Origin of the sequence: Gilvibacter sp. (assembly GCF_965601605.1) — a bacterium.
GTDB lineage: Bacteria > Bacteroidota > Bacteroidia > Flavobacteriales > Flavobacteriaceae > Gilvibacter.
In genome coordinates, this window is sequence record NZ_CBFCWJ010000039.1 from 1 (window position 1) to 54,845 (window position 54,845).

Here is a 54,845-nt window from a genome sequence, read left to right on the forward strand (position 1 = left end):
TCCACCGCGAATTCCAGCTTCATAAGCTGGGCCTCCCTCTATAGGATTAATGATGGCGATGGTATCGTTATAGACGTAAAAGTTCACCCCAATACCTACAAAATTCCCGCGCATATCATTGGCGGCATCTTCATAGGCATCCACAGGAATGTAAACAGAATGCGGATCCAGGTTTTCCAAAATTCCGTTTACCGTTACATCAACAATACTGTCTGTATTGACTTGATCAACGTATTCGTAGTCTATATAATCTATAAGTCTATTGAGCTTGTCTTTTTTGGAATTCTTGGCAAAGATCTGTTCGCCTCCATCCTGAAAATTCAGTTTGGCGCCAATAAAGGTCCCCACAGCCAAACAGCTGCCGACAATAAGCGGTATATAGACTTTAAATTTGTTCATTGAATTAATCCAAATCGGCTAAATGTACAACTTGAACTCCAGCGCGTTCCATGAATTCCAAACCGCTGACATCCTTGTATTGAATATTGTAAACTACTCGGGTAATTCCTGCCTGGTGAATTAATTTACTACACTCACGACAAGGCGAAAGTGTGACGTAAAGCGTAGCGCCTCTGCAACTTTGATTACTTCCGGCCACTTTCAAAATGGCGTTGGCCTCGGCATGAAGCACATACCATTTGGTATAGCCTTCTTCATCTTCGCAAAAATTTTCAAAACCTGTTGGGGTTCCGTTATAACCGTCTGAGATGATCATCTTGTCTTTAACGATCAAGGCTCCAACCTGCTTGCGCTTACAGTACGAGAGTTTAGCCCACTCCAATGCCATGCGCATATAAGCAACATCGTATTTGTGTTGTTTTACTGAAGTATTCATAGTCGAGGCAAGATAGCCAATTCCAAACGAAGATAATTGAACTCCGCTCCTCTATTAAACTGTAGCTTGTTAATCTTATTACAAAGTTTGTCAAAAAAGTGCCAAATCAGCCTTAGAACGGCCAAGTATCTGCAAGCATTGGCAAGAGCAACCCAATGGCGATACAACAAAGCGCTATGGTCCAGTCTCTGGCACTCGCTTTGAGTATATTCTTAGCGACAAAACCAACAACCAATGCGATCAGCACAATGACCAGCTGGGCCAATTCAATTCCCAAGGCGAACTCAAAGAGCGGCAAAGCCGCGCTTTCATCTAAACTCCTAAAGAAGTTGGCAAAACCAAGTCCGTGTATCAATCCGAAGAAAAGCGTCATGACATACGTCCCATAAACGGACAACTCTTTAGCACCCTTACGCGTATTTAAAAGGTGATAAATGGCAGTGGCTAAAATGGTCACTGGGATCAAAAACTCCACAGCAGTAGCAGATACCGTGACCCAACCAAAGGTCGCGGCAACTAGAGAAATCATATGCCCAAGTGTGAAGGTGGTTACCAAGCCCACTACCTTTTTCCAATCGGAAAATTCATAGACAGAAACCAAAACCACTAAAAATAAAAGATGGTCTGGACCTCCCCAATCCAACACATGATTGAAACCCAGATTCAGATATAGCCAAAAATCAGACATGGATGACGTTTTGTGTAAAGTTACCACAAATGAAGCAAGTTGCCCTGTACATTATACCTTCTTTAAGACAAAGACAAAACTAAAATAAAACTGGGAGAACAGCTGCAGCAACAAAGTTTATTCAAAAAAAACATAAGTGATTAATTTTTAGTAACTTAAAGTCAAAAGCAACTATGAAACAATTTTCACTCCTTATCCTTGGCCTACTGCTATGTAGCCAAAGTTTCGCTCAAGACCCCGACCCCGGAGATTTTGTCTTTGAACGCGATTGGTTTTCGTGGCATGTTATTCTTGACGGCGACTATTTTCAACGCCCCTCTCCCAATGATGAACAAGAGTATATTACGATGGACATTGCCTTTGGCGATCCGGCCGTTTTTACTAGCCAAGCCTGTGGAAGCGTCAGCTTGAATATGGAATTTGTTGAATACAGTTTTGAATTTGGAACTGCGCTTATCACTGATGTAGTGATTGAGCCAGATCCCTGCGATCTGGATGTTAACAATACTTACACGGCTGCGTACTTTGAATTTTTGGCAGGATTAGAAGGGCAAATTGTAGAATGGATGATAACAATATCAACCCCAAGTGGCGCGGCATTAGGACCCTTAGGTTTTCAAATAGAAGATAATGATGGAAATTATGCCTTTTGGGCAGACATACCCCTGAGTGTTTCCGATTTCCAATTTGAAGACACCAAACTTTACCCCAACCCTGCACTTGATATTTTACAATGGAGTCAAAAAGACACTCAAACCGTTAATGCGCGCGTATACACTGTGGACGGGAGACTGCTTCTCTCAGAAACTGTTTCTAGCCAACAAATAGATGTATCCGACTTAAGCGCTGGCATCTACCTTTTAGAACTGAGTAGCAGCGACGGCAAGACGGTAAAACGCTTTATTAAGCAATAATTAGAAGTACTGCTGCAACTCCTTTTTAAAGTAAGCGGCACTGGCGGCTGCACTGGCTGTTGAATTCTCGGTGAAGTTTCCGCCTTGTTCTATATAGAAATACTCCAAGCCAGAAGCCACAGGATCAGGGAGAATGTCATGATAGTTGATAGAACCATTGCCCAGTTCTGTATAATCTCTACTGACTTTATGCATGTCTTTAAGATGCCACATCACATAGCGGCCAGGATATTTTGCGACCAATTCTTTAGGCGTGGTCTTGCCTTGATGCATTACCCAATACATGTCCATTTGGAACTTTACTTGCTCTGGATCGGTTCTGTCGGCAATGATATCGTAGCCCGTTTCTCCGTTGCCAAGATCTGCGAATTCATAACCGTGATTGTGAAAGGCAAACCCCAGAGGCGTTTCACTGATCTGTTGCCCAATTATCTTGAGCTTTTGGGCCAGTAAACTGTAGCCGTCTCGGTTGCGATAAGGCTCCTCAATAAAGGGCCAAGTGATGTATTTATTATCCATTACAGATGCAGCGCTGATGCAAGCATCTACGTAATGGCGCAGCTCGTCATCAGAAGCTTCCATAAAGGCAGAAAGCCCGTAATGACCGCTACTTACAGTGAGATCCAGATCATTGAGAATCGCTTTAAAATCCTGAGGAGAATAGCCGTATATCTTATTGGTATCTGCATCAAAACCGTAGGTCTCAAAGTCTTCATAGCCCATAGCTTTGAGCGCTTTAAGCGTTTCAATGGGTTTGTCTACCATTTGATCTCGAATGGAATACACCTGGTATCCGAGTTTGTATTTGCGCTGGTCACCAAAACCTGCACAACTCCATGGGAGCATAGCAGCAGCACTTGCTGTGGCACTGAGTTTTATAAAATCTTTGCGATTCATGACTTAAAGTTAGTTGAATTTGAACAATTAAAGCAGCGCCATATTGACCGCAGCTTGAGCATGCAAATAGGTCGTGTCAAAGGTAGGGATGGAAACATCCTCGGGTGCAATCAGCATCGGAATTTCAGTACAACCCAAAACAGCCCCTTCTGCTCCCTCCCCCGCAGCCTTTTCAATAATGCGCTGATAGGTTGCTTTGGACGATTCAAGCACAATCCCTTGAACCAGTTCCTCAAAAATGATACGATCCACTTCTTGGGCATCTGCAGGATCGGGTATGATCACATCAATACCATGATCGTTTAATAATTTGAGTTTGTAAAAATCTCGAGACATGGTAAAGCGGGTTCCAAGTAGCAATACCTTCTGCAACTGCTGCTGCTTGATCGCTACAGCGGTAGCATCGGCAATATGAATGAATGGAATTACAATATTGGTAGTTATAGCGTCAGTACAAAGATGCATGGAGTTCGTGCATAAGACAATCATATCAGCACCGCCAGCCTCAAGATTTTGAGCGGCTGAGATCATTTGCTTTTCTAAAGCAGGCCAATCGTCTTTTTGCATGAGGCCTTCAATAACTGAAAAGTCAACAGACTCTAAAAGAATTCGGGCCGAATGAAATCCACCCAAACGCTCCTTGATCATTTCATTGATCAGTTTGTAATAGACGTGAGATGATTCCCAACTCATCCCACCAATAAGTCCAATTTTCTTCATCTCATTAGTTCATACTCGGACAAATCGCCTCGGTCCAAATGGCGTAACCTTTTGGATTCATATGCAGACTATCACCAATAAAGATGTGTGGTTTGGGTCTGCCTGCTTCGTTCAACATCGGATTCCATACATCGATATAACTAACCTGCTCTTGCTGCTTTGCATAATTAGAAAGCAGCATATTTACCGCCAAATACCCTTTTTCAAATTGCCAACGCGCAGGACTTGGTTTGGTGCCAATGATATAGATCTCCGTTTCTGGCAAGCTGCTTCGGATCTTCCCCACGATCTCACTCATGGTTTTTAAGACAGCCTCCGGAGTCTTACCAGAATTGATGTCGTTATCGCCTTCATAGATAAAAACCTTAACAGGCTTGAATCGCAGAACGGCCGCATCTAAGTGATAAAGCAAATCACTGGCTTCAGAGCCACCAAAGCCCGTATTGATGATCTTTTCATCTGCACAATCCTCTTGCACTGTGCCCCAAAAACGCACGCTGGAACTTCCGGTAATGACAATCAGATCTCCATCTGGGATCTCCATTTTGCTAAAGCCGTTGATCACATATTGAAAACGGTTTGGATCTTGAGCGCTAAGCTCAAATATCGCACTAAATAAAAGCAACGAACTAAGTAGCCATTTAAAGTATTTCATAAGATTAGTCTTGTTTTACAAATACGACATTTTTCACTCGTCCAGATTCTAAATTGAAGGCAGAAATATTTGGCGAACCTTTAAAGACCATAGTTGCTCCTGCTCCACTGAAGGTATCTGTATCGATTTGATTCACGGTGATTGGATCATTATCCCCAATACTCACTTGCAAGGCATCATCCAGAGCAGTTACCGCGTATCGAACATCCAATTCTTGACTGTAGTAGCTGCCCTTGTAGGCGCTAAGATCTACTCCGGAAAAGTCCTTAACCACTTTGCGTTTGGTAACAGTCAACTCTCCTGGTTGTTGTACCTCTAGCGTATTGGTCTTGCCATCTATCAAGTCTTTAAAGGTGAACTTGAAGTTCTCGTTGCCTGGAATGCCATAGGTATTACCACTGGTCTTGGCAATATTGTATGAGGCGCCGTTCCACTTTTGGGTGAGGTTTAAGGAGTCGTTCTTAATAGCGATCTCTAATTCTACTCCAGTCTCGATCTCATAAGTACCCACCATTTGATCCATTTCAAAGATCACGGCTGGGATCGCCGTTTCTACCTCTGCAACAGCATCAGGCTCGGGTTCCTTCAAAACATCTTTCAAGAGGATATCCGCAACAGCATCGGCCATATCCCAAGGACTGGCATCGGCTCGGTTTGCAAATACGGCAATGGACAAATTGTGCTCAGGGAACCGAACCAATTCGGCTCTAAAACCTACAAAAGCTCCACCGTGACGAATCGCTTTAACTCCTTTGTAATCTTCAATAAAAACACCAAGAGCATAATCAATAGTCTCTCCATTGTTCAGCATTCCCTGGGTGGTCATCTTTTCCCAAAAGTCCGCAGGCAAAACCTCAGAATTGTAAAAGGCATCGTCCCATTTTTTAATGTCATTGATGGAGGTGAAAATTCCACCATCTCCTATCATGTCTAATGTGGTCATGCTGATCATAAATGCTCCGCTGGAATGCGGCGCATAACCAGAAGCCCTATTTTTCACGATCCGATTGTGATAATTGTGAAAGTGGGTATCGCGCATTTCCAAAGGCCTAAAAATGTTGTTTCTGGCGTAATCTGCCATATTACTGCCCGAGGCTTTCTCTACAATTTGTCCCAGCAACCAATAGCCAGAATTACTGTATAAATACTCCTCTCCCGGCTCAAAATTAAGGCTGGTTTGCCTTACGAGCCAGTTCATGATGTCAGCGTCTTTATAGTGCGTGTCATCATTGTAGCCTTTTAAGTAGGCCAACTGTAAATAATCTCTAATTCCGCTGGTGTGATTGAGCAGATGACGTACCGTTATCTTTTTGGCATAATCTGGGAATTCCGGATAGAACTTAGAAAGTGGGTCGTCAAAGCTGAGTTTGCCTTCATTTTCTAAAAGCACAATACAGGCTGCCGTAAATTGTTTGGATGTGGATCCGATGCGAAATACAGAATTGGCGTCGTTGGGAATGTTGTATTCCAAATTGGCCATTCCGTAACCTTTACTGTAAAGGATCTCTCCGTCTTTGAATATTCCTAAAGAGGCTCCGGGAACTTCTCTATTCCCCCAGGCTTTGAATACGGCATCGATTTGATCGGCTTCCGGAATTTGGGCAAAAGCTATACTTGTCATTATAAAAGACAAGGCAAAACATAATTTCTTCATGGTAGTTCTTAAAATTAGCTACAAATGCTAAAGTGTCTTTAAAGGTAATTGAGTTCTGCCAATTGTCCTAGCAAAGCGGATTATTGATGTTGCCTGTAATGACAAAATCTATGTTAATGTTTTTACAAAATCAATTATTTTGTTTAATGTTTACTTATTTTCGTTAAACGATTAAGTACCAGCTTTAACCAATAAAACCATGAAGACACTAAAATTTGCTGTAGTTACGCTTGTTTTTGCAGTGCTTGTATCCTTTAAACCTGCCACAGATGATTTCCAAGGACAGGCTTTCTATTTCTCAAAATCCACAATGGAATTAGGAAACTGGGGAGCTCGCTTGAGTGAAGCCGAGAAAAAACAGGTTTACGCACGCCTAAAGAATCGTTTAGAAAAAACTTATATCCTCGATTTCAACAAAGAGGAATCCATATTCAACGAAGAAGATCAAATTGACGCCATGTCTGGAGCCACAGACACTTGGGGAAGCAACTTTGCTCGCGGAGAGCAATACAAGAATGTTAAACAAAACATGCTCATCCAAGCTCAAGAATTCTACGGAAAGAAGTTTTTGGTAAAGGATAAGCTAGCAGACATTGAGTGGAATATGGCTGGAGATTCTAAGATGATCGGTCAATATATGTGCTTCAAAGCTACTGCAACTGTTCCTACCAAAGAACTCACTTGGTATAACTTTGAGTGGAGTGATCTACGCGCAGAGCAAGAAAAAGACGCCGACGGCAACCCAATTGTGCCAACTACTGATATTGAAGCTTGGTATACCTTGCAAATTCCTGTAAGCCATGGACCGGCAGAATATTGGGGACTTCCAGGGCTTATTCTAGAGGTGAGCGCAGGAAATACCACCATGCTTTGTTCTAAAGTAGTATTGAATCCTGACGAGACTGTTGCCATTAAAGCTCCAGACAAGGGAAAAGAGATCAACAAAGCCGATTACGCCATGACCATCCGTAAGAAGATGATGGAAATGCGCGATAACCGAGGCAGAAGAAGAAACTAAATCTCAAGCCTGCTTTTAAGGTCCGCATTACGATGAAAAAATTACTCCTTTTTGCCCTGCTGCTAGCCAGCATAGGCAGAACACATGCCCAAATTCAAATGCAGGGTGTGGTCAAAGACAGCCTTGACATTCCTTTAGAATTGGCCAATGTTGTCGCTATTAATGACTCCACCAACGCTTTGGAATCTTACGGCATTACCAATGAAGCTGGTAAATACAAACTCCAACTGGAAGCCAATACCAGTTATAAACTCCAAGTGAGCTACATTGGGTTTAAAACCTATGAAGAGCAACTCCAAACGGGTGAGGCTGATCTAAACAGAGACTTTAAACTAGCCCCAGACAACGCATTGGATGCGGTTGAATTGGTCTATGAAATGCCCGTAACGGTTAAGGGAGATACGCTGGTCTACAATGCAGACTCCTTTAATACTGGAACCGAACGAAAATTAGGCGATGTATTGGAAAACCTTCCAGGCGTGGAGATCAATGAAGATGGGCAGATCGAAGTGGAAGGAAAAGTGGTCAACAAACTCATGGTTAATGGGAAGGACTTCTTTGACGGAGACACCAAGCTGGCCACCGAAAACATTCCGTCTAATGCTGTTTCAAAGGTGCAGGTACTAAGAAATTACGCAGAAGTTGGGCAATTGAGCGGAGTGAGAAACAACCAGGACAATGTGGCCATCAACATCAAACTTAAAGAAGGGAAAGAGAACTTCTGGTTTGGAAGTGTGACCGCTGGTGGAGGGTCCTCACCAGAGGATGAACTGTATTTGTTGCAACCAAAACTCTTCTACTACAGTCCAAAATACAGCTTGAACTTTATTGGTGACCTTAACAACACTGGAGAAGTCGCTTTGACACGTAGAGATATCCGCGGTTTTGGCGGAGGTTTTCAGGCGCCGAGTCGCAGTAGCGGTACCGACATTAATTTAGGAGACAACAGTTTGAATTTCTTGACCAGTCAAGGAAACGCTCTTGAGATTGAGAGTCAGTTAGGCTCCATGAACTTTAGCTATTCCCCTAAAACCACCCTGGATTTTAGTGGTTTTGCCATTTTTAATTCGAGTAGAATTCTTTCGAGAGAATCGAGTTTTGTGCAGTATACAGATCCTGAATTAGGTATTCCGGATGAAGCCACAGAGCAACGCAGCCGCGAACGCTCTGATCAAGGTTTGATCAAACTCAGCGTGAAATACCAACCCAACTTGAACAACCAGATGGATTATGATGTGCTCGGGAGAATTTCACGAGACACTCAAGATCAAAATCAATTCTCCTCCGTGATTGGAAACACCGATCAGTTTGACGAGGTAACTCCGTATAGCATCAATCAGAATCTAAACTACTACTATACCCTAAACGAGCGCAATATCTTTGCCTTTGAGGCTACCCACCTCTTGCGCAATGAAGATCCGTTCTACAACGCTGTCTTAGTAAACGATCCTGACGGTCCTGACGCTTTTGACAATACCGCTGAGGCCCTTGGCCTGAATACCAGTTTAGATTTTTACAATATTGGGCAAGATCGCAGAATCAAGTCCAATCAATTAGACGCCAAGTTGGATCACTATTTTGTGATCAATCAGCGCAGTAATTTGAACTTTACCTTGGGAACCATTCTGAGCAATCAGCAGTTCAACTCCAACATTTTTCAATTTTTAGAAGATGGAAGCCGATTTGACCCAACTCCAATTATCAATGACGGTTTGGATTCTAATGACACGGAATACAATTTTAGCGATATCTATCTAGGTGTTCACTATCGCGCTAAATGGGGGAAGTTCACAGTTACTCCTGGATTCTCGCTGCACGCTTATGGGAACCGCAACATTCAATCCGGAGAAGAGTTTAAAGACAACTTCTTTAGACTACTGCCTGACTTTGAGACGCGCATTCAATTCAAGAAAAGTGAGCAGTTGACCTTCCGCTATGAAATGCGCAACCAGTTTACAGATGTGACGCGTTTGGCGCAAGGCTTGGTGTTCAACAGCATCAACAACATTTCATTTGGTGAGCCAGAATTGCAGAATGCTTTGGCCCATAATGTGAGTCTGTTCTACAGCAGTTTTAATTTGTTCAATTACACCAACGTATTTGCCAGAGCTGCGTATACCAAGAATATTGATCAGATCAGAAGCTTGACCAACTTTGACAATGTAATTAGAACCAGCACCTTCTTCAATTCTGCTTTTGCAGATGAAACGGCGAGTTTATTCGGAAGAGTGCAACGCACCTTTGGGAAGGTTCGTGCGAGCATCAACGTACGTTATAATTACAGCAAGATCAACCAGTTCATTCAAGGGCAGCGCTCCATTAATGAAGGTTTCACGCAAACTTATACGCCAGGCCTGAGAACGAACTTTAAAGTGGCTCCTAATATCTCCCTGAGCTACCGATACAGTGTAACCAACAACAACCAGGGTGATAGAGAGACCACTTTCATTACCAATGCACCGACCTTTGAATTTGACGCTTATATCTGGAAATCGGTGACGTTTAGAACAGATTATGCTTATACCATTCAGGAGTTGGACAACGGAGAAACGCAGTCCTTCCAAAACTGGAATGCGCGTTTATCGTATAGAAAGAATCGAGATTCTAAATGGGAGTATGAGATCAGAGCAACCAATATTCTAAACATAGATTCACAGGTGAGAAACAGTGCCAATAATGTGTCAGTTTTTAGTTCGGAGACGTTTATTCAGCCAAGATTTATTACCTTCCGCTTTATCTATACACTATAAATCTAACTTAATACAGCCACCACAGCATGAAGAAATTAGTTCTTTTGGCCTTTTTTATTGGGTTTGCCACCCTTACCCAAGCGCAGGATTACACCGATATTGTAAAGTTTCAATACAATCGGGCTACGCTAGGAAATATTGATAATGATGATGAAACGGAGGTTGGCAATGCCAATTTGGAAACTTATTTTGTGATTCCCGCCACTGCAAAAACCATCTTTATTGCCGGTTTCACTTATGAAAATACACGTCTAAGTGTGGTACACGATGACGATTTTAGAACCAATCTGGTCATGACACGCCTTAACCTGGGTGTTAAACTGGACCACGGAAACGGATGGAGCGGAACTTATGTTTTACTACCTAAATACGCTTCAGACTTCAACGATTTGGGAGGTGACGCATTCCAATTTGGAGGTTTAGCCCTTTTTGAAAAGAAGGTTTCTGGTCGTAAAGGATGGAAATTTGGTAGTTATGTGTCTTCAGAAAACTTCGGAACCATCATTACTCCACTTGTAGGGATGTGGTACAAATCCCCGAACCGCAAGTTTTACGTAAACGCAGTATTCCCAATTCGTTCTGAGGCGAACTATGCCATCTCTGATATTTTTAGCGTAGGAGCTAACCTTTTAACCTCAGTAAAAGCTTACGATCTTTCTGGAAACGCAGACGGATTCTACGTACAAGAAGAGTCTATCCGCTTTAACCTTTATGCTGGAGTGAGCCTGTTTGACGGAACACTTTTGGCGCGTGCTAAGATCGGATACGATACTACGGATTATGGTCTTTACATGCAAGGAGACAAAGTTGGTGCACAAGTTTTAACCTTCCAAGTTGGAGGTGATGACAGAAACCGCTTGAACAGTGAATTTGACGCTGCTCCTTTTATGGGTGTTGACCTTATTCTTCGCGCAGGAATTTAATCCCCAAAAAATAATCTAGTCTAAAGGCTGCTTCAGGATCTGGAGCAGCTTTCTTAGTTGCTGAAATATATTATCGTTCAATCCGCATAATATCTCCGGCCTCATGCAGCTCTAAAACCTGATCGCGAGACACGCCATAAACGGGTTCCATATAATTCTCTTCCTTGTCGACCTTATAGATCCCAGAGTACTTATCTACCTCATAAGAGTTGTCCATAATGTACAAGCTGTCTGCATCTACACGCATCACTTTAAAAGTGGAATACAGACCATCGGCTACCTTGTATTTATAAATATCTCCCGGTTCAGGTGCAGCCAGATATTCAAGTTCACGCTTGTCTTGAACATTGCTCGCCACCACAGCACCAATGATAAAACACACAAAAATGGCCAATCCCGCCCACTGCCAAATCGGCCCACGACTTTCGCTTTTGAGTCTCAAGTAGGCTTGTTTGTGAGACTCAACGAGTTTTTTGGGTTTGAATTCGGTATTGCAATTTTCACAATGCCCACGGCCCAACTTTCCCATAGGGAATAGTGGAATCCAAAAGATGTGCGAATGTCTTCTGTACACATGCAGCGTAATGCTACCATTGCTTTCACAATTAGGACAGCAGCCCGTTCTGGGTTTGACACTTGCCAAATGAATGGCTTTACTACCATAAATGAGCATATTGTTGTTGTTAGTGATTCAAAAAGTTGATCGTAGCCTCGGCCAGTTTTTCAGGATTGTTTTTCTCCAGCGGATGGACTCCATCCAGAATTATTTCACAACTGCCCTGCCCTAAATGCTTCGCGGCCCATTGCGACTCCTGAAGCGAAACCATCTGGTCTTGATCTCCGATCAATATACGAACAGGTACTTTTATATCCTGTAATTCTGACTCAGAAAAAGCTGCCCCAGCTCCTAAGGCCAACATCATCGCTGCAGTCTTATTCAGTACTTGTTTCCAATCATTTGGCTGATGCACCTGCTCTAAAAAAGCTGCAAAGCGCGGAACCTTTTCCAATATCTTTTCCGGGTTGAGTTGCCTGACCTCTTTTTCAGCGCTCTCTGGTGTCCAGGCGAATTTGGTACCGTAGGTCACTATGCTTTTTATGAGCTGCGGATGCGATTGCGCAAGCGTCAAAGCCACATATCCGCCCATGCTGTATCCAAAGAAATCTGCAGTTTCAAGCTCGCTCTTAGCCATGAAGTCACTTACGTTTTGTGCAAAGACACCCATGCTAAATACTCGATCAGATCTACGACCACCGTGGCCTTCAAAATTAAAGTAAAAAACCTCATGCGTTGCGCTAAAAGATGCTGACAGTGCCTGCATTTGAACGGTTGAGCCCAAAGCTCCATGCAATAAAATGATAGGTGGTTTTTCCAAGATTTAGGCGGTCGCTTTTGCGCTTTTGAGTTTTTCTTTTAAATACCCGAAGCTGTCATCAATATTGGCAAAAAGGTCCTCCTCTGGCACCAAATCAGGTATAATATCTACAGCCTTAAGCATATCACAGGGTTGTTCCTGCAAGCCGACCAAGATCACCTCAATTCCCTGTTCATTCAAATCAAAAATAATGTCCTCTAAGGCGTAGAGCCCTGATTGGTCCACATAGGGCACACGATCCATTCTAAAGATCACCGCATCAATTGCTTCTGGCAGGGCTTTTATTTGATCTTTAAAATAAGAAGTAAACCCAAAGAACAAAGGTCCGTAAAGGTGTTTAATGATCACGCGATCTTTGTACTTTTCATAGAATTCAACCTCATCTTGCCAAGGTTTAGAGCCGTCCAGATCTGCGATCTTTCCAACCTCCATGCCTTGTTCAGAAAGATCACCAGACTTTTTCATAAATAACAGACAGGCCAAGGCAACTCCAGCTCCCACAGCGTAGATCAAACTACCAAAAGTGGTTATGAGTAACACCAGAATAAGCACCACAGCATCGGCTCGCGGTACTTTACGCAAATGCTTGAGTCCTTTGATATCCACAATTTTAAATCCGATAGGAATCAGCAATCCAGCCAAAACACAAAGTGGAATGTGCGCTGCCAATTTTCCTAGGCCTAACAAAACTGCTAGCAAAAACAAGCCGTGCAAAGTTCCTGACATCCTTGTCTTACCACCTGCATTGATGTTTACTACAGTTCCCTTGGTCGCTCCCGCTCCAGGAATTCCACCAATAACCGCAGCGATCATATTTCCAATTCCCTGACCGATCAACTCTCTGTTGGAATTGTGTTTGGTCTTGGTCATATTGTCTGCAATTACAGAAGTTAAGAGTGAATCTATACTTCCCAAAACCGCCAAGACAACAGCATACTCTAACACCAATCCGTAGGCAGAAGCGTCTACTTCAAAGATCCCGTCGATTTTAATAGAAGGCAATCCAGAAGGGATCTCCCCAATTACAGGGACGGCCATATCGCCAAAATAGGCAATCAAAGTGGCAACAATTAATGCTACAAGCGCACTAGGAATGGCCTTTGTGATCTTTGGAAACAAATAATAAACGGCAATGGTTATTCCTCCCAGCATCAAGGCTTGGAGATTTGCCTCTGAAAAGAGTCTTGGCAAATCCTGAATCACCGCTAAGGTAGATTTGGAAGAACCCAATCCGGCAAAAGGAAAGATCTGCAGAATAATAATGATAAGCCCTACGCCACTCATAAAACCAGAGACCACGGGATAGGGGAAATACTTGACATAACTGGCAATATTCAAAAACCCAAAGATGATCTGAAACAAGCCTCCCAGTAGAAAGGCTAGCAAAATTATGGGCATGGCAGATTCTAAATTACCGGTGATTTGGATCGCCCCGGCAACTAAGGCCGCAGAAACTACCGTCATGGGACCTGTGGGACCACTGGCTTGGGTTGCTGTACCTCCAAAGAGTGCTGCAAAAATACCTACAGCAATAGCTCCGTAAAGTCCAGCCGTAGCTCCCATTCCAGATTGCACCCCAAAGGCCAATGCCAACGGCAAGGCAACTACACCAGCCACGAGTCCTCCCGTAAAGTCTCCTTTGAAATTTTTGAAATCGTAAAATTTAGTGCTCATATGTTTATCCCTTAGTATCGAAGTTGTGAAGCTCTAAGTTACTGCTTTTACCTCCTGAATAAAAACGCGAATTTGTGAGATTTCAATGACCCATAAAAAAAGCCCCAAGACTAAACTTGAGGCCCTAATTATATTTTAGCAAAATGCTTAGTCAACAGGCTGCATTTCATGCAAGACAAAGGAGGCAACAGCACCTTCTGTCGCTTTTAAATACTCAGCCAGATGGCTGTTATTCATATGATCCTGCCACAATTCTCTACTCTCCCAATTCTCATAAAAAAGAAACAGATTGGGATCACCAATATCTTGATGTAGATCGTAATTGATGCATCCCTGCTCTTGACGCGTGATAGGAATAAGCTTTTGTAATTCTGATTTGACCAGTTCTCGGTGTTCTGGCTTGGCAATGATTTGCGCAACTATGGTTAATTGTTTGGACATGTTTAAAATTTTATGCGATCGTATTGATCACGGTTTCTGCCGCTAAGCGGGTTTTTGGTTTCTTTTCAGGCTGATTGAAATCTTCTGGATCTCTATGACCAATCGCGACCGCAACTTGAGCCGCATAATCCGTTTGGCCTAAGATTTTATCATAATTCTCTGGCTCTATGCCTTCCATAGGCGTAGCATCAATATCCATATTGGCACAGGCACTTAAAAAGACACCCAATGCTAAATACAGTTGACGATCAAACCAAGCTTTTACCTGGTGCTCTGGCCATGGTTTTATAAACTCTTTATAATAATTCACGGCGCCCTCTGGCAACGATGCTTCTATTTGTTTTTCAAAACCTTCTAGCGTACTGTGTCTGCTAAAGACAACCAAGGTATCGCTGTTTTGAATGCGCTCTTTATTGAGCCAAGAAACTTCAGAGAGCTTTGCTTTCATCTCAGGGTCTGAAACAAAGGTAAATTGCCACGGTTGACTATTTATAGACGAGGGCGCTAAGCGCAGCACTTCCTTTAAGGCATCTATTTTATTGGTTTCAATTTTCTGGGTTGGGTCATACTTTTTGGTAGTATAACGGTTTTGCATTGCTTCTAAAAAACTCATATTTCCTTTTACTATATTTTTTATAGTTGCAAAATTAATTATAGTATAATACTTTTGCAAGAACGGTCAAATAGGATAGTATCATGGAAACATCAGAAACACCAAAAATCCACAGCTTCAACGGTCAACAATACCCCTGTTGCGCGAGCCTTACCATGGGAGTCATTGGTGGAAAATGGAAAACCGTTATTTTATTTCATCTCATTGAAGGCCCTTTGCGCTATAACATTTTACGCAAAACCATGCCCACAGTAACCGAGCGGACACTAAGTCTTCAGCTTAAGAAATTGGAAGAAGATGGTATTATCCAAAGAAAGGTGTATCACAAAAAGCCTCCGCTCAAGGTAGAATATTCCCTCACCCCTTTAGGCGAAACATTAATTCCGATCATAAAAGCTATTGCTGATTGGGGAGATCAGGTACAAAAAATCAATTGACCTTTAAAATTGGATTGGAATCCTGCGGATTCACAAAGTTATCAGCGCGCTCAAAACGCGGTGAAATTACCTCTACCCCTTTGCGATTAATATAGCCAAGCTTTAAATCACTTTGCACGATAGCGAAACCGTTTTTAAAGTCTAACGCATTGCCGTATTTAGGTTCTACCAGCCAGTTTCCATCCGCAGTAATGAATCCTACCTTGCCATCTAATTGTACAGCCGCAATCCCCTCATTAAAGCTGCGCACTGCTGTATACTGAAAAGGAATCACCAATTCATTGTGCTTGTTAATATATCCCCACTTTCCGTCTTTTTGCACGGCACACAAGCCCTCTGAAAAGTCAGCTACGTCTTCATAGGTATTTGGAATAGCCACAGTGCCATCAAGGTCTAAAAACCCAAACAGATCGTCTTGTAAAAAAGCCGCCAAACCATCGTTATAATCATAGGTCCCTTCGTAAGTTGCTGGGACCACTTCCTGACCATTAGTATCCAAAAAACCATATTTCTCATCCTTCATAAAAAAGGTTCTACCCTGGTGGAAATCGCCTAAGGTATAGTCAACGTGTAATTTGATCTTCCACGTTCCTGAACTGTCAATGTATCCAATCGACTCATTTTCCATATCGAGAGCAGCCGCCAAGCCTTCACTAAAGGGCATCATAGCATCAAAATCTTCTGCTATAAGTGTTCCAGAGGTATTGATGAATCCTACTTTATCATCGGGCATACGAACAGGCGCAAATCCTTCGTAAAAAGAAGTTGGCTGACTAAAAGTTTTCCCGTCAAACTGCACAGCTCCTGTTGCGTCAATAAAAATATATTCTCCGCCTACGGCACCGTTAATTAAGTCTGTGCGTACCCCATCGACATTAACACAAGCCAACCCATTAGAGAACGAACGGGCCAAGGGATATTTAGGCTCAATTTTAAAGCCACCCAAAGTATCGATATAACCGTACTTTCCATCCATCATGACCATTGCCAATAATTCCGTAGAACCCGTGGGTAGTTTTTCTTGAGGCGATTCTGTTTGAGACGGCTCATTTTTACATCCCGCCAACAGAAACAGAAACAAGGCAATTCCGCCTAAAAAGAACTTTTTCATTATTGCTCTAATCTTTTAGTTATGTCTTCTCCAAGCTGATTGGTCGAGCCCCCATTTTAATAGGTGATCAAGCCAAGCTGGTCGTTAAAAAAACGGGTTTTCGTCGTAAACTTAAGGATAATTGTCGACCTATTGCATCAATACCGGACTGCATTAAAGCATTTTTAAGTGCTTTACAATAACGCCCAATTGTCCTAAATGATAGATGTCGTGTTGTAAGATACCATCCAACATCCATTGATAGGTATAGTTGCCCTTAAAGTCGGTATCGTAATATTCTTGTTGTAAAAAGGAATCGTCTTTGTCCTTCAAGAGCGCGATCAATTGCGCGTGACTGCGATCATATCGCAGCTTAATGGCCTGCCACCCTTGAGCGTCCAAATCATTGTCGGGCAACCAGTTTTCAGGACAGGCATCGGTCTTACTACCTGCACCTGTTTGTATTTTGAGAATAGCTTCTTCCCGCCACAAGGTTAAATGTGAGATTATCGCCGCTACACTTTTAAGTTTCGCAGGACGCACAAACATTTGATCTTCACCCAGCCCGTCTAAAACTTTAGCGTAGCTATTGCCAATCCATGGTTTACCGTTTTGGATCGACTGCATTTGAGATATAAAATGCTGAACAAGCCTGTTGTTTTCTTGTGACATGGTTCACTTCTTTTTAAAGACCACGATATCTTGATACTCTTTGGCATCCTGAGTTCCCTTCCAAAAGCCATCAGAAATCTGAGTGATTTGAAGACTTGCTTTGGCCATCATTTGTTCTAATAGCGATTTATGGATGGCTATATTACCACTGGTCACTTTACTGTTCATCAATCGGAATCCATCTCCGGCAACTGGAAACCCAAATCCTTCATCGGTAGCGATCTGAGATTCATTCTTATCATCATACAAAAAGAAAGTAGACATGGCCTGTCCTTGATTTGACAATACCCTGTTTATCTCCGTTAAATAATGTTGAATCTCGTCTACCATCATATGGGTAAAAACAGAAAACGAATAGACTTTGTCAAACTGGGCTGGCTCGAAAGGAAACTCAAAATCGGTAGCCTTCCTTTTAGAATTGTTGTACAGATCGTTGAATAGAGGCACATAGGTAAAATTGAAGTTGGGAAAATCCCGGCCAATTTTCTTATTGCACCAATCCACTCCGCTTTTTACCACATCAAAGCCTTCATAACGAGCCTCTGGAGTCAAATACTCCACCAAGGAAATAGCTGTACGTCCAATGCCGCTGCCGATATCTAATACTCGGTCTGTGGGCTGCAAGTCAACCTCAGATTTAAGTAAGTCCAACTGATGCCTACTGCTGGCCAAGAACTTCTCCGCCCCAGCGGCAGAACCTGTGTAGATAGCACCTCTAGGAGGCACATACTTATTGCGGTTTCCTTTGAGCCTATCTTTTAGATCTGCGGGTAAATAATAGAGATATCTCACCCAAAATCGCTGCTTTGCAGATAAGGAATACCAAAGCTTGCGGAAGTTCTTTTTGTTCATCTAGAGTTGGTCACAGATTTTTAGCGTAGCTAAAGATAGCAATAGTGAGCCAATCTCAGGTTTTATTTTGATTGTTCCGAGAGATAACCTTTAAGGAATAATTGCATGCCCCATATCAATAGTTCTCGAGACTCAGCTGCGTCCAAATCACAAACATCTTTGGCCACAATAAAGGGTTCCAATCCCATAAATAAAGTCAGAATATTGGCGAGTTTCCTTTTATCCTCGGCAGGAAATTGTTCTTGTGCTAGGGTAAAATTCAAAGCCTTAGTACGCCGAGCCCCGCGTTTGAACTGTTTCGCACTGGATTCAATTACCACACTTAAGTACTTTCTAAAAGCGGACTCATTTTCTAAGGTGAGGGTATTGAAGTATTCTTGAATATGCAGCAATCGATCCTCCAAAGACTGGCCTTTTACTTGCTCCGCCAAGACTTCGGGAGCCACAGTGGCTATTGCCAAACTCGTTTCTGCAGCAAGAATCTCCACGCTGGAAAAATAACGATAAATGGTTGCTCGGGAGATCTTTACGCGCTTGGCAACATCTTCCAGTTTAAATTCCTGTCCTGAGCTTAGAAAATACTGCGCGCCTTCCAGAATCTTAGCTCGAGTTTCTAGCTTCTGATTGGTTCGACCAGAACTCACGTAATTCTCTTTCATGAGACAAATATCTCATAAAGTTTGGTAATATCAAAGCTAAATCTTACATTCGTGAGACTAAATCTCATAAACATGCAACCAAACAAAACGAAATGGGTTCTAGGCCATAAGGTAACACCTCACGACACTTCTGGAGATTATGATCTCATGATGGCAGAGACACCACCACAAGTGCCTGGTCCACCACCGCACTTACACCACTCATATAAGGAATCATTTCTTATCGTAGAAGGTGAAATGGAATTCTTTGTAAATGGGGAAACCAAAGTTTTACAAGCCGGAGAATCCATAGACATACCACCTGGAACGCTCCATACCTTTGGAAATAAAAGCGATAAAGTTTGTAAATGGATCAACATTCACAGCCCTAAAGGATTTCGAGATTTCTTTGAACAACTAGGAGTCGATGAAGATCAAGAGAACGCTGTTGAGCAATCCATAGCGCCAGAGCTTATCCAGAAAGTCATTCAGACTGCTGCCGACTACGATATGATCATCCAAGCATAAAATTCATGAGATGATCTCTTGTTTAAACAGTTAGAGTCAAAACAAAGATGGGCTAGTAGTGTTTTATAGTGTTTTGTAAAAAAACTGGAATATCCCAGAGGGAGATGTTTTTGCATTTATCTACTTGACCTTATACTATTAAGCATAAACGTTCGATTTCAAGGATATCCCAGCCTTTGATGTGATTTGCATCAGCATTGCCAATAAGAAAACCGCTGTGGAAAATACAGCGGCCCTCTTTTTGACATTTGGAAATTAAATTTCATTTAGCCTCGCGGACCTTTAAGAACTTCATTTTTGTCGCTTTTACCCAGTATAAACACGAAATCGATCAGCGTATCCAAACGGGATGGAACTTGCGTTAGTCTGATCGTCATTTGTTTTGACGGCAAAAAACAAAAACGGTGGTCAACTATTAAATAGTGGCCCAAGGTTGCCTCAAAGCATTCCCAGGGAAGAAGGAGAGTTTTAAAGCAGTAAAATGAATCTTTCCTTTTGGATTGATTTTGTAATGAGTCACAATGACACATTAAATGTACAAATAATTTCTTATTTTCAAACTCGCGTGCAGAATAATACAGAATTTAATTTCAGAGCACTCTTAGATGGTGCCATTCCTGGTCTCTCATTAGACTGTGTAGTTTTTGGATACAAGAACAAGAAGCTCCATGTTCTTTTGGTTCGTTTCAATATCTCCAAAGTTTGGGCACTTCCAGGTGGATTCATCCCAAAAAATGCGGATATGGACACTGTGGCTAATCAAGTTCTATTGCAAAGAACCGGCTTGGATAATGTATTTTTACAGCAATCTAGAATTTTCAGTTCACCTGACAGAATGTGGGATAGCAACACACAAAGCCGCCTAGCCATTGACTCATTAAAATCCACTTGGCCCGAATCACTAACAGAGGAACTCAACGCTTGGTTTGATCAACGTTTTATTTCTATGTCCTATATGGCCTTAGTAGATGCCGAGAAGGCGCATCCTAAAATTGACTTCTTGAGTGATGCTTGTGATTGGATTCCTCTTGATGAGTTGCCTGACTTATTGTTGGACCACGATCAGATGATCAAAGAAGCACATAAGCAACTCCGGATGAAAATCAATTCTCTGCCAATCGGGAAATCACTTCTGCCAGAGCGTTTTACCATGTCCGACCTTCAGAGTTTGTATGAAGCCATTCTCGATCAGAAATTGGATCGTGGAAACTTCCAGCGTAAAATGATCCGTTTAGGCTTTTTGAATCGACATGAAAAATTAATGACCGGAGCGCAAAACAAAGCGCCCTATTTATACAGTATAAATGACGAGGCCTACAACGAATTGCTCGAAAAAGGTATTGGATTTAGTTAATTATAGGTATTCTACCAACTGAATGTTGTTTCCGCAAGTATCATCAAAGACCGCGATCTTCACCGTTCCCATGTCGGTTGGTGCTACACTAAATTCCACATCCAGCCCCAATAAGCGGTCGTATTCTTCTTGAACATTCTCAACATCAAACTGGGTATAGGGAAAACCAGCTTCCTTGAGCGCATCTTGATATACTCGGCTAGGTTCAAAATGCAAAGGAGCGGGCTCCAAAACCAATTGAACACCGTCTTGATCTTCTGGCGAGACCAAAGTCAGCCAACGGTCCGTTTCATTTATTGGAATGTCAAGTTTTTTTATGAAGCCGAGTTTTTTTGTGTAAAAATCCAAGGCCTGCTGCTGATCTCTAACAGGAATACTGATTACGGTTACTTTCATGTTTAGTTGTGTTTGATGCTCTGCAAGTTGCCAAATCGCAACTTAGATTACTTCTTTAAAGTTGCTCTTTTTTGAAATTCTTTGGGCGAGATATTGTTTCTGCGTTTAAACAAGGCGCTAAATGAACCCAAAGATTTAAAACCTACAGCATAACAGGTCTCTGTAACTGAAGCTCCTGTTTTGAGCAATTCTTTGGCTACAGCGAGTCGTTTATCCGTCAAATATTGACTTGGAGTTTGTCCGTGATATTTTTTGAAAAGGCGCAACATGTGAAACTTAGAGACAAATCCTTCCGTAGACAGCACATCTAAATTCAACTCTTCTTGATAGTGATCATCAATATGATGTTTTACTGCCATTATAGTATCCAACTGTCCTTGGTTGGCAAATTTCTTGGCCTTGTAGTTCTCCAGATGCTGTTGATAGATGGACATAGCTACAAGTTAAAAAAAATTAGGGGATCATTTGAAGCTCAATGAATTTACCCTATATCGGGTATGTTTCTGCCGAGCTTCCCAATGTAGTTTTGAAACAAATCAAATTCAAACACTATGAAACTGCGCTATCTAAAATTTTTGACTCTACTGAGCTTTTGTCTCAGTATGAGCTCGTGTTTGTTCCCTATTTGTGACGATGAATTTTTTGATGACGTCCCAAGTACGGTATATAATGAAGAATCCTTTGTAGAAATTTCTTTGATCAACGGATCAGCGGTTGAAACTATTTCCTTCACAGATGGTGTAGTAAGCGCAGAAAACGTAATTGACGCCTCCAGTTTTGAGTCGGAAGAGTTGCAAAGTTTTGAGACCGGAATTGCGGCACCCATTGACGCTACTGTAAGTATTGAAGCCGATTTGCAAATGGCAACTATCAATTTAGAAGACGGCACGCAAATACCTCCATTCTTCGCAGGAGTAGTTTCCTCAGGAATCATAGAGGCTGGCGATGAAATAGAAAGAGAAGATTTTAGATACAGTTTCACGTATCCATCAGAAGCGACTCCAATACCTATCGATACCATAAGCAGCATTGTCTTAATCTACAGCCTTGATTATTTTTCTTTTGACGGATTACTGCACACCAAGATTTTTACCCATACCGTAGTATTTAACTAATTGTGGTGAAGCCGGTGTGTTTTCTCATGAACACAACCTGCTCCAAGAGCCTCGGTCCTGCCGGGGCTTTTGGGTTTTTAGTATATTTAGAAAGATCTCTTCAGAATATTTGAATTAGGATGCACCAAGAAAAAAGATTTAAAACTAAAAACGGCTTTTGCCACATTCTGTATGACAAACTCGTTTTAACTCAGCAGGGTGATATTTCTAATCCAACGCCCGAACCTCCTAGACACAAGATCATACTTCTTATTGCCGTGTATTTCGCCGGCTTATTGGGCTTTTACTATTATGCTTATGATGCCTATTCCCAAGGAAAAATTTTCTGGGCTGTAATCACTGCCTTAGTGGGTTCTTCATTCATCTGGGGAATCGTCAATATGCGCAACGTTAGCTACCTCAGCGAAATAAAGCGCAGAACCATTAAAAAGGTAGTATTTAAAAAAGGCATCAAAGGTTTTTCAGAAGCTCGATTCGACATCTTTTTTGAAGACCAAAACGGCAAAATAAAAAAGCGCTGGATACTGCTCAACGGAAATCCAAAAGACGATTCCGCGGAAGTTGAGCAGGCCGTAAAAATATTGAAAGAAGAAGGTTTACTCCGCTAACTTTTCAAATTACAATTATCTAAATTGGATTTCTTTGGGCGCCTACTACTTCGCTAGAGCTTCGTAGCACCGCGCTATTCGTTCCAACTCCTCACTCGCTTTGCTCCTTGCGGGGTTTTCACTGCTATCGCTGGCGCGGGGGTGGTTCCGGTCATCGAGTGATTTGCGAAGCAAATTGTATCGAGATGACATCTCAAGAAAAAGCTGTGGCATTTATATGCACGGAGGATTTATCATTGAAAACAAGTGTTTCTACGCTGGTTTGAATCTTAGTTTGATTAGAAATTGAACTCGAATTCAATCAGATTCAAAGGCGGATCTCGAAAAGCCTTATTCAACGAGTAGAGAAAAAAACAAAAGCATGAGTACACAAGTTATCCTGATAACCGTTCACAATTATTTGTACAAAGGGTCAACGCAACCAAACACAGATGCAAAAATCACCCTTGATTCTGTTGAAAACAGATCACCTACCCCCTACTTGCCTGGGCGCTATCATCCACAATTTGAGATGCCCGCTACGGTAGTTGTGGGTACAAATGCAAGCACTTCGTTTTACGTACCTTTCAATCCAGGCACGAACAACAATGCTAAAATCAACGTGACCTTAAGCGCCAACAATATGAACGGCAGTCACACTTTTTCATTCGATACGAATGACAAGTCATATCTAGCCATCAGCCTGTATTCCTCCAGCGGAAACTGGTCTGTACATACTTCTCCTCCGATTTCTTAATTGGTTAAGAAGTTCACTTATTAGAAACCCTTTCCGGTGATATCTGGAGGGGGTTTTCTATAAATAAAAATGAGTTGAAGATAATTTTAGGTAGGGAACTAAGCCCTAAGAATTTCAAAGTTATTCTTCACATCTTGCGGCCGCTGTTCATAAAACTTGATAACCGTAAAATCTTTATTTGACTTAAAAAGAAAAAAAGCACCTGATTCTAAAGATTGACAGTGCCATAAATAATCTTGCTTATTCTCATAAGGTTCAAGAATCATTAATTTATAAATGGCAACATTGAGCTTTTCAGCAGAAAGCTGACTGATTTGATCAAATCTCTCGTCATCTTCAACATAGGAAATTGGACTGAACGAGCCTGACCCTGCAATGAGTTGTTCAATGATATACATGGAGTGAATTTAGCGGAAATCTCGATTTAAAACAACACTCGCTTTGTGGGATTCATTGGCTGAGCCAAAGTTACAACAACAGCACCGTTCAGTGGGATTCAATCACTTCGTGATTGTTCCCTTCACGGCGCTGTTGAGAACCACAAAAGGAAACGCTTCGATTCACTTCAAAAAAGAAGCGAGCTTCTTTTTTGAAGCTCGCTCGCATTTCCACTCTTTTGTGGTTCATTGTACCTTGGGTGGGAATCGAACCCACACTCCCGAAAGAACTGGATTTTGAATCCAGCGCGTCTACCAATTCCGCCACCAAGGCTTATCGGGACGGCAAAAATACATAAAATGTTGAATTTTCCACCAAATATTAGAACTAAAAATATTCGGGCTGAACTTGGGATTTTTTTACATTTGTAGCTTCCAACTAAAACACCACAACGAAGATGCCTGGAGCCGTTCCTCAACCCAAGATATTTGCTTGTAAACAAAGCCAAGAACTTGCTGAAAACATTGCAAAACATTTCGGTGTCCCACTGGGGAACGTAATCACCTCTACCTATTCAGACGGAGAGTTTCAACCTTCTTTTGAAGAGTCGGTACGTGGAGCCCGCGTATTTATTATTGGTTCTACTTTTCCTCCGAGTGATCACTTGATGGAAATGCTATTGATGTGTGATGCCGCAAAGCGCGCCTCTGCAAGACACATTACTGCTGTATTGCCTTATTTTGGTTGGGCACGCCAGGATCGCAAGGACAAACCAAGAGTTCCAATTGCTGCAAAAATGGTTGCTAAGATGCTAGAAGCCGCAGGAGCTACTCGTATCATTACTATGGACCTCCACGCAGATCAAATTCAAGGATTCTTTGAAAAACCCGTAGATCACCTTTTTGCCTCAACCATCTTCTTACCCTATTTGAGAAAACTTAATTTGGATGAGCTTACCATTGCCTCACCAGATATGGGAGGTTCTAAAAGAGCCTACGCCTATTCCAAAGCGTTAGAAAGCGACGTGGTGATCTGTTATAAGCAACGCGCCAAAGCCAATGTGATCTCTCATATGGAACTCATCGGTAATGTAGAAGGCAAGAATGTTGTTTTAGTAGACGATATGGTTGATACGGCCGGAACCCTAACCAAAGCAGCAGACCTTATGATGGAACGCGGGGCCAAAAGCGTTCGCGCCATCTGTACTCACCCTATCCTTTCTGGACAGGCCTATGAGCGTTTGGAAAACTCGCAATTGGAAGAGCTTATCGTTACGGATACCATCCCGCTTAGACAAGAATCTCCAAAACTGCGTGTGCTTAGTTGTGCACCACTTTTTGCTTCTGTGATGCAAAGCGTGAACACCAACAGTTCCATCAGTTCTAAATTTTTGATGTAATCCGCAGAAAACAAGCCTTTAAGGCCTTGTAAAAAAAGTCGTATTTACTTTCAGCTACCAAATAATTTTGGGATATTTGCAGCCGCTTAAATAACAAGTGACTTAAAATTTAATTAAATGAAATCAATTACGATCAAAGGATCTCAAAGAGAAAGCGTGGGCAAGGTATCTACCAAAGCCTTACGTAATGCTGGAAAGGTTCCCTGCGTAGTATACGGAGGAGAAACACCGATTCACTTTTCAGCGCCAGAATTAGCGTTCAAGAACTTGGTGTACACTCCAGACGTACACACAGTTGTAATTGAGCTAGAAGACGGCACAAGCATCAATGCTATTTTGCAAGACATTCAGTTCCACCCGGTAACTGACCGCATCCTGCACATCGACTTTTACCAAATCTTTGACGACAAGGAAATCACTATGAACATTCCTGTACGTCTAGTAGGTAACTCTCGTGGTGTACGTAACGGAGGGGTGTTGCGTTTTGTAAACCGTAAGCTACGTATCAAAGCAGTACCGGCTAACTTGCCAGATTATGTAGAGGCAGACATCACTGAATTGCGAATTGGTAACAAACTTTATGTTACTACTCTTACAAACGATGCTTACACCATCATGCACCCAGACAACACTGTTGTTGTACAGGTCAGAACTTCTCGTAACGCTGTTGACGAGGCAGATGACGAAGAAGATGATGATGCAGAAGAAGGTGCTGAAGCAGCTGCTCCAGCAGAAGCTCCTGCCGAGGAATAGATCTTCTAGCATACCGAACATAGAAAAGAGTCCGCTTGGTTATCAATTTAAGCGGACTCTTTTTATTTTTACAAAAAAAAGGATGCTCGCATTTTTAAAGCGACTTTTTGGTTTAGACGCTCCTAGCGAGCCCGAGCAAGATCCCATGAAGAAATTTCTAATTGTGGGTTTGGGTAATATTGGACCCAAATACGACAACACCAGACATAATATTGGATTTGATGTGGTAAGCACCTTGGCAGAAAAGCACGAGGCCACTTTTGAATCCAAAAAACTTGGGGATATTGCCAAACTACGTATTAAAGGCCGTCAATTAATTTTGCTCAAACCGAGCACCTTTATGAACCTCAGCGGAAAAGCTGTCAATTATTGGCTCAAACAAGAAAAAGTGCCTTTAGAAAATATGTTGGTCATCACCGATGATCTCAACTTACCTTTTGGTAGCATCCGCTTGAAGAAAAAAGGATCTGACGGAGGCCACAACGGCTTAAAGGACATTCAAGCCACGCTTAACACTACCGCTTACAATCGTTTTAGATTTGGGATCAGCGATCAATTTGCAAAAGGCAGACAAGTAGATTATGTATTGAGTCCTTGGACCGATGAAGAACAGACAGCCCTTAAGGAACGACTCAAAACGAGTGCTGAAGCGGTAGAATCATTTGCCTTAGCAGGCATGGATCACACCATGAATAACTTTAACGGAAAATAAGATGCAGACCTACGCCTCATCGGCTCAATATCAAGGCACTCAACCCACAGTGGTCACCATTGGGACCTTTGATGGGGTGCATGCAGGTCACCGGGTTCTGTTAGGCCGCTTGACCGATGACGCAAATGCCATGGGCTGTGAATCCGTGATCTTTACCATGTTTCCGCATCCGCGTATGGTTTTGCAGCCCGATGTGGATATTAAACTCATTCAAACCATTGATGAGCGGGAAGCGGTCTTGGACCGCGTGGGTATTGACCACTTGGTCATTGAACCATTCACTAAGGAATTCTCACGTATGAGCGCAGAAGACTTTGTGCAACAATTACTTGTTGAAAAACTCAACGCCAAAAAAGTGATCATAGGTTATGACCACCGCTTTGGGCGCAACCGCCGTGCCGATGTTTCGGATCTGCGTCGCTTGGGTGAAGAGTTCGGTTTTGAAGTTGAAGAGGTCGGCGCGCAAGAGGTGGATGCCATTACGGTGAGTTCCACCAAGATCAGAAAAGCCTTAACAGAAGGGGATCTTGACACGGCCAATACTTATTTGAGCGATCCCTTCACGCTAACGGGAACCATCGCTAAAGGCCGCGGTATAGGCCGTCAATTGGGGTATCCTACGGCGAATTTAGAAATTGCGGAAAACTACAAACTCATTCCCAAGAACGGCGTCTATATTGTGAAAAGCCAAATAGACAAAAATTCGGTTTTTGGCGTTATGAATATTGGTAATAATCCGACTGTTGGTGGAGAAAGAACCACTATTGAAACCTACTTTATGGATTTTGAGGGGGACCTTTACGGACGTAAACTGCAGATCGAGTTGCTTTCAAGAATTCGTGATGAGCAGCGTTTTGGATCGACTGAAGAACTAACAGCCGCTATTGCTGAAGACCAGAAAATCGCCGAGGCCTATGTTAGATCGCATCAATAAATACCTTTTTACTCGTGTAGACAATGCCGGTTTGGTCTTGTTTCGCATTGCTTTTGGGTTTTTACTTACCGTAGAAGCCTATGGCGCCATTGCCACAGGCTGGGTGCGGCGCACCTTTATGGATCCGGAGTTTACTTTCAATTTTATTGGGTTTGACTTTTTACAGCCTTTACCAGGCAATGGGATGTATATCTACTTTGCGGTTATGGGCGTCTTTGGAATTGCAGTCATGCTCGGGTATAAATACCGTTGGAGTATGGCAGGCTATGCCTTGATGTGGATGTGTGTTTATTTAATGCAAAAGTCCTCATACAACAACCACTACTACCTCATGATGTTGCTCACTTGGATGATGGTGTTAGTGCCAGCAGCAGGACGAATGTCTTTAGATGCCAAATTCAATCCGGAGCGCAAAAGTATCTCCATGCCAAGGTGGGTACAGACCTTAGTGGTAGGGCAACTATTGATCGTATTTACCTACGCAGCAATCGCCAAAATATACCCCGATTGGCTGGACGGGACAGTCACACGTCTGTTCATGAAAAGCAAGGCTGATTATTGGCTCATTGGCGATTTCTTGCAGCTTCCGTGGGTACACTGGAGCATGGCTTATTTTGGAATCCTTTTTGATCTGTTGGTTATCCCGATGTATATGTGGCGCAAAACGCGTTGGCTGGCTTTTGGACTGTCGCTGTTCTTCCACCTGTTCAATTCCGCAGTATTCCATATTGGAATATTCCCCTATATGTCGATCGCGTTCGCCCTGTTCTTCTTCAGTAGTGAAACCTTGGTGAAACGATTTATGCCCGGAGAAGAAGTTTACCGCGGAGACGAAGTGCGCATACCCAAAACAGGCACTATAACTACCGCACTATTGGTCGGTTATTTATTTGTACAATTTGCCTTGCCGTTAAGGCATTGGTTTATCGCAGAACCTGTTTTGTGGACAGAAGAAGGGCATCGCTTGTCTTGGCGGATGATGCTGCGGACAAAGTCCGGACGGGTGATCTATTATATCGTAGACAAAGCTGATCCTAACAAAAAGAAAGTTGCTTACAGCTATAAGGACTTGCTGAGTAAAAAACAGTATCGCTCTTTTAGAACTAAGCCCGATTTTATCTGGCAATTGGCCCAACGCATCCATCAGATCGAAAAAGAAAAAGGCAAAGATGTTGAGGTCTATGCTACGGTGCGCGTCAAAGTCAATGCCGGCAGCTACCACTTACTGGTGGATGAATCTGTAGATCTGGCATCTGTATCCTGGGATCAACTTAAGCACGCTTCCTGGCTGCTTCCTGCTCCAGAGAATTTTACCAAGATCGAGAAGAAAAAAGAATCAGAATCTTCTACTCAAAAATAAAGGATTATATCCCCTGTGATTATTACTGTTTGAACTGTGATAACTAGGCGCTAATGTTTAAATTTGGGGCCTAATTCAAACGGGAACCATGTTACAGGTAAGTGAAATTCGCGACAACAAAGAACGTTTTGCTCAGGCTTTAGCCAAACGCGGTTTGGATGCCATGCCTATTTTACAGGAGGTATTGCAGGCAGATGAACTCCGCAGAAAAACGCAAGCACAATTGGATGAGACACTAGCGCAATCCAATACATTCTCCAAGGAGATCGGGCAATTGTTCAAAAGTGGAGAGGTACAAAAAGCCAACCTATTGAAAGAGAAAACTGCCGGGCTTAAAGAGCAGTCTAAAACCTTGCAAGAGCAGCTCAATGCAGCTGCAGATAAGCTTCAAGAATTACTCTTCACCTTACCAAACATCCCGAACGCTGCTGTACCAGAAGGAAGTAGTGATGAAGACAACGTAGAAACAGAACGCCACGGAACCATTCCGACTTTGCATGAAGACGCGCTTCCGCACTGGGAATTGGCCAAAAAATACAACCTGATTGACTTTGAGTTAGGAAACAAGGTTACCGGAGCTGGATTTCCAGTTTATATCGGTAAAGGTGCCCGTCTGCAACGCGCTTTGATCAGTTATTTTCTAGACAAGAACATCGATGCTGGCTACACCGAGTATCAAGTACCGCATTTGGTAAATGAAGCCTCTGGAATTGGAACCGGGAGTCTTCCTGACAAGGAAGGACAGATGTACCATGTAACTGGAGACAATCTGTATTTGATCCCAACGGCAGAAGTTCCTGTAACCAACCTGTTTAGAGGAGATCTGCTCAACGCCAAAGACCTACCTATTGCTTGTACTGCCTACACACCTTGCTTTAGACGTGAGGCCGGTTCTTATGGAGCGCACGTACGCGGTTTGAACCGTTTGCACCAATTTGACAAAGTAGAGATTGTGCGCATCGAGCACCCAGAGCGTTCTTATGAAGCCTTAGAGGAAATGTTGGCTCACGTTAAAGTAATTTTGGGTGAGTTAGGCCTTCCCTATCGTGTGCTGCGCCTCTGCGGAGGAGATCTGACCTTTGCCAGTGCACTCACTTATGATTTTGAAGTGTTCTCAACCGCTCAAGACCGTTGGTTGGAGGTTTCCTCTGTTTCTAACTTTGAGACCTTCCAGAGCAATCGTATGAAATTGCGTTTTAAAAATTCCGAAGGCAAAAATCAATTGGCTCATACCTTAAACGGTAGTGCCTTGGCCTTGCCGCGTATCTTGGCGGGAATTTTGGAAAACTACCAAACCCCTGAGGGCATTAAGATCCCTGAGGTCCTTGTGCCTTACTGCGGATTTGATATGATCCAATAAGGATTCTGGCTTACTTTTTGGTTGCATATTTAAGGCTGATGGCAATAGTGCCGCTATGGCCCTGTAATTTAATTGAGGTACTTAACGCAGCTTTAAGAACTCAATTGATATCTTTACACAAGTGCGTAGTCTAATCCTCATACTACTGTTTCTTTTGCCCCTTAATTCTATAGGGCAAAGCGATGCCTTGGCCGATACTTACTTTGAAGAAGGAAAGTATGACAAGGCCCTGCGGATCTATCAATCCATTTACGACAAAAATCCGCGCAGGCTGGATATTTTCAAAGCCTTGGTGGCCACCCATCAGCAATTGGAAAACTATCAAGAGGCCGGTACGCTTTTAGAAAATAGAGCGCAAACGGTTGGGCGCTATCCGCAGCTATCTGTAGATATTGGCTATAACTACGAACTGCAAGACCGCACGGAGGAAGCCAAAGTATTCTATCAATTGGCCATAGATGAGTTGAATCAGCAACCTAATTATGCGCGTTTCATTGGAGATACTTTTGACAGCTACGGTTTGTTAGAATGGGCGGTCAAAGCCTATGAACGCGGCATGGAACTCAATCCCAACGCTGATTTCTTTTTACAACTCTCGCGCATTTATGGCGAACTGCAGAATTTTGAAAAGATGTTTGATGCTTATTTGGGGCTGATGGAATCCAAGCCCGGTTACAGCTCATACACCAAACGCAGTTTGACCCAATTCATTACAGAGGATCCGGCCAACGAGGCCAACGTGATCTTTAGAAAGACCTTAATCAAAAGAATTCAGCAGGATCCTGATCTGCTTTACAATGAGCTTTTGAGCTGGTTGTATGTGCAGCAAAAGGAATTCCGCAAATCCTTCAGCCAGGAAAAGGCCATATATAAGCGCAAAGGAGAAACCTTGGAACACATTTCTCAGCTGGCCAGCATCACCGTAGAAGAAGGTGAATACGCTATCGCGCTAGAGATCTTTGAATACATCATTGAAAACAGCAGCATTTTAGAAGAACAACTCGATGCGGAAGAAAGACGCCTGAACGTCATTGTCAAAACTGAATCAGACATCAAAAAAGTCGAGACTGAATTTGACGAAGTCTTTGAAAAGTATGGCCTAAGCACTCGTACTTATGCCCTGCAGATCGCTTACAATGATTTCATCGCCTTTAAAAAAGAACAACCCGACACGGCCATATTAAACCTCAAAGTGTTGACAGATACAGATCTGAATCGTTTTGAGAAAGCTCGGGTAAAAATGAAGCTCGCGGATATTTTGGTCTATACCCAAAAGTTCAATCAAGCCCTGATTTACTATTCGCAGATACAAAAGAAGGTACAAGGAAATATTCTGGCTCAAGAGGCGCGTTTTAAAGTGGCGCGCACCAGTTATTTCAAAGGCGATTTTAAATGGTCCCAGATCCAATTGGATGTACTGAAAAAATCTACCTCTCAGCTTATTGCAAATGACGCCATGGAACTCAGTTTGCTGATCAGTGATAATTCTGTAGAGGACACCACCCAAACCGCACTGCGCAAATTTGCCAAGGCGGATCTACTCAGCTTGCAAAACAAACCCAATGAAGCCGTTTCCCTGCTGACAGAGATCTTGGATACACACAAAGGTGAAGCCATTGAAGATGAAGCCCTTTTGCGCCGAGCCAGATTGTATACCGAGCTTGGTGTATTTGAAAAAGCTGAGGCGGACTACAAGACTATCATTGAACTGTACAAAGAAGATATTTTGGCAGATGATGCCTACTTCAATCTCGCCCAACTGTATGAAAAACAGTTGGCTCTCCCAGAACGTGCTCAGGAATTTTACGAGCAAATTGTCTTTAATTTCCCGGATAGTATTTACTTTGTAGATGCGCGCAAGCGTTACCGCAGTCTTCGCGGGGACACCATCAATTAAAGTCAAATGGCAAAATCTAAAAAGATAGATTGGCTCAACCACGGTTTAGAGTTCGTGGTTGTTATTGTTGGAATTTTACTGGCCTTTCAGTTGGATTCCTGCCGCCAGGAAAAGCAAAACGAGCTGTTGGTAGACCAACATATGGAAAACTTAATCTCGGAATGCAAGCTAAATCTTGAAATGGTTGATTTGGCCATTACCAAAGGAGAGAACTCTCGAAAAAACCTTAACAAACTGCTCGGCTTCATCGCCATGGAAAAAGAATGGGATTCCATTAACGCTTTAAGTATGGAGCAACTGGATTTTGTTTCTGTTTATCTTAAACGCAACGCTTATGAATCGCTAATTCAATCCGGAGACGTTCGTTTTATAAAGGATTTTGAACTCAAGAACGATATCATCAACCTGTATGAATATTTTCGTTGGACAGATGCCTATGACGAGATCAATTTAGAGGTCTTTAGCAGCTATTACCTGCCCTATGTAATGAGCGAATTTGACCTGTTCCAACTGAGCACCCAATCCCCTGAAACCTATAAAGACCCTCGCTTTAAAAACGCTTTGGGAACAATGAATTACCAGAGCGCAGCACGCATGGAAAAATACAAAGAAACTCAGGCCAAAATAAGCGCCTTCTTAGACAAATACGCCACCCCATGATCATCTATAACGTCACCATAAACATTGAAGAATCCATTCACGACATTTGGGTGGATTGGATGAAGAACGAACATATTCCAGACATGCTCGCCACTAAAAAGTTTACCAAAGCCTTAATGACTCGAGTCTTGGTGGAGGAAGAAATGGGCGGCATTACTTATTCGGTACAGTACACGGCTCCGGATGCAGATACACTCAAGCGATATTACGCAGAAGATGCTCCGAGACTCCGCGGAGAAAGCAAGCGCTTTGAGGGTAAATTTGTGGCCTTTAGAACAGAATTGGAAATTGTAAGCGAACAGTAATGGCTTCTCCGGTACGCGCCAAAAAGCATTTAGGCCAACATTTTTTGGTCGATAAGAACATTGCCAGAAAGATCAGTGAAACCCTGTCCTATGAGGGTTTTGAGCAAGTGCTTGAAATTGGACCTGGAACTGGCGTACTCACCGAGTTTCTCATAGAAACAGGTAAACCCATTACCGCCATGGATGTGGATACGGAATCTATTGAATACCTCAATGCAACCTATTTACAATCCAATCTCACCGTTGTAGAGGCCGATTTTTTAAAGGCCGATCTGCAAGAGCGTTTTGGTGATGCTCAATTGGGAATCATTGGAAATTTCCCTTATAACATTTCCTCTCAGATCGTTTTTAAAGCTATTGAGGCTAGAGAACAAGTATTGGAATTTGCTGGCATGTTTCAAAAAGAGGTTGCCCAACGCATTTGTCAAGGTCCGGGCAATAAGACTTACGGTATCCTTTCGGTGCTAACACAAGCGTTTTTTGAAACGGAATATCTCTTTACCGTGCCTCCCGGGGTATTTAATCCACCTCCCAAAGTAGACAGTGGTGTGATGCGCATGCGTCGCAAGGAAAATTACCAACTCCCCTGTGATGAGGGCCTATTCTTTAAAGTGGTCAAAACAGCCTTTAATCAAAGGCGCAAGACTCTACGCAACAGCTTAAAATCCTTTGATTTGTCTGATAAGTTGAAAGAAGATGCTATCTTTGAGCTTCGTCCGGAACGCCTTTCGGTTTCCGGGTTTGTCGAACTCACTCAAAAAATAGCGCAAGATGGCCTTTCAGATCACAGATGAGTTAATCGACCAGGTTCAGCAGCACATCGCGTCAACCGAGGACACCCAGCTCAAAGCTTTAATGGGTGACTTCCACTATGCAGATATTGCTGAGATCTTGGATGAGCTCAATCTGGAAGACGCTACTTATCTGCTTCGCCTCTTAGATTCTGAAACTACTTCTGACGCCTTAATGGAGTTGGATGAAGACCTGCGGGAGGATCTTTTGGACAATCTATCTCCAAAGGAAATTGCAGGCGAGCTGGAAGAGATGGACACCGATGATGCGGCCGATGTGATCGCGGAATTGGATGACGCCATTGTTGAGGAGGTGATCGACAAGATCAAGGATGAGAAACACGCTCAAGAGATTCGTGAGCTACTCACCTATGACGAAAACAGCGCCGGTGGATTGATGGCAAAAGAATTGGTTCGTGTCAAAGACACTTGGACTATTGCCGGTTGTGTTAGAGAAATGCGCAGACAGGCCAAAAACGTGACACGTGTGCATTCCATTTACGTGGTGGACAAAGACGAAAAACTCATAGGCCGCCTGTCATTAAAAGATTTGCTCACTGCTCCTGAAAAAGCAAAAATCAGCGACATTTATATTCCTCGAGTAGACTTTGTCTTTGTGGATCGTACCGGAGAAGAAGTGGCCCGAATCATGAATAAATATGACTTGGAAGCCATTCCTGTGGTGGATGAGCATCACAAACTCCTTGGCAGAATTACCATTGATGACATTGTAGATTTTATCAAATTGGAAGCAGAGAAAGATTACCAACTAGCAGCGGGTATTACGCAGGAGGTAGAAGCCGATGACTCCATTTTTGAACTCACCAAAGCGCGATTGCCCTGGTTGGTATTAGGCCTTTTTGGCGGTTTAGCATCCGTCTTCATTTTAGAAGATTTTGAAGACCTCATGGCAGATCCACAAGTCAAGGCCTTGTTTTTCTTCACCCCTTTGATCGCGGCTATGGCCGGTAATGTAGGCGTACAATCCAGTGCAATCATTGTGCAAGGTTTGGCCAACGATGTGGTTAAAGGAAGCTTGTGGCAGCGATTGCTAAAAGAGGTTGGTTTGAGTCTGATCAACGGAATTGCCTTGGGCGGATTGGTTATGCTTTTTGGCGCTATAATGGGATACACGGTCGCCTTTAGTTTGACTATTGCCGTTTCTATGCTTTCCGTAATTATAATTGCGGCACTCATTGGGACCTTTGTACCCATCATTTTAGACAAGCGCGGCATTGATCCGGCTATCGCAACAGGACCCTTTATCACTACCAGCAACGATATCTTTGGGATCTTTTTATTCTTCTATCTCTCTAAGATCATCCTTCAGTTTTGACCCCACAAGTCTTTACGCAAACCATAACTGTTCGCGAGGAGCATATTGATGTTCGCAACCACGTCAATAATCTGGTTTACCTCCAATGGTGTGTGGATGTTGCAGAACAACATTGGACACAAAACGCGACGCCTAAACATTTGGAAGATTATGTTTGGTTCGTCTTAAAGCATGAGATCGAATACAAGATGGAAGCCTTACTGGGAGAACAGTTACTGATCAAAACATGGGTGCATAGCAATGCCGGAGTTCGCTCTGAAAGGCGCTATGAAATTTACAACCAACAAACAGACAAACTACTAGTGCGCGCTAAAACCCTTTGGTGTCTCCTAAAAGCTGACACCAAGAAACCCACTTTAATTCCAGAGGAAATTTGTAATTTGTTTATCGATGAGTAAACCGATAAACATTCAGGAAAAATTTAGCCGCTTCAGCGATCACTGGCATCCGCATCAGATAGCAACTGTAGACAATATGCAAGTGCTTTTGGCTAAGATCAGTGGAGAATTCGTTTGGCATGCCCACGAGGAAGAAGACGAACTTTTCTATGTGCAAAAGGGAACACTTTTAATGCATTTTAGAGATCGCGTAGAAACCGTCAATGAAGGCGAGATCATCGTAGTTCCAAAAGGCGTTGAACATTGCCCAAAAACCTTGGACGGTCAGGAAGTACAGCTGTTGCTATTCGAAAAACTCAGCACCAAACACACTGGTAACGTGCAGCATGAAAAAACACGTAGCTCCTACCCAAAGATCTAAGCTTTGAAAATCCTCCATCTAGATAAGAACCATCCTTTGCTCACCGAGCAGCTCGAGGCTGCTGGCCATGAAAACACAGAAGGCCATACCCTATCTCGCTCAGAAGCCTTAGACATACTTCCTGATTTTGACGGAGTCGTTTTAAGAAGTCGCATCACGGTTGACCAGGAATTCTTGGCAGCAGGTGAACGCTTGAAATTCATCGCACGCGTTGGCGCAGGAATGGAAAGCATTGATGCCACAGTTGCCCATGAAAAGGGAATTCAGCTTTTCTCGGCTCCAGAAGGCAATCGCAATGCCGTGGGTGAACATGCCTTAGGCATGCTGCTTGCCTTGTTGAATAAGTTTATACCCGCGCATCAGCAGATCAAAAAAGGTCAGTGGAACCGAGAGGCCAACCGCGGCTTGGAGTTGGATTATCGCACCGTTGGAATCATTGGTTACGGCAACATGGGAAAAGCCTTTGCTCGCAAACTTCGCGGCTTTGAATGCCGTGTACTCTGTTATGACATTTTAACTGACGTAGGCGATGAAAATGCCCAGCAAGTAGATTTTCAAACCTTGCAAAAGGAAGCCGATGTGATCAGCCTGCACACGCCTTGGACGCCGCTTACTGATAAAATGGTGAACGCGGATTTTATCAATGGTTTTAGTAATCCCTTTTTTCTAATCAATACCGCTCGAGGCAAATCTGTAGTCACTGCGGATCTGGTCAACGCCATTAAGTCAGGCAAGGTACTAGGCGCAGGATTGGATGTCTTGGAATATGAAAAGAGCTCTTTTGAGTCATTATTTGAAGCCGATAAGATGCCTCAAGCACTCGCAGAACTCTTAGAAATGGATCAAGTAATACTGAGCCCTCATATTGCTGGCTGGACGGTGGAGAGTTTAGAAAAGCTCGCCCAAACCATTGTAGACAAGATTACCAACGCCTTTGATAATTAAGAATTATGAAGCGAATCATTCTGGTCTTTGGCGCGATTGTGATTTTGCTCATGCTGCTTTTTGAAACCAGCAAACGCATTTGGCTCAGCAGTGATTTTCAGGCCGAATGGATCTTAGCGGTTCTCGCCTTGGTGTTTTTTGGAATAGGAATTTGGGTTTCCCAATACTCTAAAGCAAAACCCAAAGAGGCTCAAGCTTGGACCCAAGATTTGGCCATGATTGATAAGCTCGGAATCTCCAAACGAGAGTTAGAAGTATTAGAAGCGCTAGCCGATGGTCTTTCCAATAAAGAGATCGGAGCGCAGTTGTTTGTTTCTGAAAGCACGGTAAAAACCCACGTTTCTAATCTCTTGGTCAAACTAGATGCAAAACGCCGAACTGAAGCGCTCAAGCGGGCTCAGGAGCTACAAATCCTACCAAAGTAGGAGTCCAATAATTTCATAAAAATTGAATTTGGTACTTTAGTATGAGCCGCCTGAAACTGCGGCAACATACTTTTGAATTGTGCTTCTAATGAGAGAAGCTCAAGTTCAACAATAAAATCAACTAACATGAAATCAACTATCATCAAGTACGGAATCAGATCATTAATCGCCGGCCTGGTTCTGTTTGGAATCACCCTATTACTATCATTACAGTTTGAAATTGGCAACAGTGAACTTTTGGGTTATGCCGGAATCATCATTGCCCTATCTATGATCTATTTTGGAATCAAAGCTTATAGGGATCGCGTGAATGGCGGTACAGTAAGTTTTGGAAATGCCCTTTTAGTCGGTTTGGGAATTAGCGCCATGGGTTCTTTGGGAATCGCCATTGCGGATATGATCTATACTGGGATCATTGATCCAGATTGGGCGGTTAATTACGCCGAAGAAATGAAAGCCCAAGGCGTGGAAGCAGAAGTTTACAGTACATCCATGTTAGGCGTACTGATGTTCTTTATAGCCATGTTTGTAGGTATGATCATTACTTTGATCTCTGCCCTAATCCTTAAACGCAAAGCATAAGATGGAAAAACGAGTAACGGGTCTTGGAGGATTCTTCTTTAAGACCAAAGACCCAAAAGCAGTTAAAGATTGGTACAAGCAGCATTTAGGCTTAAACACCGATGACTATGGTTGCACTTTTTGGTGGAAAGACGCCGAGGGAAACGATTGCAGCACCCAATGGAGTCCATTCAAAGAAGACACTGAGTACTTTAAGCCCAGTGAGAAACAATTCATGATGAATTTTCGAGTCGCCGATTTGGAAGGATTGCTAAAGACCTTAAAAGAAGAAGGCGTCACGGTGGTTGGCGAGATGGAAACCTATGATTACGGCAAGTTTGGGTGGATCCTAGACAATGAAGGCAACAAGATCGAATTGTGGGAACCTATTGACAGCGCCTTTTTATAAAATTGCTACTTTTAGGTAAAACTTCAAGCAGCCATGAGCGAATCAGATAAAAACAAAACAGACGACATTTTTGACGGCTTTGAGAACGCGACGGAAAAGGCGCGTGAAGCGGCCTCTAAGGCAGGTGATGCTGCAGAAGAAGCAGCCAGAAATATCAAAGAAAGCTGGAATGAACTGCGCGAATCCAAAGACAACAAGCGGGTTTTAGCTGGTGTTTTAGCCATTGTTATTGGTGGATTTGGACTCCACAAATTTGTTTTAGGATACAACAAAGAAGGAATCATGCTTTTAGTAGGCACCTTGATTCTGGGTGTGATCACCTTTGGTTTGTTTGCCTGGGCAATTTGGGTAGTGACCTTAGTAGAAGGAATCATTTACCTCACCAAGTCAGATGCAGAGTTTTACCATACCTATCAGGAGAACAAGCGACCTTGGTTCTAAAAACATGAAAAGCCTTTTTAACGAAAGGCTTTGTTTTTAAAGTATATTATCGTAATATTGCAATATAACATTATGGGAGTATCTAAAAGACATATACATTCGGTAAAGGCCAATCAACTCGCAGACCTCGCAAAAGTCATCTCACATCCTGCTCGGATATCGATTCTTAATTATATCGGAGACTGCGAAGGCTGCCTTTGCAAAGACATTGCCGAAAAGATCAGGCTTTCTCAGCCCACCACTTCTCAGCATTTACAGGTAATTAAAAAATCAGGCTTACTCAAAAGTCGCTTTGAAGGGAAAAGCCAATATTACACCATCAACAAATCCAGGCTTACACTGCTTAAAGAACTCTTTCAGGATTTCTTTGAGTCTACAGAGGCCAAATGTTGTTAAAACCTTAAACTATGAACACACAAGAATTATTCAACCTACTGGACCAACATAAAAACGCAGCCCTACTCTTTGAATACAGCCCAGGGCAGCTCGTAGGAGCAAACTATCATATTACAGAAGTAAAGCACGTTGTCATTGACTCTGTAGACTGTGGAGCCCGTGCCGACGGTTGGAACGAAACGGTGATCCAACTTTGGGAAAGCCCTGAAGAACTCGGTAAAACCGAATATATGACCGCTTTCAAAGCATTAGGGATCCTAAAAAAAGTTGGGCAAATGCGCGCCTATGATATGAACTCCGTGGTCCGCTTTGAATATGGAAACTCCGTTTTTCACACGGCACAACTTTTTGTTAACGATTACGAAATCAGAGGCAACCAGATCTTGCTTAAGTTAGCGGTAGCTCCTACAGACTGTAAAGCCAAAGACATTTGCGGTGTGCCTGAGCCTGCAGTGGCTGAAGCATCTAATAGCTGCAGTCCTGGGAGCGGATGTTGCTAAACAATGGAAATACAACAACTCAAAAAGAAGCATTATCCAGAAGTCGCACAGATATACAGTGACGGCTTAGACACGGGTATTGCCACTTTTGAGACGGAGGTCCCTGATTGGAAAACTTGGAAGAAGAAGTTTATGAAGCCCTGTCGCTTTGTAGCTTTAAAGGATAACCAAGTTGTTGGGTGGTGCGCCCTGAATCCAGCATCTAAACGCGAGGTTTACAAAGGCGTTGCAGAAAGCACTATTTACATTGCCTCTGATTTTCGAGGACAAGGCATTGGACGCAAACTACTCAAACACCTCATTATAGCAAGCAAAGCTGCTGGGTTTTGGACACTTCAAGCAGGAATCTTTGCAGAGAACAAACACAGTATTTATTTGCACGAACAATGCGGATTTCGCATCGTTGGAGTTCGCAAGCGTATTGCAAAGCGAGACGGCAAATGGTACGATAACGTATTAATGGAACACAGAAACGACATAACTTAGCTCAAATGAAAAACATCTTGGTTTTATGCACCGGTAACAGTTGCAGATCACAAATGGCCCACGGATTTTTAAACCAACAACTCGGTGACAAAGCAGCTATTTACAGTGCTGGAATTGAAACCCACGGCCTCAATCCTGGAGCTGTTGCAACTATGCAGCGCGCTGGTTTAGATATTACGGGCCACACCTCAAATCACGTAGATGAGTATGCTGGAATTGACTGGGATTTCATCATTACTGTATGTGATCACGCTTATGAAAATTGCCCCTTTATCCCTGCTCCAAATGCTCAGCGTTTGCATCACAATTTCTACGATCCATCTAAGTTTGAAGGTTCTGAGGAAGATACTCGTGCTGCTTTTGACAAGGCCCGCGATGAAATTAGTGCTTACATCGATAACTTCGCCTCAACACACTTTTAAAACTTAGCCTTATCTTCATAGGGTGAAGCGCATTTTTATTTTATGGATCGGTGTATTGCTGATGGGCTGCAGCGAAGAGCTTACAAAACAATCTGCTCCTGCTGTATCCGTACCTGTCGTGAGTCAGACCTCCCTAATTGTACTGGGGAATTTACAAGATGCCGGCGCTCCTCAATTAGGATGTCAAAAATCCTGTTGCGTCCATAAAATAGACAATCCCAACCCCTTAGATGCCGTTGTTTCCTTAGGCTTGGTGGATTCAAACACACAGAAAAACTACCTCTTTGAAGCCACTCCAGACATTAGCAAGCAATTGGCTTGGTTGCAAAAAGCCAATCCCGGTAGTGGCCCAATTCCTGCAGGGATCTTTTTGACTCATGCGCATATTGGCCATTATTCGGGTTTGATGCATCTGGGAAAAGAAGCTGCTTCTACAAAATCGGTTCCTGTTTACGTCATGCCTAGAATGGATCAATTCCTCAGAACTAATGCACCTTGGAGTGCGTTGAGTGAAAACAACAACATCAGCTTGCAACGGATGGATTCTACAAAAGTGGATCTTTCCGGAGAACTGCGAGTGACCCCTATTTTGGTTCCACATCGCGATGAGTATTCAGAAACGGTGGGCTATCATATCGTTGGACCCAATAAATCTGCGCTTTTCATACCAGACATTGACAAATGGAAGCTTTGGCAAGAGTCTATCACTGACTGGATCGGAAAAGTCGACTACGCCTTTTTGGACGCTACCTTTTATAGCGGTGATGAACTCGGCGGACGCGATATGTCGCAGATTCCGCATCCGTCTATTGAAGAGAGCATGGCGCTTTTTGATTCTTTGACAGACACGTTGAAATCACGTGTGAATTTCATTCACTTCAACCACACCAATCCAGCGCTCGACCCTTCATCCGAAGCAACAAAAACTATACTTAATAAGGGATACAATATTGCGCAACCTTTACAGGTCTTCGCGCTCTAGGGAATCTATTCCTCCTCAGACCGGAGGCCATACTTCTTCTCCAGTTCTGCCTGAAACTCTTCCATTACTGGTTTTACCGTACTCTCTGGCAAGTCTGCAATTCTGATATACATCAAACCATCAACCGCGTTATTAAACAGAGGATCCACATTAAAGGCAACCACCTTGGCGTTTTGCTTGATGTACTTTTTAATAAGCACCGGCAAACGGAGACTCCCCGGCTCCACCTCATCAATAAGTTTGTCAAACTTATTCAGATCAGCCTCGGTCTCATCAAAAATAAAGTCCTTATCGGCATCCTTGAGTTTTACCTTGTACTCCTTTTTTGGATTGATGTACTGGGCCACGTAAGGATCGTAATAGTTTGACTTCATAAACTCGATCATCAAAGACTTAGAGAAGTCAGAGAACTTATTGCTGATACTCACCCCACCGATCAAGTAGCGATGCTCTGGGAAACGCAGCGTAGTGTGCACAATTCCCTTCCACAGCAAAAAGAGCGGCATAGGTTTTTGTTGGTATTCCTTAATGATGAAGGCGCGGCCCATTTCTATGGACTTGCTCATCATGGGGTAGAGTTCCGGTTCAAATCTGAAGAGATCCTGCAAGTAGAACCCGTCAATTCCATATTCTGCAAAGATTTTAGAACCTAGTCCCATGCGGTAAGCACCAACCAGCTTTTGTTTGTCATTGTCCCAAAGGAACATATGGTGGTAATAGCTGTCAAACTTATCCAGGTCTGTAGAGTTGTTGGTCCCCTCCCCGATCTCTCTAAAAGTGATCTCTCGCAATCGCCCGATCTCTTGCAAAATGTTCGGAATCCGTGCGGCAGGTGCTAAGAACACCTCGTAATTTTTACTTTGCAGCAGGCGTTTATCATCTGCTGTAAGGGCTTCTACTTCCTTGAGCATGGCGTCTGTTGAAGCCGGTCCGGCAATCTTTTTGGGAGCCTTAGGGATCTTTAAGGTCTTCGGAATACTCTCAATGAGGGTTTTCTTTTCAAAAGGATTGGCCAGTACGTATGTTTTTCTGCGGAGGAATTCTGTGAAATTCTCCAGAGTCTCATGCTCTTGCTGATCTTTAACCGAGATCGGATTCCCGATTCGCACCTTGATCAGTCGTTCTTTTTGAGTCAACAATTCAGACGGAAGCTTAGCGGTACGCAAAGTATCACTCATCTTGGCCAAACGGTAAAAGAGTTTACTGTTCTTAGCGTGGAAGTAGATCGGCACCACAGGCACCTCGGCTTTTTTAATGAGTTTCATCGCAGCAACTTCCCACGGTTTGTCTACCATAAGCTTGTCATCCTTATAGGTAGAGACTTCTCCTGCAGGGAAAATTCCTAGCGGATGACCATCGCGCAAATGTCCTATGGCATTTTTAAAACCGGTAACGCTAGATTTAATGTCCTTTCTATCCTCAAAAGGATTCACCGGCATCACATAGGGCTTCAATGGTTCAATTCTGTGTAAAAGGAAATTCGCGATGATCTTAAAATCAGGACGATCTTGCAAGAGCAGTTTGAGCAATAGAATGCCGTCAATTCCTCCTAACGGGTGATTAGAAATAGTTATGAAAGGCCCGTTCTTTGGGATACGCTTTAAGTCTTCTTCTGGGATTTCAAATTTGATCTCGAACTCATCCAATAGTGAAGTGACAAATTCCAGATCATTGAGGTGCTTGTGTTTATCGTAGATTTTGTTGAGCGTATCGATCTTTAGGATCTTCATGAGGGTCCACCCCATAAAAGTCCCAAGAATACCGAATTTTTTGAGCCCAACGGCCGTGGCTACCTCTTTTGCGTTAACTAATCCCATGGCAGTATTGCCCCCAAATATAGGGAATCTAACTTTGCCCGATAACCACCTGAACGGTTTCCTGTGCTTCCTGCTTGAGAAGGACTTGTTGCCCCTTTACTAAAGCCTTGATTTCCTCTGGTTTGGCATGGCGGACAGTATAAAGAGTCACCCCTTCATAATGTGTTACACTGAACTGTTGTTTTAATTGCGTCAAAAGTTCAGGCAGGCGTTTGAATTTGTTATCCACCACCACAGAAAAACTAATGGCCGAATTCTGGATCAACTCCACCTTCATTTTATACTGATGCAAAAGCTTGAAGACTTCTCCAATGTGATCCTCCATCATAAAAGAAAAATCCAATGAAGAAAGGGAAATAAGTACTTGATCCTTCTTAAGGATAAAACAAGAGACCATAGGGTCTAGCGCCTTGCCTTTGGTCACGCAGGTTCCAGGGTCCTTTGGCTTAATGAAAGAGCGCACATAAAGCGGAATCTCTTTGCGCTGCAAGGGTTGTAGCGTCTTTGGGTGAATTACGGAGGCTCCGTAAAAGGCCAATTCTATCGCTTCACGATACGAAATATGATTCAGCAATTGCGTTTTAGAGAAATGACGTGGATCCGCATTCAGAACACCAGGAACATCTTTCCAAATGGTCACGCTTTCTGCATCCAAACAATAACCGAAGATCGCTGCGGTGTAATCCGAACCTTCTCGTCCTAAAGTCGTGGTAAAGTTGTTGTTGACCTCCGAGCCCAAAAATCCTTGGGTTATGGTAAGTCCTTTGCGGTCCACCGATTTTTTGATAAGCTCTTGAGTCATTTGCCAATCCACACGGGGATCGCGATAATTGCTATCTGTCTTTATACAACTGCGTACATCCAGCCACGTATTCTTATGGCCATTTTCGTTGAGAAAAGTAGATACAATCGTGGTAGAGATCAACTCTCCAAAACTTACCACTTGATCGTAAACAAAAGCATGCGTCTCCGAGCGGTTATGGGCCAGAAAATCCTCTAGAGCTCCAAAAAAGTCTTTAATGGTTTGATGAATGCCGTGGCTTTTATTGGGAAACAACTCATTTAAGATCTCTGAATGGTACTGTTTGGAAAATTCTATCGCCGCTTTTGCAGAACCGTCCTTTTTAAAATAGGCGCTAACCACTGCCTCTAAGGCATTGGTGGTTTTACCCATTGCCGATACAACAACTACCAGCTCATTGCTGCCGGTATTCTCCAACACTCGTTTTAAGTTTCTGACCCCTGTAGCATCTTTGACAGAGGCTCCTCCGAATTTAAATATTCGCATGTTTCTCCATATAATTAGCAATAGCCTTTCGATCCATCTGAGCGATATACCAATCCTTTAAAAGATTGGCTCCAATGGACTCATAAAGCTGTATGGCTGATTCATTCCAATCCAAAACCACCCAATCAATACGACCAACATCTTCTTGCTTGCCGTATTGGATTACACGATCCAAGAGTGCCTTCCCAAGACCTTTACCGCGCATGGCTTGCGTGACGATAAGATCTTCCAAGTAGAGTCCGCGGCCGTTCCAGGTAGAGAATCGGAAGTAGACCAAGGCCATACCAACCACAGCTCCATCTATCTCGGCCACAAAACACTTGAAAAGTGGTCGCTCCCCAAATCCTTCCCTTACTAAGGTTTGGGTATCGATTAGAACAGCATCAGGTTCTTTTTCAAAAACCGCCAGTTCTTTGATCAAGGCTAGCATTGCCGGGGCGTCCTCTTTTCGGGCTTCTCGAATCATTTTTAATGATTTTGTAATACCACAAATATCGGGGCTATTTGTGAATTTTAACGATATTTGCTCTAAATTCTCATCAACTACTTCCATGGCTATCAGAAACCAAACGCTGGGCGAATTTATCATCGAAAATCAGAGTGAATTCAAATACTCTTCCGGCGAATTATCAAGACTCATCAACTCCATAAGACTTGCTGCAAAAGTGGTCAACCACGAGGTAAACAAAGCCGGTCTGGTTGACATATTAGGCGCTGCGGGTGATATGAACATTCAAGGGGAAGATCAGCAAAAATTAGACGTATTTGCTAACGAGGCCTTTATTAAAACCTTGACCAACCGAGAGATTGTTTGTGGGATTGCCAGTGAAGAAGAAGACGATTTCATCGCCATTAAAGACGGAAACCCAAACAACCAACACAAATATGTAGTCTTGATTGACCCTTTAGACGGTTCCTCTAATATTGATGTGAATGTTTCTGTGGGTACTATTTTCTCTATCTACAGACGCGTAACGCCTGTTGGGACGCCAGTGACCGCAGCGGATTTTCTCCAAGCGGGTAACAAACAAGTTGCCGCAGGATACATCATCTACGGTACCTCTACCATGATCGTGTATTCCACAGGCCATGGAGTTAACGGTTTTACACTAAACCCAGCGATTGGAACCTATTATTTATCCCACCCGAATATGAAATTTCCAGATGATGGAAAGATCTACTCGGTCAATGAAGGGAATTATTCCCAGTTCCCACAAGGGGTGAAAGATTACATCAAATACTGTCAGATGGAAGAAGGCGATAGACCGTATACTTCTCGTTATATTGGCTCTTTAGTCTCTGACTTTCACAGAAATATGATCAAAGGTGGGATCTACATGTATCCGAGCACTGCAAAGAATCCTGACGGCAAGCTGCGCTTGCTATACGAATGCAATCCTATGGCCTTTTTGGCGGAACAAGCCGGAGGAAAAGCCAGCAATGGCTTCCAGCGAATTCTAGACATTGAACCTACAGAATTGCATCAACGTGTCCCCTTTTTCTGCGGATCGACTTCTATGGTCGAAAAGGCAGAATCTTGTATGAAAAAGGCTGCAAAGGCTTAAAGAACACGAATTTTAGTACATTTACTTTTCAACGTAAGATTATGGCGAAGGAAAAAACAAAAACCCCCCAAGGTGAAGACATGGATTCTGGCTCCAAGATTGAAGCGATTAAGCAGCTGATCTTTGGAGAGAATATCGAACAATACGACAGTGAGTTCGATACGCTAAAACAAGAAATTCAGGACCGCAAAAAAGAACTCGAGGATTATATAGATCAGGTTCGCAATGAGCTCATGCAATCTATTGATTCCATGACCACAGACATCAATATTCGTATCACTGACCTTGAAGATGCACTCAACGACAAAACGGAAGGTGTTGACAAATCTAAGGTCAATAAAGACGAACTCGGAGATCTGCTGATCAAATTGGGAGAAAAGCTACGCTCCTAAGAAAATCCATTTATGGTCGAGGAAAAGGATAAACTCAACCTGCTTCGGGATATCCTGTTAATTGATGACAGGGAGGTTGCCGATGCCATATCCCAACGCCTCGATACCATTACACAGACCCTCGAGTCCAAAGAAAAACTAGCAAAAAAAGTCGATCCTATCTTTGAGGAGCACATGGAACAATTTGTGGAGGAAATCCCCACGCGATTGGGTCCTGTGATCACCAAAACCCTCAAAGAACAGATCGCAAATAGTAAAGATCAAGTGGTGGAAGCGCTCTATCCTATTTTGGGAAAAATGGTGAAGCGTTACATACAAAATGAACTGGCACTACTATCAGAGAACATCAATAATAAGGTCAACAATACCTTTACCCTTAAGGGCTTACAACGCAAACTCAAAGCCCTGTTTACCGGAGTGAAGGAAAGCGACATTATTTTGAGTGAACTGGATGCTCCAGAACTGATGGAAGTGTTTGTCATTAAAAAAGGGTCTGGAATGCTCTTGGGCAATTATTCCAACCAACAGACTCTAGACAAAGACTTGATCTCTGGCATGTTGACTGCCATTAAGAGTTTTGTGGAAGATGCTTTTCAGGGCGAAAGCCAAAACCTGGAAGGTATTGACTACGAGCTCTACAAAATCCAAATTCAAAATTTTCATTCGTACTATATGGCCGTAGTGGTTTCCGGTAACCTAACGCCGCAGTTCGAAAACGAAATTGAAGACCTAATCCTTGAAAACAGCGACACCTTGAGTGAGTTGTTAACTAACGCGCAACGTGAAAACGTAGACATCTTCTTAGCTTCTATATTTGAAGACTATTTAGACAACACCTAATTTTAAGTTTGGAACACAAATTGCAACGCAAATCATTGACAACTAAAATTACCACGTATTAGATGGAAGTATCTAAAAAAATTGTGCTGATAGGGCATTTCGGAGTTGGAAAGACCAGCTTAGTGAGACGTTATGTTGATAGCGCTTTTAGCGAAGATTATCTGGTAACCCTTGGGGTTCAGGTAAAGAAAAAACAGATCGAATTGGACGACAATCAGGTGAACATGATCATCTGGGATCTGGAAGGAAACGCTAAAGTAGAAGACATGCGTTCAAGCTATATGTTAGGAACCGATGGATTCCTGTACGTCTTTGACCTGACCCGTCCGATCACCTTTAACAACCTCAACGAAAATCTAGAGTTTATCAAAAAGCAATATCCTAAGGCCCCAATTAAAATTGTTGGGAACAAGGCCGACCTTTTTGACGGAAACGATCTGGATGAATTTCTCACTAAAAACAAACTGGAACAAGTCATAACCACCAGCGCCAAGGAAGGAACCAATGTCGCCACGGTCTTTGAAGAATTGGCCAGAGAACTGCTGTAATTTATGAGTTTAAAGAGTTTTAAATCTGACTTGCTGGAAAAGCGAGTTCAGATCATTACCACCGATATGTCGGGGAAAGTCACGGCTTCTGATGATGCCTTGATCCCACTTAAAAAAGGAAGTAGCTTGCAGGATCTAGATCCTTTTTTTGAAGCTATTGTCCCCTTAGTAAGTGAAGATGCCGAACTTTTAGAGTTTCCTTGTATCAACCTAAAGACAGACCAGGACGAATTCGTCTTGGACATTGAACTGCGTTATGGAGATGGAGAATTGATCGCTATCCTATATGACTTTACGGAGCATTATCGCAGATCGCATCCGGTGGTTCAAGAAAAGAATGAAAACACTATTCTGGCAAACCAATTATTGGTTGAACAAGCCATAGCCAATGAAAAGGAGGCTCTAAAAAATAGCTTTATATCCAAGCTCAGTCATGAATTGCGCAAACCCTTGGGCAATATGATGGGCTTTGTCAATTTACTACAAGACAGCAACCTGAATTACGATCAGGCAGAAATGCTCAAAATTGTACGTCAAACCGGACTGCATATTGAGGAATTGCTTAATGATCTGTTGGATATTTCCAAGATCAGTCAGGGAACCCTGAACTTGAAAAGCGTGTCCTTTAAAATGAAGGACGTTACCAAGCATTTGAAAGATATGTTCAGTCTCAAGGCCAAAACTAAGAGGATTGAATTTGAAGTCAATATGCATGACAATGTCCCTGCGGTGCTCATTGGAGATCCCATTCGCGTTAAGCAGATTCTGATCAATTTGGTAGACAACGCCTTTAAGAATACTCCCAAAGGGAAGGTCTTGCTCGATATCAGTGTGGACTATTCACGCGCCAAAAAGGCCTCTATACGCTTTAGTGTTTCAGATACCGGTTACGGGATTAAAGACGCAGAACTTCCTAAGATCTTTGATTCTTACTATCAGATCGACCAACTCCTCTCTCCAACAGAAGGACAAGGTCTCGGACTTAAAATAGTGGATGATCTGGTGAAACTTCAAAAAGGAAAGATCAAGGTAAAAAGCAAGGTGGGAGAAGGCACGCAGTTTGAGGTTTCATTACCTTTTGAAGTTCCGCTGCGCGAAGAGAAAAAACCTGCTCGTAAAAAGGCAATTGACGTAGATGAGCGCATTCGTGTGCTTTGTGTGGACGATGCGGAATTGGATCAGATGTTGATCATGAAGATCCTGATCAATGAAGGTTTTATTTCGATGGATTTAGCCCTGCATGGAGAAATGGCATTACAGCTGATCGATCTAAAGTCATACGATGTGATCCTGTTGGATCTGGACTTGCCGATCCTCAATGGAATTGAATTCTTGAAACGTTTGCGTGCAGAACGAAAAACCAAAAAGATTCCAGTAGTTGTGCTTACAGCCATGGCTGGAGCAGAATATCAAAAAGAAGCTGAAGCTCTAGGTATCTCAGCTTATTTGACAAAACCGTATCAGCCTAAAGAGCTCGTTAAAGCAATCAAGGCCGCGTTTAAAGAAAAGGAGAAGTAGGCCGCTCGGCTTACTTTTCCACCAAATATTGGTAGTCTTCGAAGTCTAAACCTCCAGTGTAGATCTGAATGGAGCGTTTGATGTATTTCTCCGCCTGCTCATCACTGAATCCAAGACCAGTTGCGTAACGCACCAATAGATGGTGTTCGTCTTCGTCGATCTGGTTGTCTGCAAAGATGATGGAGAACATGTCGTGTAACAGTTGTAAACGCACCTCGTGAGAGTTCGGTGGGTTGATCGGATACAAAGACGGATCTTTAAGGACTGCTTTCTGCTCAGATTCGTGGATTCCCAATTTATTAGCAAAGCGATCCAAACGGGCCATTTCTTGCTCGTTGAGCTCGTTATCTACTGCGGCAATTCTCACCAAAGCGGCAAAGTGGCTAAGGTTTCTTGAGTGTTCGTAACTCTGAAAAAGATTCTTAAACGACATAGTTTTACTTAATTGCTGCAAATATAGCAGTATCTTCTCATTTCTAACAGGCTATCGGCCTCCAATTTTGCTAAAAATGCAAGCAAGGCTACCGCGGGAATTGTCGTATTTTTATAGGGAGCAAAAATTACTCCCATGCCCCTATTGGTTTTTAATAAAAACGGCATTTACTGTCCGCAGGCAGACGTATATCTGGACGCCTGGCGGAAGGTTCCCAAATGCATTGTAACTCATGGGCATTCAGACCATGCGCGTTACGGTCACGGGCAGTATATCACCCACAAGACCAATATTCCAATTATTAAACACCGTTTGGGTAAACTTCAAGTCCAAGGTTTGGATTGGAACGAGACGCTTTTGGTCAATGGAGTTAAATTTAGTTTGCATCCCGCGGGTCATATTCCGGGCTCTGCACAAGTGCGGGTAGAATACCAAGGCGAGGTTTGGGTTTTCACAGGAGATTACAAATTGCAAGATGACGGTCTCTGCGTTCCTTTTGAGCCTATCAAATGCAACACTTTTATAACCGAATGCACATTCGGTTTACCCGCCTTTTCTTGGGAGTCACAAAAAGAGGTTTTCAATGAGATCGATTCTTGGTGGGCTACCAATAGATCCAATGATGTTACTTCTTTGCTCTTCGGATACAGTTTAGGAAAGGCGCAACGTATTTTGAAAAATGTCAATGCCGACATCGGCCCAATCTACGTGCACAAAACCATTTACGACCTCAACAAAGCCATGGCCAAAGACTTTGACCTGCCGGAATTCACCTTGCTCGATACTACGATGGATAAGGCGGAGTTGAAAGGATCACTTATTGTTGCGCCACCAGGAGTTCAAAACGCTGCATGGATCAGAAAGATTGGAGCACAAACTACGGCTGCCGCCAGTGGGTGGATGACCTTTAGAGGCGCTCGCAGAAGACGCGCCTTAGACAAAGGATTTGTATTGAGTGATCACGCAGATTGGCAAGATCTGCTCACTGCAGTAAAAGCTACAGGTTGCGAGCAAGTTATCGCAACACACGGCTATACAGAAATCTTCTCCCGCTACCTCCGCGAAGAATTAGGCTTAGACGCTAAAACAGAGGCAACAGCTTATGAGGCAGAAACCATAGATCAAACTCAAGAAACTGCCTAATTCTATGAAAGCCTTTGCTCAACTCATAAAAGCCTTAGACAGCACTAACAAGACCAACCAAAAGGTTGCGGCTCTCGCCAATTATTTTACCACAGCTGCAGACAGCGATAAGGTTTGGACCATCGCTCTGCTCTCTCACCGCCGTCCTAAACGCCCTGTTACTACTACCTTGCTCAGAAGTTGGGCAACTGAACTGGCTAATATTCCTGCTTGGCTTTTTGAGGAAAGCTATCACATTGTGGGTGATCTGGCAGAGACAATCGCTTTGGTTTTGCCACACCCTCAAAGCAGTACAGAAATGTCTTTGACAGCGGTGGTCAATGAAATTGCTGCGCTCGGCAGTGAAAATGAGAACATCAAAAAAGCAACCATATTAGAACGCTGGGATCAATTCAACTATTACGAGCGCTTTGTCTACAACAAGATCATCACCGGCGGATTCAGAATTGGTGTGAGTCAAAAATTGATGACACGTGCCCTTGGACAGGCCACGGGTATTGATACGGATGAGCTCGCCTTTAAACTCATGGGAAATTGGAACCCAAAGACCATAAGTTTTGAAGAATTGATCATAGCTCCTTCGGAAGCTGCGGCAGTTTCCAGACCCTACCCCTTCTTTTTGGCTCATGCTGTAGAAGGTGAAGTTGAGGAGCTTGGAGACATTTCTCAATACAGTTTTGAACATAAATGGGACGGGATTCGTGCCCAAGTGATCTTTAGAGCTGGAACTCATTTTGTTTGGAGTCGGGGCGAAGAATTGGTTACCGACAAGTATCCAGAATTTGACAAACTCCTTGACCTAATTCCAGAAGGAACCGTTTTAGATGGCGAGATTGTCTGTTTTCCCGACGGACAAATTGGCGATTTTAATTTGTTGCAAACACGAATCGGACGCAAAAACATCAGCAAAAAGCTTCTAGAGTCACATCCCGTGATCCTCATTGCCTATGACTTACTGGAATGGCAGGGAGAAGACTTAAGAAGTACTCCATTTATTAAGCGACGTGAACTTTTGGATAAGCTCGTAAAGAAAATTGGAAAGGGCTCACCGCTTTACCTCAGCAGTACCATGAATTTTAAAAATTGGGAAGAGGCAGCTGCAGAGCGAGAACGTTCTAGAGAAAAACGCAGTGAAGGCCTGATGATCAAACGGAAAGATTCGCATTATGGCGTAGGCAGAAAACGTGGCGACTGGTATAAATGGAAGGTGGATCCCTTTACCATAGATGCTGTACTTACTTATGCCATGCGAGGGCACGGACGTAGGGCCAACCTCTTTACAGATTACACCTTTGCCCTTTGGCATGAAGGGGCTCTGGTCACTTTTGCCAAGGCCTATAGTGGCCTTACTGATGCCGAACTCAAAGAGGTAGACAGTTGGATCAAAAAGAATACTTTGGAACGCTTTGGACCGGTCCGTTCCGTGGTTCCTCAGCATGTTTTTGAGATCGCCTTTGAAGGTATTGCTGCCAGCAAACGTCATAAAAGTGGCGTTGCCACTCGCTTCCCGAGAATTCACCGTTGGCGCAAAGACAAAAAGCCTGATCAGGCAAACAGTTTAGAAGATCTAAAAGCACTCATTCCAAAATGAAACGCGAAGAACTTTTAAATATCGCTCAGGGCTGGTTTGAGGGCCGTGGATGGAATCCGTTTCCGTTTCAAAAACAAACTTGGAATGCCTATTTACAAGGCAAGCACGGTCTACTGAATGCACCTACCGGAAGTGGAAAGACCTATGCCCTATGGACTCCCATCGTTTTGTCTTATATCAAATCCAATCCGGAGTATAAAACCAAACACAAAAAAGGGATCAAAGCCCTTTGGATCACTCCGCTGCGTGCCCTTTCTGTAGAAATCCAACAGGCGGCACAACGTATGGCCGATGAACTGGAAACTGGCTTGACCGTTGGCATTAGAACTGGAGACACCACCCAAGCAGAACGCGCCAAACAGAAGCGCTCGATGCCGGATCTGCTTATCACTACTCCCGAGAGTCTTATGCTGCTTTTGGCTAGTAAAGACTATCCCAAACTCTTTAAAACCTTGGAAGCCGTAGTGGTTGACGAATGGCATGAACTCCTTGGTTCTAAGCGTGGAGTACAAATGGAGCTGGCCTTGTCTCGCTTAAAGGCCATTTGCCCAAAACTGCGTATTTGGGGCATCTCTGCCACCATTGGAAACTTAGATCAAGCCATGGATGTTTTGATGGGCGATTCCACTGAGCAGGAAAAACCCAGAGTACTGATCAGGGCCAAGCGCAAACCCAAGGTCAAAGTCAAATCCATAATCCCTAAGAAAATGGAGACCTTCCCTTGGCGCGGCCATTTGGGTTTACATTTATTGGAAGAGATCATTCCCATCATTGAAGCCAGCAAAACGACCATCATCTTTACCAACACGCGCGGACAGTGCGAAATCTGGTTTCAGAAGATCTTAGAAAAGCACCCAGAATTAGCAGGCGAACTCGCCATGCATCACGGCAGTATCAATAAAGAAACACGACTTTGGGTAGAACAAGCCATTCGCAATGAATCCCTCAAGGCTGTAGTGGCTACTTCTAGTTTAGACCTCGGCGTGGATTTTGCTCCGGTGGAGACCATCATCCAAATTGGAGGTCCAAAAGGGGTTGCTAAATTTTTACAACGCGCCGGGCGTTCCAACCACCGCCCAGGAGAACCGAGTTTGATCTACTTCTTGCCCACTCACGCTTTGGAATTGGTTGAAGCCTCAGCCTTAAAACGGGCAGTAACAGAGTCCGTAATGGAAGACCGCACGCCCTTTTTACTCTGCTTTGATGTCCTGATCCAATACTTGGTCACCTTGGCTGTTAGTGATGGTTTTAAACCGGAGGAGATCTTTCCAGAAGTACAACGCACCTTTTGTTTTCAAGGCCTAACAGGAGAGCAATGGCAATGGTGTTTGAATTTTATTACAAAGGGCAGTCAAAGTTTAGAAGCCTATAACGAATACCGAAAAGTATTGATTCAAGAAGACGGACTTTTCAAGGTCACCGATCGCAGGATCGCCATGATGCATCGTTTGTCAATTGGCACCATTGTGAGCGATGCCATGCTTTTGGTCAAATACGTGAGCGGTGGTTTTATCGGGACAGTAGAAGAATGGTTCTTGGGTAAGATGAAACCTGGAGACACCTTTGTCTTTGCTGGTCGAACCCTAGAATTGGTCCGCTTGAGAAACATGACCGCTCAGGTTAGAAAATCTAAAAAACGTAGCAGCAATGTAGTGAGTTTTATGGGTGGGCGTTTGCCACTTTCCTCCCAAATGAGTCAACTGCTTAGGGAAGAGCTGCAAAGCAGTAGCGCGTACAAATCTCAAACGCGAGAGTTACGCGCCCTGAGTCATATTTTTGAACGACAATTGCAGGAATCTATAGTGCCTGCATCTTATGAATTTTTGATAGAATCCTTTGAAACTCGAGAAGGTTTCCACGTAGTCTTCTACCCTTTTGAAGGTCGATTTGTACACGAAGCTTTGAGTCATATTTT

65 protein-coding genes and 1 tRNA gene (1 of these 66 running past the window's edge) are annotated in these 54,845 nt (G+C 43.1%); 41 read left to right on the plus strand and 25 right to left on the minus strand.

What is annotated here, in order from left to right:
* The 3 genes from ACSLP7_RS11060 to ACSLP7_RS11070 form a co-directional block, all read right to left on the minus strand.
* On the minus strand, positions 1-399 hold a 399-nt coding region (locus ACSLP7_RS11060; protein ID WP_435579355.1), incomplete at its 3' end, for a S41 family peptidase.
* Between the two features lie 4 nt (positions 400-403).
* Positions 404-835 (minus strand): deoxycytidylate deaminase, encoded by a 432-nt coding sequence (locus tag ACSLP7_RS11065; protein ID WP_291184103.1) that lies wholly within the window; start codon positions 833-835, stop codon positions 404-406.
* Between the two features lie 112 nt (positions 836-947).
* Positions 948-1,523, minus strand: a complete 576-nt coding sequence (locus ACSLP7_RS11070; RefSeq protein ID WP_435579356.1) for a HupE/UreJ family protein — start codon at positions 1,521-1,523, stop codon at positions 948-950.
* Positions 1,524-1,696: 173 nt separating this feature from the next.
* Between ACSLP7_RS11070 and ACSLP7_RS11075 the strand changes: the two genes are divergently transcribed.
* Positions 1,697-2,437 (plus strand): T9SS type A sorting domain-containing protein, encoded by a 741-nt coding sequence (locus tag ACSLP7_RS11075; RefSeq protein WP_435579357.1) that lies wholly within the window; start codon positions 1,697-1,699, stop codon positions 2,435-2,437.
* Here ACSLP7_RS11075 and ACSLP7_RS11080 read toward each other — a convergent pair whose 3' ends face one another.
* The 4 genes from ACSLP7_RS11080 to ACSLP7_RS11095 are packed head-to-tail and all read right to left on the minus strand — an operon-like array spanning position 2,438 to position 6,363.
* Positions 2,438-3,334 carry a TIM barrel protein gene (locus tag ACSLP7_RS11080; protein WP_435579358.1) on the minus strand — a complete coding sequence of 299 codons (897 nt, stop codon included), beginning with the start codon at positions 3,332-3,334 and terminating at the stop codon, positions 2,438-2,440.
* Positions 3,335-3,361: 27 nt separating this feature from the next.
* A complete protein-coding gene (locus ACSLP7_RS11085) occupies positions 3,362-4,054 on the minus strand; it encodes an aspartate/glutamate racemase family protein (protein WP_435579359.1) in 693 nt (230 codons plus the stop codon).
* 4 nt (positions 4,055-4,058) lie between these two features.
* A complete protein-coding gene (locus ACSLP7_RS11090) occupies positions 4,059-4,709 on the minus strand; it encodes a GDSL-type esterase/lipase family protein (RefSeq protein WP_435579360.1) in 651 nt (216 codons plus the stop codon).
* A gap of 4 nt (positions 4,710-4,713) precedes the next feature.
* Entirely contained in the window at positions 4,714-6,363 is a 1,650-nt protein-coding gene (locus ACSLP7_RS11095; protein WP_435579361.1) for a serine hydrolase domain-containing protein, read from the minus strand.
* A 199-nt stretch (positions 6,364-6,562) separates the two neighbouring features.
* Here ACSLP7_RS11095 and ACSLP7_RS11100 point away from each other — a divergent pair, with 199 nt between their 5' ends.
* Genes ACSLP7_RS11100 through ACSLP7_RS11110 form a run of 3 tightly spaced genes read left to right on the plus strand, consistent with a single transcriptional unit; the run spans position 6,563 to position 11,054 of the window.
* Positions 6,563-7,381 carry a GLPGLI family protein gene (locus ACSLP7_RS11100; RefSeq protein ID WP_435579362.1) on the plus strand — a complete coding sequence of 273 codons (819 nt, stop codon included), beginning with the start codon at positions 6,563-6,565 and terminating at the stop codon, positions 7,379-7,381.
* 32 nt (positions 7,382-7,413) lie between these two features.
* Complete coding sequence (locus ACSLP7_RS11105; protein ID WP_435579363.1) at positions 7,414-10,131, plus strand: carboxypeptidase regulatory-like domain-containing protein; 2,718 nt, start codon at positions 7,414-7,416, stop codon at positions 10,129-10,131.
* A gap of 26 nt (positions 10,132-10,157) precedes the next feature.
* Positions 10,158-11,054: a DUF6268 family outer membrane beta-barrel protein gene (locus ACSLP7_RS11110; protein WP_435579364.1), complete on the plus strand. Its 897-nt coding sequence runs from the start codon at positions 10,158-10,160 to the stop codon at positions 11,052-11,054.
* Positions 11,055-11,124: 70 nt separating this feature from the next.
* On the opposite strand, the gene ACSLP7_RS11115 is transcribed toward ACSLP7_RS11110, so the two are convergent.
* From ACSLP7_RS11115 to ACSLP7_RS11135, 5 genes are all read right to left on the minus strand, one after another.
* Positions 11,125-11,727 (minus strand): hypothetical protein, encoded by a 603-nt coding sequence (locus ACSLP7_RS11115; RefSeq protein ID WP_435579365.1) that lies wholly within the window; start codon positions 11,725-11,727, stop codon positions 11,125-11,127.
* A gap of 10 nt (positions 11,728-11,737) precedes the next feature.
* A complete protein-coding gene (locus ACSLP7_RS11120; protein WP_435579366.1) occupies positions 11,738-12,430 on the minus strand; it encodes an alpha/beta fold hydrolase in 693 nt (230 codons plus the stop codon).
* A gap of 3 nt (positions 12,431-12,433) precedes the next feature.
* Entirely contained in the window at positions 12,434-14,104 is a 1,671-nt protein-coding gene (locus ACSLP7_RS11125) for a SulP family inorganic anion transporter (protein ID WP_435579367.1), read from the minus strand.
* Positions 14,105-14,251: 147 nt separating this feature from the next.
* Positions 14,252-14,545: a putative quinol monooxygenase gene (locus tag ACSLP7_RS11130; RefSeq protein ID WP_435579368.1), complete on the minus strand. Its 294-nt coding sequence runs from the start codon at positions 14,543-14,545 to the stop codon at positions 14,252-14,254.
* 10 nt (positions 14,546-14,555) lie between these two features.
* A complete protein-coding gene (locus ACSLP7_RS11135; RefSeq protein ID WP_435579369.1) occupies positions 14,556-15,158 on the minus strand; it encodes a nitroreductase family protein in 603 nt (200 codons plus the stop codon).
* Positions 15,159-15,241: 83 nt separating this feature from the next.
* Between ACSLP7_RS11135 and ACSLP7_RS11140 the strand changes: the two genes are divergently transcribed.
* A complete protein-coding gene (locus tag ACSLP7_RS11140) occupies positions 15,242-15,595 on the plus strand; it encodes a winged helix-turn-helix transcriptional regulator (RefSeq protein ID WP_435579370.1) in 354 nt (117 codons plus the stop codon).
* Here ACSLP7_RS11140 and ACSLP7_RS11145 read toward each other — a convergent pair.
* The 4 genes from ACSLP7_RS11145 to ACSLP7_RS11160 all read right to left on the minus strand — a co-directional run bounded on the left by ACSLP7_RS11145 (position 15,588) and on the right by ACSLP7_RS11160 (position 18,868).
* Entirely contained in the window at positions 15,588-16,706 is a 1,119-nt protein-coding gene (locus ACSLP7_RS11145) for a WG repeat-containing protein (protein ID WP_435579371.1), read from the minus strand. The genes ACSLP7_RS11140 and ACSLP7_RS11145 overlap by 8 nt on opposite strands.
* A 153-nt stretch (positions 16,707-16,859) precedes the next feature.
* Complete coding sequence (locus ACSLP7_RS11150; RefSeq protein WP_435579372.1) at positions 16,860-17,357, minus strand: DinB family protein; 498 nt, start codon at positions 17,355-17,357, stop codon at positions 16,860-16,862.
* A 3-nt stretch (positions 17,358-17,360) separates the two neighbouring features.
* Positions 17,361-18,209: a class I SAM-dependent methyltransferase gene (locus tag ACSLP7_RS11155; RefSeq protein ID WP_435579373.1), complete on the minus strand. Its 849-nt coding sequence runs from the start codon at positions 18,207-18,209 to the stop codon at positions 17,361-17,363.
* Between the two features lie 62 nt (positions 18,210-18,271).
* Positions 18,272-18,868 carry a TetR/AcrR family transcriptional regulator gene (locus ACSLP7_RS11160; RefSeq protein ID WP_435579374.1) on the minus strand — a complete coding sequence of 199 codons (597 nt, stop codon included), beginning with the start codon at positions 18,866-18,868 and terminating at the stop codon, positions 18,272-18,274.
* 72 nt (positions 18,869-18,940) lie between these two features.
* On the opposite strand from ACSLP7_RS11160, the gene ACSLP7_RS11165 reads away from it, so the two are divergent.
* Positions 18,941-19,375 carry a cupin domain-containing protein gene (locus tag ACSLP7_RS11165; protein WP_435579375.1) on the plus strand — a complete coding sequence of 145 codons (435 nt, stop codon included), beginning with the start codon at positions 18,941-18,943 and terminating at the stop codon, positions 19,373-19,375.
* Positions 19,376-19,940: 565 nt separating this feature from the next.
* Positions 19,941-20,729 (plus strand): NUDIX hydrolase, encoded by a 789-nt coding sequence (locus ACSLP7_RS11170; protein ID WP_435579376.1) that lies wholly within the window; start codon positions 19,941-19,943, stop codon positions 20,727-20,729.
* Here ACSLP7_RS11170 and ACSLP7_RS11175 read toward each other — a convergent pair whose 3' ends face one another.
* Positions 20,730-21,125, minus strand: coding sequence for a VOC family protein (locus ACSLP7_RS11175; protein WP_435579377.1), 396 nt, complete (start codon positions 21,123-21,125; stop codon positions 20,730-20,732).
* Positions 21,126-21,172: 47 nt separating this feature from the next.
* Positions 21,173-21,559, minus strand: a complete 387-nt coding sequence (locus tag ACSLP7_RS11180; RefSeq protein WP_435579378.1) for a helix-turn-helix domain-containing protein — start codon at positions 21,557-21,559, stop codon at positions 21,173-21,175.
* Positions 21,560-21,676: 117 nt separating this feature from the next.
* Between ACSLP7_RS11180 and ACSLP7_RS11185 the strand changes: the two genes are divergently transcribed.
* From ACSLP7_RS11185 to ACSLP7_RS11195, 3 genes are all read left to right on the plus strand, one after another.
* Entirely contained in the window at positions 21,677-22,240 is a 564-nt protein-coding gene (locus tag ACSLP7_RS11185; protein ID WP_435579379.1) for a hypothetical protein, read from the plus strand.
* Positions 22,241-22,359: 119 nt separating this feature from the next.
* The gene (locus ACSLP7_RS11190; RefSeq protein ID WP_435579380.1) at positions 22,360-22,848 is read left to right on the plus strand and encodes a phosphoribosylaminoimidazolesuccinocarboxamide synthase; all 489 of its coding nucleotides are present in this window, start codon (positions 22,360-22,362) and stop codon (positions 22,846-22,848) included.
* A gap of 361 nt (positions 22,849-23,209) precedes the next feature.
* Complete coding sequence (locus ACSLP7_RS11195) at positions 23,210-23,584, plus strand: hypothetical protein (protein ID WP_435579381.1); 375 nt, start codon at positions 23,210-23,212, stop codon at positions 23,582-23,584.
* Positions 23,585-23,682: 98 nt separating this feature from the next.
* Here ACSLP7_RS11195 and ACSLP7_RS11200 read toward each other — a convergent pair whose 3' ends face one another.
* The 3 genes from ACSLP7_RS11200 to ACSLP7_RS11210 form a co-directional block, all read right to left on the minus strand.
* Positions 23,683-23,982: a hypothetical protein gene (locus ACSLP7_RS11200; RefSeq protein WP_435579382.1), complete on the minus strand. Its 300-nt coding sequence runs from the start codon at positions 23,980-23,982 to the stop codon at positions 23,683-23,685.
* 88 nt (positions 23,983-24,070) lie between these two features.
* Positions 24,071-24,211 carry a hypothetical protein gene (locus ACSLP7_RS11205; RefSeq protein ID WP_435579383.1) on the minus strand — a complete coding sequence of 47 codons (141 nt, stop codon included), beginning with the start codon at positions 24,209-24,211 and terminating at the stop codon, positions 24,071-24,073.
* 2 nt (positions 24,212-24,213) lie between these two features.
* A tRNA-Leu gene (locus tag ACSLP7_RS11210) sits at positions 24,214-24,295 on the minus strand.
* Between the two features lie 124 nt (positions 24,296-24,419).
* On the opposite strand from ACSLP7_RS11210, the gene ACSLP7_RS11215 reads away from it, so the two are divergent.
* The 23 genes from ACSLP7_RS11215 to ACSLP7_RS11325 all read left to right on the plus strand — a co-directional run bounded on the left by ACSLP7_RS11215 (position 24,420) and on the right by ACSLP7_RS11325 (position 41,795).
* Entirely contained in the window at positions 24,420-25,361 is a 942-nt protein-coding gene (locus tag ACSLP7_RS11215) for a ribose-phosphate pyrophosphokinase (RefSeq protein WP_435579384.1), read from the plus strand.
* 117 nt (positions 25,362-25,478) lie between these two features.
* On the plus strand, positions 25,479-26,114 hold the full coding sequence (locus ACSLP7_RS11220) for a 50S ribosomal protein L25/general stress protein Ctc (protein WP_435579385.1): 636 nt from the start codon (positions 25,479-25,481) through the stop codon (positions 26,112-26,114).
* 82 nt (positions 26,115-26,196) lie between these two features.
* On the plus strand, positions 26,197-26,826 hold the full coding sequence (gene pth / locus ACSLP7_RS11225; RefSeq protein WP_435579386.1) for an aminoacyl-tRNA hydrolase: 630 nt from the start codon (positions 26,197-26,199) through the stop codon (positions 26,824-26,826).
* Between the two features lies 1 nt (position 26,827).
* On the plus strand, positions 26,828-27,760 hold the full coding sequence (locus ACSLP7_RS11230) for a bifunctional riboflavin kinase/FAD synthetase (RefSeq protein WP_435579387.1): 933 nt from the start codon (positions 26,828-26,830) through the stop codon (positions 27,758-27,760).
* Positions 27,741-29,120, plus strand: coding sequence for an HTTM domain-containing protein (locus ACSLP7_RS11235; RefSeq protein WP_435579388.1), 1,380 nt, complete (start codon positions 27,741-27,743; stop codon positions 29,118-29,120). The genes ACSLP7_RS11230 and ACSLP7_RS11235 overlap by 20 nt, the downstream gene beginning before the upstream one ends.
* 88 nt (positions 29,121-29,208) lie before the next feature.
* The gene (serS, locus tag ACSLP7_RS11240) at positions 29,209-30,480 is read left to right on the plus strand and encodes a serine--tRNA ligase (RefSeq protein WP_435579389.1); all 1,272 of its coding nucleotides are present in this window, start codon (positions 29,209-29,211) and stop codon (positions 30,478-30,480) included.
* Positions 30,481-30,634: 154 nt separating this feature from the next.
* Positions 30,635-32,377, plus strand: coding sequence for a tetratricopeptide repeat protein (locus ACSLP7_RS11245; protein ID WP_435579390.1), 1,743 nt, complete (start codon positions 30,635-30,637; stop codon positions 32,375-32,377).
* Positions 32,378-32,383: 6 nt separating this feature from the next.
* Positions 32,384-33,037, plus strand: a complete 654-nt coding sequence (locus ACSLP7_RS11250; protein ID WP_435579391.1) for a hypothetical protein — start codon at positions 32,384-32,386, stop codon at positions 33,035-33,037.
* Positions 33,034-33,342, plus strand: a complete 309-nt coding sequence (locus tag ACSLP7_RS11255; RefSeq protein ID WP_435579392.1) for a DUF4286 family protein — start codon at positions 33,034-33,036, stop codon at positions 33,340-33,342. Before ACSLP7_RS11250 ends, ACSLP7_RS11255 begins: the two co-directional genes overlap by 4 nt.
* Positions 33,342-34,136 carry a 16S rRNA (adenine(1518)-N(6)/adenine(1519)-N(6))-dimethyltransferase RsmA gene (gene rsmA / locus ACSLP7_RS11260; RefSeq protein ID WP_435579393.1) on the plus strand — a complete coding sequence of 265 codons (795 nt, stop codon included), beginning with the start codon at positions 33,342-33,344 and terminating at the stop codon, positions 34,134-34,136. Before ACSLP7_RS11255 ends, rsmA begins: the two co-directional genes overlap by 1 nt.
* Positions 34,114-35,469: a magnesium transporter gene (gene mgtE / locus ACSLP7_RS11265; RefSeq protein WP_435579394.1), complete on the plus strand. Its 1,356-nt coding sequence runs from the start codon at positions 34,114-34,116 to the stop codon at positions 35,467-35,469. The genes rsmA and mgtE overlap by 23 nt, the downstream gene beginning before the upstream one ends.
* A complete protein-coding gene (locus ACSLP7_RS11270) occupies positions 35,466-35,867 on the plus strand; it encodes an acyl-CoA thioesterase (RefSeq protein ID WP_435579395.1) in 402 nt (133 codons plus the stop codon). The genes mgtE and ACSLP7_RS11270 overlap by 4 nt, the downstream gene beginning before the upstream one ends.
* The gene (locus ACSLP7_RS11275; protein WP_435579396.1) at positions 35,860-36,228 is read left to right on the plus strand and encodes a cupin domain-containing protein; all 369 of its coding nucleotides are present in this window, start codon (positions 35,860-35,862) and stop codon (positions 36,226-36,228) included. The genes ACSLP7_RS11270 and ACSLP7_RS11275 overlap by 8 nt, the downstream gene beginning before the upstream one ends.
* Before the next feature lie 3 nt (positions 36,229-36,231).
* Complete coding sequence (locus tag ACSLP7_RS11280) at positions 36,232-37,173, plus strand: 2-hydroxyacid dehydrogenase (RefSeq protein ID WP_435579397.1); 942 nt, start codon at positions 36,232-36,234, stop codon at positions 37,171-37,173.
* A gap of 5 nt (positions 37,174-37,178) precedes the next feature.
* Positions 37,179-37,598 carry a response regulator transcription factor gene (locus ACSLP7_RS11285; protein WP_435579398.1) on the plus strand — a complete coding sequence of 140 codons (420 nt, stop codon included), beginning with the start codon at positions 37,179-37,181 and terminating at the stop codon, positions 37,596-37,598.
* Positions 37,599-37,724: 126 nt separating this feature from the next.
* Positions 37,725-38,180 (plus strand): DUF4199 domain-containing protein, encoded by a 456-nt coding sequence (locus tag ACSLP7_RS11290; RefSeq protein ID WP_435579399.1) that lies wholly within the window; start codon positions 37,725-37,727, stop codon positions 38,178-38,180.
* 1 nt (position 38,181) lies between these two features.
* Positions 38,182-38,568, plus strand: a complete 387-nt coding sequence (locus ACSLP7_RS11295; protein ID WP_435579400.1) for a VOC family protein — start codon at positions 38,182-38,184, stop codon at positions 38,566-38,568.
* Between the two features lie 33 nt (positions 38,569-38,601).
* Complete coding sequence (locus tag ACSLP7_RS11300; RefSeq protein ID WP_435579401.1) at positions 38,602-39,009, plus strand: TM2 domain-containing protein; 408 nt, start codon at positions 38,602-38,604, stop codon at positions 39,007-39,009.
* Between the two features lie 72 nt (positions 39,010-39,081).
* Positions 39,082-39,405, plus strand: coding sequence for an ArsR/SmtB family transcription factor (locus tag ACSLP7_RS11305; RefSeq protein ID WP_272830519.1), 324 nt, complete (start codon positions 39,082-39,084; stop codon positions 39,403-39,405).
* An 11-nt stretch (positions 39,406-39,416) separates the two neighbouring features.
* Entirely contained in the window at positions 39,417-39,905 is a 489-nt protein-coding gene (locus tag ACSLP7_RS11310) for a DUF6428 family protein (protein ID WP_435579402.1), read from the plus strand.
* Positions 39,906-39,908: 3 nt separating this feature from the next.
* The gene (locus ACSLP7_RS11315) at positions 39,909-40,391 is read left to right on the plus strand and encodes an N-acetyltransferase family protein (RefSeq protein WP_435579403.1); all 483 of its coding nucleotides are present in this window, start codon (positions 39,909-39,911) and stop codon (positions 40,389-40,391) included.
* A 5-nt stretch (positions 40,392-40,396) separates the two neighbouring features.
* On the plus strand, positions 40,397-40,813 hold the full coding sequence (locus tag ACSLP7_RS11320) for an arsenate reductase ArsC (protein ID WP_435579404.1): 417 nt from the start codon (positions 40,397-40,399) through the stop codon (positions 40,811-40,813).
* 22 nt (positions 40,814-40,835) lie between these two features.
* Positions 40,836-41,795 (plus strand): MBL fold metallo-hydrolase, encoded by a 960-nt coding sequence (locus ACSLP7_RS11325; RefSeq protein WP_435579405.1) that lies wholly within the window; start codon positions 40,836-40,838, stop codon positions 41,793-41,795.
* A gap of 5 nt (positions 41,796-41,800) precedes the next feature.
* Here the strand turns inward: ACSLP7_RS11325 and ACSLP7_RS11330 are convergent, their stop codons facing one another.
* From ACSLP7_RS11330 to ACSLP7_RS11340, 3 genes are read right to left on the minus strand one after another with little or no spacing between them, the layout of a single operon-like run.
* Positions 41,801-43,612 (minus strand): GNAT family N-acyltransferase, encoded by a 1,812-nt coding sequence (locus tag ACSLP7_RS11330; RefSeq protein ID WP_435579406.1) that lies wholly within the window; start codon positions 43,610-43,612, stop codon positions 41,801-41,803.
* 28 nt (positions 43,613-43,640) lie between these two features.
* The gene (locus tag ACSLP7_RS11335; RefSeq protein ID WP_435579407.1) at positions 43,641-44,900 is read right to left on the minus strand and encodes an aspartate kinase; all 1,260 of its coding nucleotides are present in this window, start codon (positions 44,898-44,900) and stop codon (positions 43,641-43,643) included.
* A complete protein-coding gene (locus tag ACSLP7_RS11340) occupies positions 44,887-45,366 on the minus strand; it encodes an N-acetyltransferase family protein (RefSeq protein WP_435579408.1) in 480 nt (159 codons plus the stop codon). The genes ACSLP7_RS11335 and ACSLP7_RS11340 overlap by 14 nt, the downstream gene beginning before the upstream one ends.
* 85 nt (positions 45,367-45,451) lie before the next feature.
* On the opposite strand from ACSLP7_RS11340, the gene fbp reads away from it, so the two are divergent.
* From fbp to ACSLP7_RS11365, 5 genes are all read left to right on the plus strand, one after another.
* A complete protein-coding gene (gene fbp / locus ACSLP7_RS11345) occupies positions 45,452-46,465 on the plus strand; it encodes a class 1 fructose-bisphosphatase (RefSeq protein ID WP_435579409.1) in 1,014 nt (337 codons plus the stop codon).
* A gap of 41 nt (positions 46,466-46,506) precedes the next feature.
* Positions 46,507-46,857 (plus strand): fructose 1,6-bisphosphatase, encoded by a 351-nt coding sequence (locus ACSLP7_RS11350; RefSeq protein ID WP_435579410.1) that lies wholly within the window; start codon positions 46,507-46,509, stop codon positions 46,855-46,857.
* A 12-nt stretch (positions 46,858-46,869) separates the two neighbouring features.
* Complete coding sequence (locus ACSLP7_RS11355) at positions 46,870-47,697, plus strand: cell envelope biogenesis protein OmpA (RefSeq protein WP_435579411.1); 828 nt, start codon at positions 46,870-46,872, stop codon at positions 47,695-47,697.
* A 62-nt stretch (positions 47,698-47,759) separates the two neighbouring features.
* Positions 47,760-48,245 carry a Rab family GTPase gene (locus ACSLP7_RS11360; protein ID WP_435579412.1) on the plus strand — a complete coding sequence of 162 codons (486 nt, stop codon included), beginning with the start codon at positions 47,760-47,762 and terminating at the stop codon, positions 48,243-48,245.
* Between the two features lie 3 nt (positions 48,246-48,248).
* Positions 48,249-49,763, plus strand: coding sequence for an ATP-binding response regulator (locus ACSLP7_RS11365; protein WP_435579413.1), 1,515 nt, complete (start codon positions 48,249-48,251; stop codon positions 49,761-49,763).
* A 10-nt stretch (positions 49,764-49,773) separates the two neighbouring features.
* Here the strand turns inward: ACSLP7_RS11365 and ACSLP7_RS11370 are convergent, their stop codons facing one another.
* Entirely contained in the window at positions 49,774-50,196 is a 423-nt protein-coding gene (locus ACSLP7_RS11370; RefSeq protein ID WP_435579414.1) for a TerB family tellurite resistance protein, read from the minus strand.
* 135 nt (positions 50,197-50,331) lie between these two features.
* Between ACSLP7_RS11370 and ACSLP7_RS11375 the strand changes: the two genes are divergently transcribed.
* The 3 genes in view from ACSLP7_RS11375 to ACSLP7_RS11385 are tightly spaced (at most 4 nt apart) and all read left to right on the plus strand, a layout consistent with a single transcriptional unit that may run on beyond the window.
* Entirely contained in the window at positions 50,332-51,339 is a 1,008-nt protein-coding gene (locus ACSLP7_RS11375; protein ID WP_435579415.1) for a ligase-associated DNA damage response exonuclease, read from the plus strand.
* A 4-nt stretch (positions 51,340-51,343) separates the two neighbouring features.
* Complete coding sequence (locus ACSLP7_RS11380; RefSeq protein WP_435579416.1) at positions 51,344-52,930, plus strand: ATP-dependent DNA ligase; 1,587 nt, start codon at positions 51,344-51,346, stop codon at positions 52,928-52,930.
* On the plus strand, positions 52,927-54,845 hold the 5' portion of the coding sequence (locus ACSLP7_RS11385) for a ligase-associated DNA damage response DEXH box helicase (RefSeq protein WP_435579417.1). The gene runs 541 nt beyond the window's last position; 1,919 of the gene's 2,460 nt are visible here — the first part of the coding sequence; the start codon lies at positions 52,927-52,929; its stop codon lies off the right edge, out of view. Before ACSLP7_RS11380 ends, ACSLP7_RS11385 begins: the two co-directional genes overlap by 4 nt.

Excerpts from the sequence above, each read along its gene's own strand:
- ACSLP7_RS11065 (WP_291184103.1), bottom strand. The coding sequence starts at position 835 with ATGAATACTTCAGTAAAACAACACAAATACGATGTTGCTTATATGCGC.
- ACSLP7_RS11070 (WP_435579356.1), bottom strand. The coding sequence starts at position 1,523 with ATGTCTGATTTTTGGCTATATCTGAATCTGGGTTTCAATCATGTGTTG.
- ACSLP7_RS11075 (WP_435579357.1), top strand. The coding sequence starts at position 1,697 with ATGAAACAATTTTCACTCCTTATCCTTGGCCTACTGCTATGTAGCCAA.
- ACSLP7_RS11080 (WP_435579358.1), bottom strand. The coding sequence starts at position 3,334 with ATGAATCGCAAAGATTTTATAAAACTCAGTGCCACAGCAAGTGCTGCT.
- ACSLP7_RS11085 (WP_435579359.1), bottom strand. The coding sequence starts at position 4,054 with ATGAAGAAAATTGGACTTATTGGTGGGATGAGTTGGGAATCATCTCAC.
- ACSLP7_RS11090 (WP_435579360.1), bottom strand. The coding sequence starts at position 4,709 with ATGAAATACTTTAAATGGCTACTTAGTTCGTTGCTTTTATTTAGTGCG.
- ACSLP7_RS11095 (WP_435579361.1), bottom strand. The coding sequence starts at position 6,363 with ATGAAGAAATTATGTTTTGCCTTGTCTTTTATAATGACAAGTATAGCT.
- ACSLP7_RS11100 (WP_435579362.1), top strand. The coding sequence starts at position 6,563 with ATGAAGACACTAAAATTTGCTGTAGTTACGCTTGTTTTTGCAGTGCTT.
- ACSLP7_RS11105 (WP_435579363.1), top strand. The coding sequence starts at position 7,414 with ATGAAAAAATTACTCCTTTTTGCCCTGCTGCTAGCCAGCATAGGCAGA.
- ACSLP7_RS11110 (WP_435579364.1), top strand. The coding sequence starts at position 10,158 with ATGAAGAAATTAGTTCTTTTGGCCTTTTTTATTGGGTTTGCCACCCTT.
- ACSLP7_RS11115 (WP_435579365.1), bottom strand. The coding sequence starts at position 11,727 with ATGCTCATTTATGGTAGTAAAGCCATTCATTTGGCAAGTGTCAAACCC.
- ACSLP7_RS11125 (WP_435579367.1), bottom strand. The coding sequence starts at position 14,104 with ATGAGCACTAAATTTTACGATTTCAAAAATTTCAAAGGAGACTTTACG.
- ACSLP7_RS11130 (WP_435579368.1), bottom strand. The coding sequence starts at position 14,545 with ATGTCCAAACAATTAACCATAGTTGCGCAAATCATTGCCAAGCCAGAA.
- ACSLP7_RS11135 (WP_435579369.1), bottom strand. The coding sequence starts at position 15,158 with ATGAGTTTTTTAGAAGCAATGCAAAACCGTTATACTACCAAAAAGTAT.
- ACSLP7_RS11140 (WP_435579370.1), top strand. The coding sequence starts at position 15,242 with ATGGAAACATCAGAAACACCAAAAATCCACAGCTTCAACGGTCAACAA.
- ACSLP7_RS11145 (WP_435579371.1), bottom strand. The coding sequence starts at position 16,706 with ATGAAAAAGTTCTTTTTAGGCGGAATTGCCTTGTTTCTGTTTCTGTTG.
- ACSLP7_RS11150 (WP_435579372.1), bottom strand. The coding sequence starts at position 17,357 with ATGTCACAAGAAAACAACAGGCTTGTTCAGCATTTTATATCTCAAATG.
- ACSLP7_RS11155 (WP_435579373.1), bottom strand. The coding sequence starts at position 18,209 with ATGAACAAAAAGAACTTCCGCAAGCTTTGGTATTCCTTATCTGCAAAG.
- ACSLP7_RS11160 (WP_435579374.1), bottom strand. The coding sequence starts at position 18,868 with ATGAAAGAGAATTACGTGAGTTCTGGTCGAACCAATCAGAAGCTAGAA.
- ACSLP7_RS11165 (WP_435579375.1), top strand. The coding sequence starts at position 18,941 with ATGCAACCAAACAAAACGAAATGGGTTCTAGGCCATAAGGTAACACCT.
- ACSLP7_RS11175 (WP_435579377.1), bottom strand. The coding sequence starts at position 21,125 with ATGAAAGTAACCGTAATCAGTATTCCTGTTAGAGATCAGCAGCAGGCC.
- ACSLP7_RS11180 (WP_435579378.1), bottom strand. The coding sequence starts at position 21,559 with ATGTCCATCTATCAACAGCATCTGGAGAACTACAAGGCCAAGAAATTT.
- ACSLP7_RS11185 (WP_435579379.1), top strand. The coding sequence starts at position 21,677 with ATGAAACTGCGCTATCTAAAATTTTTGACTCTACTGAGCTTTTGTCTC.
- ACSLP7_RS11190 (WP_435579380.1), top strand. The coding sequence starts at position 22,360 with ATGCACCAAGAAAAAAGATTTAAAACTAAAAACGGCTTTTGCCACATT.
- ACSLP7_RS11195 (WP_435579381.1), top strand. The coding sequence starts at position 23,210 with ATGAGTACACAAGTTATCCTGATAACCGTTCACAATTATTTGTACAAA.
- ACSLP7_RS11200 (WP_435579382.1), bottom strand. The coding sequence starts at position 23,982 with ATGTATATCATTGAACAACTCATTGCAGGGTCAGGCTCGTTCAGTCCA.
- ACSLP7_RS11205 (WP_435579383.1), bottom strand. The coding sequence starts at position 24,211 with ATGAACCACAAAAGAGTGGAAATGCGAGCGAGCTTCAAAAAAGAAGCT.
- ACSLP7_RS11215 (WP_435579384.1), top strand. The coding sequence starts at position 24,420 with ATGCCTGGAGCCGTTCCTCAACCCAAGATATTTGCTTGTAAACAAAGC.
- ACSLP7_RS11220 (WP_435579385.1), top strand. The coding sequence starts at position 25,479 with ATGAAATCAATTACGATCAAAGGATCTCAAAGAGAAAGCGTGGGCAAG.
- pth (WP_435579386.1), top strand. The coding sequence starts at position 26,197 with ATGCTCGCATTTTTAAAGCGACTTTTTGGTTTAGACGCTCCTAGCGAG.
- ACSLP7_RS11230 (WP_435579387.1), top strand. The coding sequence starts at position 26,828 with ATGCAGACCTACGCCTCATCGGCTCAATATCAAGGCACTCAACCCACA.
- ACSLP7_RS11235 (WP_435579388.1), top strand. The coding sequence starts at position 27,741 with ATGTTAGATCGCATCAATAAATACCTTTTTACTCGTGTAGACAATGCC.
- serS (WP_435579389.1), top strand. The coding sequence starts at position 29,209 with ATGTTACAGGTAAGTGAAATTCGCGACAACAAAGAACGTTTTGCTCAG.
- ACSLP7_RS11250 (WP_435579391.1), top strand. The coding sequence starts at position 32,384 with ATGGCAAAATCTAAAAAGATAGATTGGCTCAACCACGGTTTAGAGTTC.
- ACSLP7_RS11255 (WP_435579392.1), top strand. The coding sequence starts at position 33,034 with ATGATCATCTATAACGTCACCATAAACATTGAAGAATCCATTCACGAC.
- rsmA (WP_435579393.1), top strand. The coding sequence starts at position 33,342 with ATGGCTTCTCCGGTACGCGCCAAAAAGCATTTAGGCCAACATTTTTTG.
- mgtE (WP_435579394.1), top strand. The coding sequence starts at position 34,114 with ATGGCCTTTCAGATCACAGATGAGTTAATCGACCAGGTTCAGCAGCAC.
- ACSLP7_RS11275 (WP_435579396.1), top strand. The coding sequence starts at position 35,860 with ATGAGTAAACCGATAAACATTCAGGAAAAATTTAGCCGCTTCAGCGAT.
- ACSLP7_RS11285 (WP_435579398.1), top strand. The coding sequence starts at position 37,179 with ATGAAGCGAATCATTCTGGTCTTTGGCGCGATTGTGATTTTGCTCATG.
- ACSLP7_RS11290 (WP_435579399.1), top strand. The coding sequence starts at position 37,725 with ATGAAATCAACTATCATCAAGTACGGAATCAGATCATTAATCGCCGGC.
- ACSLP7_RS11295 (WP_435579400.1), top strand. The coding sequence starts at position 38,182 with ATGGAAAAACGAGTAACGGGTCTTGGAGGATTCTTCTTTAAGACCAAA.
- ACSLP7_RS11300 (WP_435579401.1), top strand. The coding sequence starts at position 38,602 with ATGAGCGAATCAGATAAAAACAAAACAGACGACATTTTTGACGGCTTT.
- ACSLP7_RS11305 (WP_272830519.1), top strand. The coding sequence starts at position 39,082 with ATGGGAGTATCTAAAAGACATATACATTCGGTAAAGGCCAATCAACTC.
- ACSLP7_RS11310 (WP_435579402.1), top strand. The coding sequence starts at position 39,417 with ATGAACACACAAGAATTATTCAACCTACTGGACCAACATAAAAACGCA.
- ACSLP7_RS11315 (WP_435579403.1), top strand. The coding sequence starts at position 39,909 with ATGGAAATACAACAACTCAAAAAGAAGCATTATCCAGAAGTCGCACAG.
- ACSLP7_RS11320 (WP_435579404.1), top strand. The coding sequence starts at position 40,397 with ATGAAAAACATCTTGGTTTTATGCACCGGTAACAGTTGCAGATCACAA.
- ACSLP7_RS11330 (WP_435579406.1), bottom strand. The coding sequence starts at position 43,612 with ATGGGATTAGTTAACGCAAAAGAGGTAGCCACGGCCGTTGGGCTCAAA.
- ACSLP7_RS11335 (WP_435579407.1), bottom strand. The coding sequence starts at position 44,900 with ATGCGAATATTTAAATTCGGAGGAGCCTCTGTCAAAGATGCTACAGGG.
- ACSLP7_RS11340 (WP_435579408.1), bottom strand. The coding sequence starts at position 45,366 with ATGATTCGAGAAGCCCGAAAAGAGGACGCCCCGGCAATGCTAGCCTTG.
- fbp (WP_435579409.1), top strand. The coding sequence starts at position 45,452 with ATGGCTATCAGAAACCAAACGCTGGGCGAATTTATCATCGAAAATCAG.
- ACSLP7_RS11350 (WP_435579410.1), top strand. The coding sequence starts at position 46,507 with ATGGCGAAGGAAAAAACAAAAACCCCCCAAGGTGAAGACATGGATTCT.
- ACSLP7_RS11355 (WP_435579411.1), top strand. The coding sequence starts at position 46,870 with ATGGTCGAGGAAAAGGATAAACTCAACCTGCTTCGGGATATCCTGTTA.
- ACSLP7_RS11360 (WP_435579412.1), top strand. The coding sequence starts at position 47,760 with ATGGAAGTATCTAAAAAAATTGTGCTGATAGGGCATTTCGGAGTTGGA.
- ACSLP7_RS11365 (WP_435579413.1), top strand. The coding sequence starts at position 48,249 with ATGAGTTTAAAGAGTTTTAAATCTGACTTGCTGGAAAAGCGAGTTCAG.
- ACSLP7_RS11370 (WP_435579414.1), bottom strand. The coding sequence starts at position 50,196 with ATGTCGTTTAAGAATCTTTTTCAGAGTTACGAACACTCAAGAAACCTT.
- ACSLP7_RS11375 (WP_435579415.1), top strand. The coding sequence starts at position 50,332 with ATGCCCCTATTGGTTTTTAATAAAAACGGCATTTACTGTCCGCAGGCA.
- ACSLP7_RS11380 (WP_435579416.1), top strand. The coding sequence starts at position 51,344 with ATGAAAGCCTTTGCTCAACTCATAAAAGCCTTAGACAGCACTAACAAG.